Source organism: Bacillus sp. 01N45 (genome assembly GCF_056399205.1).
The window spans coordinates 345,886-403,556 of the sequence record NZ_JBFTQW010000005.1 but is presented as its reverse complement, the minus strand read 5'-3'; the positions used below and the strand labels follow the sequence as shown (position 1 = coordinate 403,556).

52 protein-coding genes, 2 pseudogenes, 1 riboswitch and 1 other annotated feature (2 of these 56 only partly in view) are annotated in these 57,671 nt (G+C 34.9%); of the genes and pseudogenes, 40 read left to right on the top strand and 14 right to left on the bottom strand.

Going from position 1 to position 57,671, the window contains the following annotated elements; genetic code table 11:
• The 6 genes from AC1DMU_RS14915 to AC1DMU_RS14890 all read left to right on the top strand — a co-directional run.
• Positions 1–260 carry the 3' portion of a DUF3942 family protein gene (locus tag AC1DMU_RS14915; RefSeq protein ID WP_002108594.1) on the top strand. 139 nt of this gene lie to the left of the window's left edge, so the window shows 260 of its 399 coding nt (coding positions 140–399); its start codon lies beyond the left edge, outside the window; the stop codon is at positions 258–260.
• 107 nt (positions 261–367) lie between these two features.
• Complete coding sequence (locus tag AC1DMU_RS14910) at positions 368–784, top strand: BlaI/MecI/CopY family transcriptional regulator (RefSeq protein ID WP_000495070.1); 417 nt, start codon at positions 368–370, stop codon at positions 782–784.
• 1 nt (position 785) lies between these two features.
• On the top strand, positions 786–1,598 hold the full coding sequence (locus AC1DMU_RS14905) for a M56 family metallopeptidase (protein WP_088062950.1): 813 nt from the start codon (positions 786–788) through the stop codon (positions 1,596–1,598).
• A gap of 53 nt (positions 1,599–1,651) precedes the next feature.
• On the top strand, positions 1,652–2,365 hold the full coding sequence (gene ccdA / locus AC1DMU_RS14900; RefSeq protein ID WP_000990445.1) for a cytochrome c-type biogenesis protein CcdA: 714 nt from the start codon (positions 1,652–1,654) through the stop codon (positions 2,363–2,365).
• Positions 2,366–2,383: 18 nt separating this feature from the next.
• On the top strand, positions 2,384–2,938 hold the full coding sequence (locus AC1DMU_RS14895) for a TlpA family protein disulfide reductase (RefSeq protein ID WP_000733169.1): 555 nt from the start codon (positions 2,384–2,386) through the stop codon (positions 2,936–2,938).
• A gap of 18 nt (positions 2,939–2,956) precedes the next feature.
• Positions 2,957–3,637, top strand: a complete 681-nt coding sequence (locus AC1DMU_RS14890) for a prolipoprotein diacylglyceryl transferase family protein (RefSeq protein WP_088062951.1) — start codon at positions 2,957–2,959, stop codon at positions 3,635–3,637.
• Positions 3,638–3,690: 53 nt separating this feature from the next.
• Here AC1DMU_RS14890 and AC1DMU_RS14885 read toward each other — a convergent pair whose 3' ends face one another.
• Positions 3,691–4,236 (bottom strand): helix-turn-helix domain-containing protein, encoded by a 546-nt coding sequence (locus AC1DMU_RS14885; RefSeq protein WP_000427657.1) that lies wholly within the window; start codon positions 4,234–4,236, stop codon positions 3,691–3,693.
• Between the two features lie 150 nt (positions 4,237–4,386).
• Between AC1DMU_RS14885 and dsdA the strand changes: the two genes are divergently transcribed.
• Both dsdA and AC1DMU_RS14875 read left to right on the top strand, forming a co-directional pair.
• Positions 4,387–5,727 carry a D-serine ammonia-lyase gene (dsdA, locus tag AC1DMU_RS14880; protein ID WP_088062952.1) on the top strand — a complete coding sequence of 447 codons (1,341 nt, stop codon included), beginning with the start codon at positions 4,387–4,389 and terminating at the stop codon, positions 5,725–5,727.
• Positions 5,728–5,886: 159 nt separating this feature from the next.
• Complete coding sequence (locus AC1DMU_RS14875) at positions 5,887–7,134, top strand: DUF445 domain-containing protein (protein ID WP_087983120.1); 1,248 nt, start codon at positions 5,887–5,889, stop codon at positions 7,132–7,134.
• 29 nt (positions 7,135–7,163) lie between these two features.
• On the opposite strand, the gene exsE is transcribed toward AC1DMU_RS14875, so the two are convergent.
• Genes exsE through AC1DMU_RS14855 form a run of 4 tightly spaced genes read right to left on the bottom strand, consistent with a single transcriptional unit; the run spans position 7,164 to position 10,102 of the window.
• Positions 7,164–8,120, bottom strand: a complete 957-nt coding sequence (gene exsE, locus AC1DMU_RS14870) for an exosporium protein ExsE (RefSeq protein ID WP_088062953.1) — start codon at positions 8,118–8,120, stop codon at positions 7,164–7,166.
• Positions 8,117–9,187, bottom strand: a complete 1,071-nt coding sequence (locus AC1DMU_RS14865; protein WP_088062954.1) for a hypothetical protein — start codon at positions 9,185–9,187, stop codon at positions 8,117–8,119. Before AC1DMU_RS14865 ends, exsE begins: the two co-directional genes overlap by 4 nt.
• A complete protein-coding gene (locus AC1DMU_RS14860; RefSeq protein ID WP_088062955.1) occupies positions 9,180–9,623 on the bottom strand; it encodes a hypothetical protein in 444 nt (147 codons plus the stop codon). Before AC1DMU_RS14860 ends, AC1DMU_RS14865 begins: the two co-directional genes overlap by 8 nt.
• A complete protein-coding gene (locus tag AC1DMU_RS14855) occupies positions 9,620–10,102 on the bottom strand; it encodes an RNA polymerase sigma factor (RefSeq protein WP_240516353.1) in 483 nt (160 codons plus the stop codon). The genes AC1DMU_RS14860 and AC1DMU_RS14855 overlap by 4 nt, the downstream gene beginning before the upstream one ends.
• Before the next feature lie 283 nt (positions 10,103–10,385).
• Here AC1DMU_RS14855 and AC1DMU_RS14850 point away from each other — a divergent pair, with 283 nt between their 5' ends.
• From AC1DMU_RS14850 to cls, 6 genes are all read left to right on the top strand, one after another.
• Positions 10,386–11,024 carry a response regulator transcription factor gene (locus tag AC1DMU_RS14850; RefSeq protein ID WP_000694104.1) on the top strand — a complete coding sequence of 213 codons (639 nt, stop codon included), beginning with the start codon at positions 10,386–10,388 and terminating at the stop codon, positions 11,022–11,024.
• Positions 11,025–11,028: 4 nt separating this feature from the next.
• Complete coding sequence (locus tag AC1DMU_RS14845; RefSeq protein ID WP_088062957.1) at positions 11,029–12,129, top strand: sensor histidine kinase; 1,101 nt, start codon at positions 11,029–11,031, stop codon at positions 12,127–12,129.
• 137 nt (positions 12,130–12,266) lie between these two features.
• Positions 12,267–13,205 carry an ABC transporter ATP-binding protein gene (locus AC1DMU_RS14840; RefSeq protein WP_001093813.1) on the top strand — a complete coding sequence of 313 codons (939 nt, stop codon included), beginning with the start codon at positions 12,267–12,269 and terminating at the stop codon, positions 13,203–13,205.
• A gap of 37 nt (positions 13,206–13,242) precedes the next feature.
• Positions 13,243–14,352 carry an ABC transporter permease gene (locus AC1DMU_RS14835; protein WP_088062958.1) on the top strand — a complete coding sequence of 370 codons (1,110 nt, stop codon included), beginning with the start codon at positions 13,243–13,245 and terminating at the stop codon, positions 14,350–14,352.
• A 1-nt stretch (position 14,353) separates the two neighbouring features.
• A complete protein-coding gene (locus tag AC1DMU_RS14830) occupies positions 14,354–15,499 on the top strand; it encodes an ABC transporter permease (RefSeq protein WP_088062959.1) in 1,146 nt (381 codons plus the stop codon).
• A gap of 111 nt (positions 15,500–15,610) precedes the next feature.
• On the top strand, positions 15,611–16,822 hold the full coding sequence (cls, locus tag AC1DMU_RS14825) for a cardiolipin synthase (protein WP_142291711.1): 1,212 nt from the start codon (positions 15,611–15,613) through the stop codon (positions 16,820–16,822).
• Between the two features lie 53 nt (positions 16,823–16,875).
• Here cls and pyrH read toward each other — a convergent pair whose 3' ends face one another.
• Positions 16,876–17,619: a UMP kinase gene (gene pyrH, locus AC1DMU_RS14820; RefSeq protein WP_048543321.1), complete on the bottom strand. Its 744-nt coding sequence runs from the start codon at positions 17,617–17,619 to the stop codon at positions 16,876–16,878.
• A gap of 376 nt (positions 17,620–17,995) precedes the next feature.
• Between pyrH and AC1DMU_RS14815 the strand changes: the two genes are divergently transcribed.
• The 6 genes from AC1DMU_RS14815 (at position 17,996) to AC1DMU_RS14790 (ending at position 28,129) form a co-directional block, all read left to right on the top strand.
• A complete protein-coding gene (locus AC1DMU_RS14815; RefSeq protein WP_048543320.1) occupies positions 17,996–19,267 on the top strand; it encodes a cation:dicarboxylate symporter family transporter in 1,272 nt (423 codons plus the stop codon).
• Between the two features lie 24 nt (positions 19,268–19,291).
• Positions 19,292–20,731, top strand: coding sequence for an aspartate ammonia-lyase (gene aspA / locus AC1DMU_RS14810; protein WP_048543319.1), 1,440 nt, complete (start codon positions 19,292–19,294; stop codon positions 20,729–20,731).
• 75 nt (positions 20,732–20,806) lie between these two features.
• The gene (gene malS, locus AC1DMU_RS14805) at positions 20,807–22,519 is read left to right on the top strand and encodes an oxaloacetate-decarboxylating malate dehydrogenase (RefSeq protein WP_002096733.1); all 1,713 of its coding nucleotides are present in this window, start codon (positions 20,807–20,809) and stop codon (positions 22,517–22,519) included.
• Positions 22,520–22,582: 63 nt separating this feature from the next.
• Positions 22,583–23,881, top strand: coding sequence for a sensor histidine kinase (locus AC1DMU_RS14800; protein ID WP_088062960.1), 1,299 nt, complete (start codon positions 22,583–22,585; stop codon positions 23,879–23,881).
• A gap of 2 nt (positions 23,882–23,883) precedes the next feature.
• Positions 23,884–24,816, top strand: coding sequence for a response regulator (locus AC1DMU_RS14795; protein ID WP_048543316.1), 933 nt, complete (start codon positions 23,884–23,886; stop codon positions 24,814–24,816).
• A 118-nt stretch (positions 24,817–24,934) separates the two neighbouring features.
• Positions 24,935–28,129 carry a DEAD/DEAH box helicase gene (locus AC1DMU_RS14790; RefSeq protein WP_088062961.1) on the top strand — a complete coding sequence of 1,065 codons (3,195 nt, stop codon included), beginning with the start codon at positions 24,935–24,937 and terminating at the stop codon, positions 28,127–28,129.
• Between the two features lie 95 nt (positions 28,130–28,224).
• Here the strand turns inward: AC1DMU_RS14790 and AC1DMU_RS14785 are convergent, their stop codons facing one another.
• Positions 28,225–28,359, bottom strand: coding sequence for a DUF3934 domain-containing protein (locus AC1DMU_RS14785; RefSeq protein WP_000047588.1), 135 nt, complete (start codon positions 28,357–28,359; stop codon positions 28,225–28,227).
• Positions 28,360–28,764: 405 nt separating this feature from the next.
• Positions 28,765–29,023, top strand: a binding site (T-box leader).
• A gap of 70 nt (positions 29,024–29,093) precedes the next feature.
• Between AC1DMU_RS14785 and asnA the strand changes: the two genes are divergently transcribed.
• Together asnA and AC1DMU_RS14775 are read left to right on the top strand one after the other, a co-directional pair.
• Positions 29,094–30,077, top strand: a complete 984-nt coding sequence (gene asnA / locus AC1DMU_RS14780) for an aspartate--ammonia ligase (RefSeq protein WP_000284898.1) — start codon at positions 29,094–29,096, stop codon at positions 30,075–30,077.
• Between the two features lie 138 nt (positions 30,078–30,215).
• Positions 30,216–30,620 (top strand): helix-turn-helix domain-containing protein, encoded by a 405-nt coding sequence (locus AC1DMU_RS14775; protein WP_088062962.1) that lies wholly within the window; start codon positions 30,216–30,218, stop codon positions 30,618–30,620.
• Positions 30,621–30,854: 234 nt separating this feature from the next.
• Here the strand turns inward: AC1DMU_RS14775 and AC1DMU_RS14770 are convergent, their stop codons facing one another.
• Positions 30,855–31,307, bottom strand: coding sequence for a VOC family protein (locus AC1DMU_RS14770; RefSeq protein WP_087983092.1), 453 nt, complete (start codon positions 31,305–31,307; stop codon positions 30,855–30,857).
• A 346-nt stretch (positions 31,308–31,653) separates the two neighbouring features.
• The gene (locus AC1DMU_RS14765; protein WP_088062963.1) at positions 31,654–32,883 is read right to left on the bottom strand and encodes an aspartate kinase; all 1,230 of its coding nucleotides are present in this window, start codon (positions 32,881–32,883) and stop codon (positions 31,654–31,656) included.
• Between the two features lie 200 nt (positions 32,884–33,083).
• Positions 33,084–33,270, bottom strand: a riboswitch (Lysine riboswitch).
• Between the two features lie 191 nt (positions 33,271–33,461).
• On the opposite strand from AC1DMU_RS14765, the gene AC1DMU_RS14760 reads away from it, so the two are divergent.
• From AC1DMU_RS14760 to AC1DMU_RS14750, 3 genes are read left to right on the top strand one after another with little or no spacing between them, the layout of a single operon-like run.
• Entirely contained in the window at positions 33,462–34,370 is a 909-nt protein-coding gene (locus AC1DMU_RS14760) for a DoxX-like family protein (RefSeq protein ID WP_088062964.1), read from the top strand.
• Positions 34,371–34,373: 3 nt separating this feature from the next.
• Positions 34,374–34,985, top strand: coding sequence for a DUF4166 domain-containing protein (locus AC1DMU_RS14755; RefSeq protein WP_088062965.1), 612 nt, complete (start codon positions 34,374–34,376; stop codon positions 34,983–34,985).
• A 5-nt stretch (positions 34,986–34,990) separates the two neighbouring features.
• On the top strand, positions 34,991–36,616 hold the full coding sequence (locus AC1DMU_RS14750; RefSeq protein WP_088062966.1) for a YndJ family protein: 1,626 nt from the start codon (positions 34,991–34,993) through the stop codon (positions 36,614–36,616).
• A 28-nt stretch (positions 36,617–36,644) separates the two neighbouring features.
• Here AC1DMU_RS14750 and AC1DMU_RS14745 read toward each other — a convergent pair whose 3' ends face one another.
• Positions 36,645–37,130, bottom strand: coding sequence for an 8-oxo-dGTP diphosphatase (locus tag AC1DMU_RS14745; RefSeq protein WP_088062967.1), 486 nt, complete (start codon positions 37,128–37,130; stop codon positions 36,645–36,647).
• Between the two features lie 169 nt (positions 37,131–37,299).
• Here AC1DMU_RS14745 and AC1DMU_RS14740 point away from each other — a divergent pair, with 169 nt between their 5' ends.
• The 4 genes and pseudogenes from AC1DMU_RS14740 to AC1DMU_RS14725 all read left to right on the top strand — a co-directional run bounded on the left by AC1DMU_RS14740 (position 37,300) and on the right by AC1DMU_RS14725 (position 40,892).
• On the top strand, positions 37,300–38,544 hold the full coding sequence (locus tag AC1DMU_RS14740) for an N-acetylmuramoyl-L-alanine amidase (protein ID WP_088062968.1): 1,245 nt from the start codon (positions 37,300–37,302) through the stop codon (positions 38,542–38,544).
• 255 nt (positions 38,545–38,799) lie between these two features.
• Positions 38,800–40,212 carry an S-layer homology domain-containing protein gene (locus AC1DMU_RS14735; RefSeq protein ID WP_087983078.1) on the top strand — a complete coding sequence of 471 codons (1,413 nt, stop codon included), beginning with the start codon at positions 38,800–38,802 and terminating at the stop codon, positions 40,210–40,212.
• A 130-nt stretch (positions 40,213–40,342) separates the two neighbouring features.
• Positions 40,343–40,480 (top strand): annotated as a pseudogene (locus AC1DMU_RS14730) (MFS transporter); the annotation flags it as partial.
• Positions 40,481–40,613: 133 nt separating this feature from the next.
• Entirely contained in the window at positions 40,614–40,892 is a 279-nt protein-coding gene (locus tag AC1DMU_RS14725) for a hypothetical protein (protein WP_088062969.1), read from the top strand.
• 19 nt (positions 40,893–40,911) lie between these two features.
• Here AC1DMU_RS14725 and AC1DMU_RS14720 read toward each other — a convergent pair whose 3' ends face one another.
• Positions 40,912–41,376, bottom strand: a complete 465-nt coding sequence (locus tag AC1DMU_RS14720; protein ID WP_088062970.1) for a hypothetical protein — start codon at positions 41,374–41,376, stop codon at positions 40,912–40,914.
• A gap of 249 nt (positions 41,377–41,625) precedes the next feature.
• Here AC1DMU_RS14720 and AC1DMU_RS14715 point away from each other — a divergent pair, with 249 nt between their 5' ends.
• The 5 genes and pseudogenes from AC1DMU_RS14715 to AC1DMU_RS14695 all read left to right on the top strand — a co-directional run bounded on the left by AC1DMU_RS14715 (position 41,626) and on the right by AC1DMU_RS14695 (position 47,058).
• Positions 41,626–42,438 carry a polyphosphate kinase 2 family protein gene (locus AC1DMU_RS14715; RefSeq protein ID WP_088062971.1) on the top strand — a complete coding sequence of 271 codons (813 nt, stop codon included), beginning with the start codon at positions 41,626–41,628 and terminating at the stop codon, positions 42,436–42,438.
• A gap of 175 nt (positions 42,439–42,613) precedes the next feature.
• On the top strand, positions 42,614–43,153 hold the full coding sequence (locus AC1DMU_RS14710; protein WP_088062972.1) for a PadR family transcriptional regulator: 540 nt from the start codon (positions 42,614–42,616) through the stop codon (positions 43,151–43,153).
• 36 nt (positions 43,154–43,189) lie between these two features.
• Positions 43,190–44,938, top strand: a complete 1,749-nt coding sequence (locus AC1DMU_RS14705) for an MFS transporter (RefSeq protein WP_088062973.1) — start codon at positions 43,190–43,192, stop codon at positions 44,936–44,938.
• 298 nt (positions 44,939–45,236) lie between these two features.
• A pseudogene (locus AC1DMU_RS14700) lies at positions 45,237–45,571 on the top strand (YrdB family protein).
• 218 nt (positions 45,572–45,789) lie between these two features.
• Positions 45,790–47,058: an MFS transporter gene (locus AC1DMU_RS14695; RefSeq protein ID WP_088062974.1), complete on the top strand. Its 1,269-nt coding sequence runs from the start codon at positions 45,790–45,792 to the stop codon at positions 47,056–47,058.
• A gap of 84 nt (positions 47,059–47,142) precedes the next feature.
• Here AC1DMU_RS14695 and AC1DMU_RS14690 read toward each other — a convergent pair whose 3' ends face one another.
• Positions 47,143–48,126 (bottom strand): ketoacyl-ACP synthase III, encoded by a 984-nt coding sequence (locus AC1DMU_RS14690; protein ID WP_088062975.1) that lies wholly within the window; start codon positions 48,124–48,126, stop codon positions 47,143–47,145.
• Between the two features lie 182 nt (positions 48,127–48,308).
• Between AC1DMU_RS14690 and AC1DMU_RS14685 the strand changes: the two genes are divergently transcribed.
• A complete protein-coding gene (locus tag AC1DMU_RS14685) occupies positions 48,309–48,857 on the top strand; it encodes a cobalamin biosynthesis protein CbiN (protein ID WP_141542719.1) in 549 nt (182 codons plus the stop codon).
• Between the two features lie 483 nt (positions 48,858–49,340).
• Positions 49,341–50,600, top strand: coding sequence for a GTPase HflX (gene hflX, locus AC1DMU_RS14680; protein WP_088062977.1), 1,260 nt, complete (start codon positions 49,341–49,343; stop codon positions 50,598–50,600).
• Between the two features lie 41 nt (positions 50,601–50,641).
• Here the strand turns inward: hflX and AC1DMU_RS14675 are convergent, their stop codons facing one another.
• Entirely contained in the window at positions 50,642–52,282 is a 1,641-nt protein-coding gene (locus tag AC1DMU_RS14675) for a peptide ABC transporter substrate-binding protein (RefSeq protein WP_088062978.1), read from the bottom strand.
• Positions 52,283–52,526: 244 nt separating this feature from the next.
• Here AC1DMU_RS14675 and AC1DMU_RS14670 point away from each other — a divergent pair, with 244 nt between their 5' ends.
• The 4 genes from AC1DMU_RS14670 (at position 52,527) to AC1DMU_RS14655 (ending at position 56,174) form a co-directional block, all read left to right on the top strand.
• Positions 52,527–53,738, top strand: coding sequence for an MFS transporter (locus AC1DMU_RS14670; protein ID WP_088062979.1), 1,212 nt, complete (start codon positions 52,527–52,529; stop codon positions 53,736–53,738).
• Positions 53,739–53,748: 10 nt separating this feature from the next.
• Positions 53,749–54,666, top strand: a complete 918-nt coding sequence (gene cysK, locus AC1DMU_RS14665; protein ID WP_088062980.1) for a cysteine synthase A — start codon at positions 53,749–53,751, stop codon at positions 54,664–54,666.
• 77 nt (positions 54,667–54,743) lie between these two features.
• Positions 54,744–55,256, top strand: coding sequence for a GNAT family N-acetyltransferase (locus AC1DMU_RS14660; protein WP_088062981.1), 513 nt, complete (start codon positions 54,744–54,746; stop codon positions 55,254–55,256).
• A 93-nt stretch (positions 55,257–55,349) separates the two neighbouring features.
• Positions 55,350–56,174, top strand: a complete 825-nt coding sequence (locus tag AC1DMU_RS14655; protein ID WP_088062982.1) for a DUF4037 domain-containing protein — start codon at positions 55,350–55,352, stop codon at positions 56,172–56,174.
• A 38-nt stretch (positions 56,175–56,212) separates the two neighbouring features.
• On the opposite strand, the gene AC1DMU_RS14650 is transcribed toward AC1DMU_RS14655, so the two are convergent.
• A protein-coding gene (locus tag AC1DMU_RS14650; RefSeq protein ID WP_088062983.1) for a putative polysaccharide biosynthesis protein crosses the window boundary here: on the bottom strand, positions 56,213–57,671 show its 3' portion. The gene runs 176 nt beyond the window's last position; the window shows 1,459 of its 1,635 coding nt (coding positions 177–1,635); its start codon lies beyond the right edge, outside the window; it ends in the stop codon at positions 56,213–56,215.

The following is a 57,671-nucleotide window of genomic DNA, read 5'->3' as shown; positions in this document are numbered from 1 at the left end:
AAAATCCTAATTTTACTTTTTTTACATCAGGAAGACGTTCACATATCGTATTAGAAAATGTTGAATTTAAAACAGAGGTAAATGTAAAAAGTAACATCATTGAAATTACAAAAATAGTGGATAATGTCGTTATTCCTTTAGATACTATCGTAGCAAAGGATCGGGAATTATTTGCACTTGGGCGCAATGAGAAGTTTAATGTACAAATATTAGAGCAGTATCTCTTTGAGACATTTGGAGAGAAATTAGGTTTAAAATGAATGGAATGGCCTACGTATTTATAGGTAGTGAATTTTAGTGTATATCATTCTTGTTTGACCTTTCATTTAATTTGTACTACAATTTGTAGTGTGAAAGGAGCCATACTATGTTTACTCAAAACTATAAATTAAATGAGCAAGGATTAAATCATTTCTTTGGACCTCTTGAAGCAAAAATTATGGAGATTGTTTGGTCTACCGAGGGTATTACGATTAAAGAAGTGCAGCAGAAATTAAGTGAAGAATCACCTGTGAATTTTAACACTGTTATGACAGTTATGAACAGGTTAGTAGAGAAATTACACTTAGAAAAACAGACGGTGAAAAGAAGTGGCATATATCGTACTGTACAAACAAAAGAAGAATTCTTATCCAATCAAACGAAGAAAATGACACAGGAATTGATGGGGGAATTTGGAGATTTAGTTGTAAATCATATGCTAGATGAGTTAGAGCAGGCTGATCCGACTTTAATAAAAAAATTAGAAGACAAATTGAGTCAGTTAAAAAAAGAGGATCAATGAAATGAAATGGCAAATGCGTAAAATCGTATTGTTAGCAGTAATTGTTAGTACCCTCTTTTTCAGTATGTTAGTGTATTACGTTACATATCCATTTCTGTTTCAAAATAAGGCGTTCTTTCTTTCAAATTTTTGCTTGTTTCAATTAGAACAACATATGAAGGAATTATCGCTCATTCGTATTATAATTGCTGGATTACTATTACTTACAGTACTCATAGTGTGCAAAAGAATGTGGCGACAATTTTTCTATAGTAAAAAATTACAAAAAGTACTTATCCCTTTCATTCGAAAAGGAAAACAAATATATATATTGCCGAACGCGGAAGTTGCGGCATTTACAATTGGGTTATTTCGTCCGAAAGTTGTCATGTCAGAAGGCATGCTTCAAACATTTTCAGCTGAAGAAATGGATGCGATTATTTTCCATGAAGAATATCATCAAACTAATCGAGATCCATTAAAATTATTTTGTTTTACGTTATTAGCAGAAGGAATGGTGTACATCCCGATATTAAAAGGGTTATTGCAGCGCTATCATGTGTATCAGGAGCTAGCAGCAGATAAATATGCAATGCAAAAGATGAAATCTTCATTCGAATTAGGTAGTGCGTTATTAAAATTAATTAAAATAAAGACAATGGAAAATCGATGTGTGACAGCTTCATTTGCAAAAACAGCAATAAATTTACGAATCGAGCAAGTGTTAAATGAAAAAGTTGTTAAGCTCAATATTCCATTACATACGAATTCGTTATATGTAACATTAGGTTTATTCTGTATGTCGATTGTACTTATTGTTGGAGAGTGCATATAGCCTCTTTTTTTAAGAATTAACACTACTTATTGTAGTGCTTTAGGGGGAGCAAAATGAATGCAGCAGATTTAACAATTTGGCTTGTAGCTGGGGCAGGGGTATTGTCATTTATATCACCATGTTCTTTACCGCTATATCCATCTTATTTATCATATATTACAGGTGTGTCTATTCAAGATTTAAAAGAGAATCGTGGAATTATGCAAAAATCAGCGATTATACATACCGTATTTTTTATGATCGGATTTTCGGTTATATTTTATGCGTTAGGTTTATCGGTAAGTTGGATTGGAATAACATTTTCATCTAACCAAAAATTGATTCAACAAATTGGTGGGGTTTTTATTGTTTTGATGGGACTGTTTATGACAGGTTTGTTTCAACCTAAGTGGCTTATGGCAGAGAAAAAAGTACAATACAGAAGTAAATCGACTGGATATATTCGCTCGATTTTAGTCGGTATGACATATGCAGCGGGTTGGACGCCATGTGTTGGACCGATATTTTCAGCTGTACTCATGCTTGGTGCGACAAATCCTGAAGGGGCACTTCTTTATATTACCGCGTATACTCTTGGGTTTGCGGTTCCATTTTTCGTGATGGCATTCTTTATTGGGAAAGTAAAATGGATTGTTACATATGCCAATGTCATGATGAAAATTGGCGGTGGAATGATGATTGTAACAGGGGTTTTATTGTATACAAATCAAATGACGAAAATTACCGCATTCTTTATTCGTCTATTCGGTGGATTTACAGGCTTTTAAAAATGAGGAGGAAGAAAAGTGAAGAAACTAATTGCGATTATACTGGCCGGGGCATTAATTTGGGCCGGAGTTAATTTTTATAATACAAAGAAAGAAGAAAAAGAAAGAAAAGCAAAACAAGCGGAGTTACAAGAAACAGAAGTATTACCACAAGTAGGATTTAAAGCGCCAAACATAACATTAAAAGGGTTAGACGGGAAGCTGTATTCGTTAAATGATGCAAAAGGCAAGCCATACCTTATTAATTTTTGGGCATCATGGTGTGGCCCATGTGAAATGGAGGCACCTGACTTAGTTCGTATGTATGATAAATATAAAAAGGATGTTGAAATTTTTGCGGTAAATGCGACAATTGGAGATCCAGTACAAGAAGCGAGTGCATTTGCAGATCGTCACGGATTTAAGTTTCCTGTTTTACTAGATATGGACGGAGTAGCTGGATTAGATTATAAAGTATTTTCGTTACCAACGACATTTTTTGTTAATAAAGATGGAATTATCGTAGAGCAAGTACGAGGCGTATTACCTCCAGATCAATTAGAAGAGAAATTTAAGAAATTAATTGAGAGTTAAAGAGGGGATTTTGTATTGATGGAGTGGATCGTGAGGTTACAACCCGTATCTCTTATAATTGGAAGTTTATTTGGATTTATGTTGATGAAACGAAAGATGAAGAACGAAAGTGTACCATATGAAAAAATGATGGATGCAGTAACAAATGCCTTTCTTATCATCGTATTTGTATGGAAATTTGCACCGGCAATTTTAAATCCAGTATGGGCTTTTAAAGCGCCAGTGCAAGCATTATTAGCTATAGGAAGTATGAAGCATATGATAGTAGGATGCATAATTGCGAGTATATACATTGTTTGGAAAAGTAAAAAGGGACAATTTTCGCTTCGTATTTTACTTGATGCATTACCTATTGGACTATGTATGAGCATTATTTTTTATTTTCTATTCAACCACAAAATAGGTGTACAAACGACATTGCCTTGGGGTGTGAAAATATATGAATCTAAATTTTTATATCACCCTATTTTCGTATACGAGATCATCCTCGCCCTTTGTATAATCGGCTTGTTATGGATGAAAAATGAAAGACTTGGAAATGGAAAGAACATAAGTGTTTTTCTAATGGTTGAGGGATTTGCTCATATTATTATTTCGCTTATTAGTGAACAAAATTCGGTTTTATTTGGTTTATCAATACAGCAAATAATGAGCTTCTTTTTTATTAGTTTAGGGATTTTGTTGGTGCCGAAAAAATAAAAAGATAGCCACATATGGAGTGTGTCCGTACGTGGCTATCTTTTTATTATATATTAAAAAATCGGCGGAGTAACAGAAAATAAAACAATGGCATTTTTCTCGAATTGATTTACCCATTTATGTTTTAAATAAGCAGGTATTTTTACGCTATCACCCGTTTCTAATATGTATTCTTCTTCATTTAAATGTAATGTAATTTTCCCGTCTAATACGTATGCTAACTCTTCACCTTTATGTTCTAGTACATTTTCTGATGAAGCTGTATTCGGTGGAACAGTCATAATTGCTGTTGCTAAATTTCCTGTAAAATCAGGTGATAGCAATTCATATGATAAATTATCGATAATCATTTTTTTTCGTTTATGAGAACGTACAATTAAATCGTCTGTATTTGTATCTTCCAATAAAAAGCTAAATGTTGGAACATCAAGAGCTTTAGCGAGTACTTTTAATGTTTGAATAGAAGGGTTAGCAGACCCACGCTCAATTTGACTTAACATAGATGGTGTAATACCTGCCATCGTTGCTAGTTCTTTACTAGTTAAACCTTTTTCTTTTCTTTGCTTTTCAATCTTTTTACCAATATCTATATTTTCCATAATGAAAGGCTCCTTACTAATTATTAAATTATATTTAAATAAATTAAATTAAAATTAACTAAAGTAAATAATTTATGTTAAACTAAATTAAAATTAATTTAATTATAATTTATTGAATCGTAAGCTACAAGGTTATGAGGAGGAAGAGAAATGAAGGGAATAGAGAAATTAAAAGAGGAATATCCACTATTAAATAAATTAACCTCAACAGAAGAAGTGTTTTGGGTGAATCCGAACATGGAAAAGTATGAAACGGCAATAAAAGATTCCCCATTGAATGAAGGTGATGTAAAAGATGCGGAAGAGAGGTTAAAGCGTTTTGCACCGTACATTGCGAAAGTTTTTCCAGAAACGAAAGAAACGGGCGGCATTATAGAATCACCTTTAGTGAAGATACCTACTATGAAACAGTCTTTAGAGAAAAATTACGGGAAACCTATATTAGGTGAATTACTATTAAAGTGTGATAGCGGGCTTCCGATATCAGGGTCAATTAAAGCTAGAGGCGGCATTTATGAAGTGCTGAAGCATGCGGAGAAATTAGCTTTGCAGTATGGAATGTTAACAGAAGAAGATGATTATTCCATTTTAGACAGTGATACATGTAGAGAGTTTTTTGCAAAATACTCAATTGCGGTAGGTTCTACAGGTAATTTAGGACTAAGCATTGGGATTATGAGTGCAAAACTAGGTTTTAACGTAACTGTTCATATGTCAGCAGACGCAAAAGAATGGAAAAAAGATTTATTAAGAAGTAAAGGTGTAAACGTTATTGAATATGAAGCTGATTATAGTAAAGCAGTAGAAGAGGGGCGTCAGCAAGCAGATGCAGATCCTAGCTGTTATTTTGTAGATGATGAAAACTCACATGATTTATTTTTAGGATACGCAGTAGCAGCATCGCGTTTACAAAAGCAATTAAAAGAGTTAGAGATCGTAGTAGATGAAGAGCACCCTTTATTCGTTTACCTTCCTTGCGGAGTAGGGGGCGGACCTGGCGGAGTCGCATTTGGTTTAAAGTTATTGTATAAAGACAACGTGCACTGTTTCTTTGCGGAGCCAACGCACTCTCCATGTATGTTACTCGGTTTAATGACAGGACTTCATGATAAAATTGCCGTTCAAGATATCGGGATTGATAATGTAACAGACGCGGACGGACTAGCGGTAGGAAGACCATCTGGATTTGTTGGTAAAACGATGGAACCATTTTTGAGTGGAAATTACACAGTAAGTGATGAAGAGTTATATAGATTGTTAAAAGAACTAGCTGATACGGAAAATATTTATTTAGAGCCTTCTGCGCTAGCGGGAATGATAGGGCCAGTGAAAGTATGCAAAGAAGATGAGTATTTACAAAAACAACAGTTAACAGAGAAGATGAAGAAAGGTACTCATATTGTGTGGGGAACTGGCGGTAGTATGGTTCCAGAAGATGTGATGAGTGGATATTATAAAACAGGTGAGTCATTAACAATATTAGAAAAATGAGGCTAATTGTGGCCTCATTTTTTATTTATATGACAAATGTATTATTATAAATTCTTTGTTATTTTCGCATTAGTTCATTATAGTATAGATATAAAGAACGAATAGCAAATAAACATAACAAAAAAGCTTTATTTTACATAATAAGAGGATGTGTATACGATGTCATTACAGACTAAATATATAGCGGGTATTTCGCTTGGGGTTATGGGAGTAGGTTTTGCGGCTTCTATCCCTTTTCAAGGAACGGTAGCTGGAGAGATTATACAAGGGGGATTTGAAGCTGGATTAGTTGGTGGACTTGCGGATTGGTTCGCAGTTACAGCATTATTCCGTCATCCGATGGGAATTCCAATTCCTCATACAGCGTTATTACCTAAAAATCGTAAACGAGTAACGAAAGGGCTCATTCATACGTTAGAAAATGAGTGGCTGACGAAAGAAAGTATTACGAATAAAGTAAAAGAAATGCAGCTAGCGCAAATGGTACTGCAAATCGCTGAGAGAGAAATGCAGTCTGACGCTGTGAAAAAGGGAATTGTAAAAATTGCTGAGAAGGCGATTGTTACAATAGATACGGAAAAGTTAGCGGTTATTATTGAAAAAGAATTAAAAACGTATTTGCATACAATTAATACAAGTAACATATTACAAGTGCTTGTTGATCAATTGGTAGTGCAAGAGTACGATGAAAAGACACTGGATTACATATTAGTAAAAGTGAAAGATTGGACAGCGCAAGATGAAGCACGTTACCAGCTCGGAAGCTTAGGTATGAAGGCGATGGAAAACATAAAAGTAGATGGATTTTTACAGTTTACTTTGAAATCGTTTATGAATATTGTAGATGAAGATAAAATTGGCGGCATTTTGCAGAAATTTATTATTAGCAATATTAACAGCTTACAAGATGCAGATAATAGTACGAGACAACTTATATTATCGAAAATTCGTCAAGAAATTATAAATGTAAAAGAAAATGAAGCTTTACTACAAGAATTAGAAAATTGGAAAGAAAAATGGATTGCCAATTGGAATGCTACTGACAAAATTAAAGAGATGCTGGAGCAAGTGCAACAAAGGGCAATTACTTTTGTGAAAAACGAAGAGTTTACGGATAAATATGTTATTCCATTTTTACAAACACAAATGAATAAAATAAAAGAAGATGAACAGACTGTTCAAAAAATAGAAGATTGGTTACAAAAACAAGTTGTCACACTTGTGGAAAAGAATCATTCGAAAATCGGAAAACTTGTACAAGAAAACCTTGATAAGTTAGATGATAAAACGTTAATTGAAATGATTGAAAATAACGTCGGTAAAGATTTACAGTGGATCCGAGTAAACGGGGCTGTTTGCGGATTTATGATTGGATTAGTGTTAGAAGGAATTAAAGCGATTATATGAGAAAAACCTTCCACAATTGTGGAAGGTTTTTATTTTTCAATAATACTCATATTGATATTATAAGCTTTTTCAATATTTAACTTGTACGTCCCATTGCCTGTTTTAATCGAATTTTTATACCAATGTTCTTGTTCGTTGAATTCTTTATTTTCTTCTGAAGTATTCTCTTCTTTTTTCGTTAAATCTTCAACTTGTTCCCAAGGTGTGTTTCCGTGGGATTCTTTTTTGTTTGTTATGGCGATTAAAGATACATCGCTTTCTTTTGCTAAATGAACAGATACATGTGAACTTTCTTGTACAAACCAATTATTTTGTAATTGACCAGGATAAAGGGATAGTTCGTTATTTGAAGCACGAACTTCTACATTTTTATTTTGCGGAAGAACGAGTGTTGGTTTTACCTGTGGTGCTGAATTCCATAACGTATGTTGAACTGGTAATGATTTTAAAGTGATATACATCGTTTCCCCAGCTGTTTGAACTGAAAGGAAATCTTCTTGTTTTAAATTAAGTTTTTCATTAGCTTTCGTTGTCATTTCATATGTTCCAAGAAGGTGAATTTGATTTGTATCATTACCCTCTATTGTTAGAGGGTGCGGTCCTGCATCCACTACAATTTTTTTGATAGATTCAGGTATATCAAGTTGTCCACTTGGAATATTACTCGTTTGGCGAGTGGTATGAATAGAATGGCGAACTTCATCTAGTAATCCAGTTGATAATAAACAGTAAAAAGCAATTCCAACGCTTCCTAAAACGCCGATAAAGAAAATACTAAAAATATCATATTTAATAAAGGATTGTTCCTTCTTAGAAAATAGAAGGTATAGTAAAATTTCCGCGCCAAGTATGACAAGTAAAACAGGCCACCAAGCTGTTAAGGAATCTAATACCTCAGTACCTTTTATAACTGAAAATAGTAAGAAGCAACCTAATGCAATAATAGAAAGCCCCATTGAAAATGTTCCAACGCGCCATGTTCTCATTCTTTTGTACCACCTTTGTTTTCTTTATTTCCAAGTAACAATTTAAAGCCGCCACCAATTAAGAGGAGTGCAACGATAGATGTTTGGAAATAGCGATAATATAGCTCGCTAAGATGAATGTTAAATATAGTTGCAAAGTAATCATTCAAAATAGGAAGGAGTGTTTGATCTAATAAATAATAACCACCGAGTGTAATTAACCCAATACCGATCCATCTTTGATGATTGATAAAATAATCAATGATAGGTTCGTCATGTACACGTTCTTTTCCATACTTTGCAGTTTGCTGTAAAGCGTCAAAGAAGCTATAGAACCAAATGATTGGTACTAAAAATAAAAACGCTGAAAGTCTTAATAAGTCGAGTAAATAGATGGAAAGTAAAAAGGCTGCCATAAGCTGAAGACCGCGGCGTTGTAAGCCTAAATACATATGTCCCGCTCCAGGGAACATCGCTAAAATAGAAGCGAATGTTTTATTCTTCTTTCCTTGTTCACGATGCTCTTCAAACTCTTCGAAAATAGTACGGTCATCTAGTTGCTCGCCACGTTCTTTTTTCTGGAGTTGCTGAACAACATCGAAGAAATTGTAAATCCATAAAACAGGTAATGTTATAAGGAAGATAAGGAAACTTTCTTGTGATGTTAAAAGTGCAACGAAAATAATCATACTTCCGATCCCTGTGCAAGCTACTAAAAATGTAAGTCCACGTTGCATAAGCCCTAATTGGAAATGACCAAGTCCAGGTATGATGGATAGGAGAATGATATAAAATCGTTCGCTTTCTTTAGAGGAATCTGTTAATTCTCCGGCTGCTTGTTTTTTTGATTGGTTAATAATAGTGATAACTAAATCTAATAAATTGATTGCCCATAAGACGACTAGTAAAAATAGAGAAAGAAAAGCAATATCACGCGCACCTAATGCTATTGTACAAAATGCTGCAAAGATAAATAGAAATACAGCCCCTCCGCTATATAAAATAAACCGTCCAAATTTCTTTAAATATAAATGTCCAAGCCCGGGAATTAGCCCTAATACAAGTGCTAAAAAGGGATTTTTATTCATGCTTTGAACCTCCGTCCTTTTTTGATGTGTCTACCGATTTGTTTACAAGTTGTTGTGAGATAGAAGACTCGTTATGTTTTGAAGATTTCTCGAAATTTGATGTCGCTGTGAAAATATACTGGAATAAACCACTTACCATAAAAATAATTGTAGCCGCAGTCGCAATTATGTAGTGAATAATGGTGCGCTTTAGTGAGTTTGTTTTTATATTTTCATTAGGTTGTAGCGTTTCAAAATTAATTTGCGTCATAACTTCGTTCGTAAATGAATCATCATTTATCATTGGAAGGTTTTCATGTTGTTCATCGATACTTTCCATATAAAGTGCTAAACAATGATCACATTCATAAAGGTGTTCTTCCATAGATTCACGTCCATTGCTTTCTATAAAATCTAAAGTATAATTGCGCCAATCCTCTTTTGAATAATGCATCATAGAAACTCTTCCTCCTTCCAATGTTTTTTAATCCATTTTCTTGCCCGGTACAGTTTCATTTCGACTGTTTTCACTTCGATGTTTTCCTGTAAAGAAATTTCTTGATAACTTTTTTCTTCTAAGTAATGTGCGAGAACGACGTCACGGTAGTTTTCGGGAAGTTCTCTCAGTTTTTGAGCAATGAGTAATTTTTGCTCTTTCGTCAATAGTAAAGCCTCAATATTATGAGAGGATTTTATATTTTCCTCAGTTTCTTTACATAAGGAGAGTTCTTCGTTTTCTCTAGCTTTCTTCCTTTTATAATCAATAGCGTGATTGGTGGCAATACGTGCCATCCACGTTTTTAATCCGCGAAATTGATAATTTGGGAGAGAGGCGTGAATTTTTAAGAATACTTCTTGTGTAACATCTTTCGCATCTTCTTCATGTCTTAAAATAGAAAAGATAACTTGAAAAATATAATGACGATATGTTTGCACAAGGATACGAAAAGCATGTTCGCTTCCTTGTTGTGCTTTTTCAATTAATTGTTTTTCCTCAATGGGTCTCTCCCTCCTTTTTGACGCATTCTATTATATAGACGTAAGAAATGATTGGGCACCCTACACATGTTGTAAAAAAAGAATAATATATTTTTAGGAAGGAATCTATATGAAAAAAGGTGTGAAAAAATGGTAAAAAGAAGTATATAATGAGCAAGTGGGAAATGTTACGTGAAGAAAGGATGTGAATGTTAGTAGGGGAAGGTCCATACTAACAAACATGAAAATTAAAATATTAATAGCGGATGATAATTCTTTTATTAGAGAAGGCATGAAAATTATTTTAAATACATATGAAGAGTTCGAAGTAGTAGATACTGTGAATGATGGGAAAGAAGCGGTGGAATATTGCAAAAAGAACGACGTTGATATCGCTCTTTTAGATGTCCGCATGCCAAATATGAACGGGGTAGAGGCAACGAAATTTATTTGTGAAGAAACGGAAACGAAACCACTAATTTTAACGACGTTCGATGATGATGAATATATTTTGGACGCAGTGAAGAACGGAGCGAAAGGTTATTTATTAAAAAATAATGATCCAGAGCGTATTCGTGATGCAATAAAAGGAGTATATAACGGTCAAACTGTTATGCAAGATGTAGTGCTTGATAAAATTAAGAGCAATTTAATGGAGAGCAAAGAGGACGAATGTAAAATAGATACAAGTCTTTTTACAGAAAGAGAACTTAGTATTATCGCATTAATTGCGAAAGGCTTCTCGAATAAAGAAATTTCAAAGCAACTTTTCATATCAGAAGGAACGATTGCAAATTATATTACATCAGTTTTAGGGAAAACTGGACTTGAACATCGCACACAAATTGCGATTTATTATTTAACAGGGAAAGTAGATTAAAGATATGGAATTTTGGTTAATTGTAAGTAAATTAATTGTCTTTATATATATTGTGTTTAGCTACATTTATTTAAATGTCGCGAACTTACCATGGATTATACTTACTTTGCTTTTATATCTTTCTGTAAATGTGCTGATTTCTATATTTAAAAAAGATACGTACAAAAACATATTATCTAGTGTTTCAATTGGCATAGTTATGTTATTGACATGGAAGGTTCATCCGTTTTTTATTTTATTTTTACCATTGAACGTATATGAAATTATATTTCATTATATAGAGAAGAAATGGCAGCTCTTTATCATTATGATGATTCCTATTATCTTTACAGAAGAAAGTATTCGAATGACATATGGATTAATTGTTGCATTTTCTTTTATCGTATTAACTATGGCAGAACGGTATATATCGCGTGTATTAAAGCTTGAATCACAAAATGATAAGATGCGAAAAGATATGCAGCGGCTGACGAAAAGCTTAAATGAAAATAAAGAGTACATAAAGCAATCAGAGTACACATTTAAGTTAGAAGAGAGAAATCGGTTGTCACAAGAAATTCATGATAAAATTGGCCACTCGATGACAGGGGCGCTAATTCAAATGGAAGCAGCAAAGAGATTAATGGGGATAGATAAAGAAAAATCTGCCGAGTTATTACAAAATGCAATTCATATATCGAAAGATGGAATTGAAAGTATTCGAGTTACATTAAAAAATATGAAGCCACCAACGGAGCAAATTGGCATTCATCGTATGAAATTATTCATAGAGGAATTTGCCGGTAAGCATGATATAAATATCCCTTTCGTATATAAAGGGAATTTAGATATGATCTCACCGATTCAGTGGAAGATTATCGGTGAAAATGTTACGGAGGCACTAACGAACGCGATGAAATATGCTGATGCGACAGTCATTTCAATCGATATTCATGTACTTAACAAGATGGTGAAAGTACAAGTGAAGGATAACGGAAAAGGTGCAGCTCTCGTTAAGAAAGGTCTCGGGATTATGGGGATGGAGGAGCGAACAGCATCAGTAAACGGAAAAATTATTGTAGATGGAACAAGTGGCTTTTCAGTAACGATGCTGTTGCCGATATAAGAAAATGGGACGAAGATGAATCATCTCATATGAAAAAAGTGAATAATCTCATGTGAAAAGAATGAACTTCTGCACTGAGCAGGTTCATTTTTTTTGTTTATAATGAATAGCAGAGAAACCGAAATAGGGGTGAAATGATGAATACATTAGAAATTAAAAATTTAACGAAAAAATTTGGTGATTTCATCGCGGTAGATAATATGTCTTTATCTATTAAAGAAGGAGAGATATTTGGCTTTTTAGGATCAAATGGTGCTGGTAAGAGTACAACGATAAATATGATTGCTGGGTTGTTAAGAAGTAATGAAGGTGAAATTAGCATATTAGGAAAAAATATAAAGAAACATAATCGATTTGCGAAGATGAATATCGGTATCGTTCCGCAAGATATTGCGATTTATGAAGAGTTAACTGCCTATGAAAATGTGAAATTCTTTGCTGGACTGTACGGGTTAAGAGGAGCTGAACTAAAAGCGAGAGTAGAGGAAGCACTTCAATTTGTGGGACTTAGTGATAAACATAAAAGTTACCCGAAAAACTTTTCAGGCGGGATGAAACGAAGACTGAATATTGCTTGTGCGATTGCTCATAGACCGAAGTTAATTATTATGGATGAGCCGACAGTTGGAATTGATCCACAGTCAAGAAACTATATTCTCCAGTCGGTTCGAAAATTAAATGAAATGGGCAGCACTATTATTTACACGAGCCACTATATGGAAGAAGTAGAAGAGATTTGTACGAAAATAGCAATTGTAGATCACGGTAAAGTGATTGCAGAAGGAACGAAAGAACAGTTAAAAGCGATTATTACTGATACGAAAGACATTTGGGTTGAAGTGAAGTCAGTAGAAAATTTAGATGTAGAAAAGTTAAAAGAGATAAACGGTGTGAAAGCTGTTCAAGTTGAAGAGAACGTAATCAAGGTAAACTCGGATGCAGGAGTAAATAATTTAAATAAAATTATTCAGCATTTCATTAATCATGACATTGAAATTCGTTCATTAGAGGAGCAGGCCCCGAACTTAGAAACAGTATTCCTTACGTTGACTGGAAGAAACTTACGAGATAAATAAAAGGTAAATGAAGAAAAGGTAAAGGGAGGTTCATCAATTGAACATCTTCAATATTGCAGTTATGCATATAAAAAGAGATTTCAGAGACGTAAGAACTTTAGTTTTTATGTTAGCATTTCCGATTGTACTAATGCTTGTGTTAGGAACAGCGTTAACGAATGCATTTGATAGCGATAGTCAAGCGATTAAAGATATACAAGTGCTCTACAAAGATGAAGCGAGTAGCACATTTTCTCAAACGTTCGAAGCATTTACGAAAGAAGTCGATAAATCGGGTATTCATTTTAAAAAAGCTTCAGGCAGTATAGATGGGAAAGAAGAAGTGAAGCAAAATAAATATGCTGCTTATGTAGAATTAAATAAAGATGGTGCGAAATTTTATGGAAGTGACAAAAGTAGTATTGAGGGAAGTATTGTGGAAGGCATGCTTACAACATTTATTGATAAGTACAATGTAGCGGCCGAAGTTGCAAAAGTTGATCCTAGTAAGGTGAGCGCGGTTATTTCAAGCGGAAATCATAATGATTATATAAAAGAAACATCTTTACAAGCTGCGAAAAAGCCAGGTTCTATGGATTACTATGCGGTTGTAATGACGACGATGATTGCACTATATGCTGCGATGGGAGCGAGTTCTTTAATTCGTGGAGAACGAATACGTAAAACAGGAGATCGCCTCATTGCTGCGCCTATAAGTAAGGCTGAAATATTCATTGGAAAAGTACTTGGTAGCCTAGTAGCAAATGCTCTTTGCGTATTACTTGTCATGTTATTTAGTAAATTTGTCTTTCAAGCGAATTGGGGCGAACATCTTGGAATCATATTTATTATTTTATTAACACAAATCTTTCTAGCAATTAGCTTCGGTTTAGGGATTGGATATATTACGAAAACAGCTGAATCATCGAGAGCGATTATTCTTGTAGTTGTGCAATTAGCCTCTATTTTTGGTGGTGCATATTTCGTAATAGAAGAAAATTTCGTTACGAATTTATCACCATTAACGTGGGCAAACACAGCTATTATGAAAATTATTTATGCAAATGATGTAGGAGCAGCGCTGCCAGTAATATGTTTAAATCTTGGCATTTCGGCACTCTTTTTATTAATTGCAATTATTGCATTACGTAGACGGGAGGGGCTATAGTATGAAAGATATTTTATGGCTCATACAAAAAACGTTATCTGTACTTTTGAAAAATAAAAAAGGGTTATTCATTATTATTAGTTTGCCGATAATTGGAACATTAATCTCCTTCTCAATGTATGGGAATGTCGGGCAAGGGACGTTAAATATCGGGGTTATAAATAAAGAAAATCAATCTATAGCAAATGATACGGTGAAATTTTTAGAAGGATTAAATCATGTAAAGGTAAGTAAAATTAAAGAATCTGAAGTAGAAGATAAACTCACTTCCAAAAAACTTGATGGAGTTATTACATTAGATTCTGGTTTTTCAAAAAGTGTTCGAGAAGGGAAACCAAATCATATTGAAATTTCATCGATTAAAGGTGATCAAGTAACAGGATTTATAAAATCATATTTATACAATTATATTGATAATGTAGCAGCTATTAGTAAAGTAGCAGGAACTGATCAAAGTGCATTTGATAGTATGTACGCAGGATATCAAAAAGGTTCATTTAAAATGAAAACTGAGACGCTAGAAGATACTTCGAAAAATAAAGATATGACAAACCAAACGATGGGTTATCTTATTATGTTTATGCTATTTTCAGCAGCGAACTTATCAGGTTATATTTTAAAAGAAAAAGAAAATAGAACGTATTTTAGACTCTTATCAACGCCGATAGATGGGAAGAAATTCATATTATCTAATGTCGGGGTAAATATGATGATATTAACAGTACAAATTCTGATTACAATCCTATTCCTAACGAATGTTTTTCATACGAATATCAATATGCCTTTCATAGTGATGCTTGGCGTACTCATGCTATTTGCTTTAATAGCGATTGGAATATCGTTAGTGCTTGTCGCTTTTTCGAAAAACTCAGCATCGGCAAACGCACTGCAAAATATGATCATTGTACCGACATGTTTACTCGCTGGATGCTATTTTCCGTATGATATTATGCCGAAAGCAGTGCAAAAAGTAGCTGATTTTCTTCCGCAAAGATGGCTATTAGATACGGTATCAAAACTACAACAAGGAATTCCGATTTCAGATTTGTATTTAAATATATTAATCTTATTCGCCTTTGCGATAGCATTCTTCTTAATTGCTATTTATAAATTTGGAAGAAATAATGATGCGAGAAACTTTGTTTAATATGAAAAGGGTGTGACGTTAAGTCGCATCCTTTTTTTGTATGGAGCATGAAATCTAAATTTGAATGACAAAATAGAAGAGTGGAAAGAAAATGAGCGGAAGGAAATCAAAATGATTAAAAAAATATTGCGAGTTACTTCTATTATTATTGCTATTGTTGTTTTTATTTTAATTTGGATGCATATCGATGTTACTTTAGGTAGGAAAATGGAAGCCGGGAAAAACATGCCGACAGAGTATGCACCTCATTATAGTGATTTTCAATTATTTGTAGAAGGAAAGTCATTTTATAAACAGTTATTTACTGATATAAGAGAGGCGAAGCAATCTATTTACACGTACTTTTTTATTTTGTCGGATGATAAAAGTAGCCATACTTTTTTAAACTTATTAAAAGAGAAGGCAAAAGAAGGAGTAAACGTCTATTTATCCGTTGATCGCATTAATGATTTATCATTTGAAAGAAAGATGATAAGTGAATTGCGGGAAAGTGGTGTACATTTTACATATAGTAGAAAACCTGAATTGCCATTCGGATTTTATTCACTTCACCATCGTAATCATCGCCGTATTACGACGATTGATGGGGAGATTGGGTATACAGGTGGTTTTAATATGGGGAATGAGTACTTAGGTAAAGATAAGCGATTTGGATATTGGCGTGATTATCATGTGCGGCTTAGAGGAGAAGGGGCAAAAGATTTAGACGAGCAATTCGCTTTAGATTGGAAACGAGATACGAAAGAAAATATAAAAAGAAGTACGAATAAAGCTAGTAAGGGCAACACATTACATACGATGACTAGCTACAATGGACATTACGTCGCTGAAAAGTATATCGAATTAATAAAACAAGCGAAGCATTCAATCGTAATTACAACACCTTATTTTATAGCGAAAAATAAAGAATTTATGAATGCTTTAATTGAAGCGCAAAAACGTGGTGTTACAGTGAAAATACTTTGGTCATATAAACCAGATATTCCTCTCATTAAAGAGGCAGCGTATCCTTATATTCGTCAAGCTGTTAATAATGGAATTAAAGTATATGGTTATAAAAAAGGAATGTTTCATGGGAAGTTAATGCTGATTGATAATGAACTAACTGTTATCGGTACAACGAACATGACTGCACGTAGCTTTTATATGAATGATGAGATGAATTTGTATATTCACGGTGGGACTATCGTATCAGAAGTGAATGAGGCATTAACAAAAGATTTTCGTGATTCGAAAGAGATGACGAAACAATTTTTTGAGAAGTTATCGTTTTGGGAGTGTTGTAAGGAGAAAGTGGCAGGATTAGTGGATTTTTATTTATAAAGGTTAATGAAAAAGGATGTCTTTTATAGACACCCTTTTTTAATGAGAGATAATTAGTTTTCATGCACAAGCAATGAAGCATCATCATTAATCAATGTCCCCACATGCTCCCCTAAGCAAATTCTTTTCATTACACCAGGCTCATCAAAGTTAAAGACGTGTGCTGGTAAATTGTAATCACGAGCAAGTAATAAAGCGGCTTGATCCATGACTTGAATGTTTTGCCTAACAACATCGTTATAGTTTAGTTTTCTGTACATTTTTGCTGATTTATTATGTTTTGGATCACTAGTAAAGACGCCATCTACTCCTTGTTTTGCGACTAATATTGCGTCACTATTCATTTCAATGGCTCTTTGAACACTTGGATAATCTGTCGTAACGAACGGCTGCCCGTTACCGCCGCCAAAAATGACAACATAACCGTTATCTAAATGATGTACTGCTCTGAGGCGAATATAAGGCTCTGCTACTGCATTAAACGGGATGGAAGTCATAACGCGTACTTCTTTATTTGTTTTACTTGTTAAGACGCCGCGAAGCATTAAGCTGTTAATGATTGTACCTAACGTACCGATATTATCAGCTTCTACTCGATCAATGCCCCATTCTTCAGCTAGATGACCTCTGAAAATGTTACCGCCGCCGATGACAATGGATACTTCGATACCTAAGTCAATAATGGATATAATTTCGTTTGCGATATGTTCTAATCTTTTGGAGTTAAAGCTATTTCCGGATTGATCAGCAAGTGCGCCGCCGCTTAATTTAATTAAGACTCTTTTATATGGCTTCATAACAATTCCCCCTATATAGATCGCAATAAAAAAGGAACAAAGGCAAATGCCTTTGTTCCTTTTTAAGAAAATGAAAAAGAAAAGAAGAAGATAGGACGAATTTTTGTACATAATTTTTCATACCATCCACTCCTTTTCATTTCGATTTATTGTAAGTGTATATCTTTTTGATTATACGAAACAATCTGATTACTTATCAAGTATATTGTATCTCTTTTTAATAAAAAGGTGTCAATGAAAAAGAAAAGAAAAATTTTCGAATTTTTTGTGACGAACTTGTAGGTTTTTGTATGATTTTGTAGGTTCGCTTATAAGATGTGTGAGTAGCTTTTATAAATTCAAATTGAAAGCGTTCGCATGAAGGGGATGAACATAAATGAAAAAATTCGGATTGGCAACACAAATTTTTGTCGCGCTTGTTTTAGGGATTGTAGTAGGGGCAGTCTTTTATGGCAATAAAACGGCGATTTCTTATATCACACCAATTGGGGATATATTTATTCACTTAATTAAAATGATTGTAGTACCGATTGTTATTTCAGCATTAATTGTTGCAGTAGCTGGTGTAGGAGATATGAAGAAGCTTGGGAAACTGGGTGGTAAGACAATTCTTTATTTCGAAATTATTACGACGATTGCTATTTTAATGGGATTACTTGCGGCGAATATATTCCAACCAGGTACTGGCGTTGATATGAGTAATTTACAGCAAAGTGATATTTCTTCTTATAAACAAACGGCAGATGCTACAGAGAAGAAAGGATTCGCTGAGACGATTGTTCATATTGTACCGAAAAACGTATTTGAATCGATTTCACAAGGTGACTTATTACCGATTATTTTCTTCTCCGTATTATTCGGTTTAGGAGTTGCGGCAATTGGGGAAAAAGGGAAGCCTGTCTTTAACTTCTTTGAAGGTGTACTCGAAGCGATGTTTTGGGTTACAAATCAAGTTATGAAATTTGCACCATTTGGTGTATTCGCATTAATTGCGGTTACGGTTGCAAAATTTGGTGTAGCAACACTACTTCCTTTAGGAAAACTAGTGCTAGCTGTATACGTAACTGTTATACTATTCGTTGTGATTGTATTAGGTATTAATGCACGAATGGTTGGCGTAAACATTTTTACATTAATGAAAATTTTAAAAGAAGAACTCATTCTTTCATTTACGACAGCAAGTTCAGAAGCTGTTTTACCTAATATAATGAGAAAAATGGAAGAATTCGGTTGTCCAAAGGCAGTTGCCTCTTTCGTAATTCCGACAGGTTATACATTTAACTTGACTGGATCGGCTATTTATCAAGCGTTAGCGGCATTGTTTGTTGCACAAATGTATGGTGTGCACATGTCACTGACAGAGCAAATAACGTTATTATTCGTTCTCATGTTAACATCCAAGGGTATGGCGGGAGTTCCAGGTGCATCGTTCGTTGTTGTATTAGCAACGTTAGGTTCAATGGGGTTACCACTAGAAGGTATCGCGTTAATTGCGGGAATTGACCGCATTTTAGATATGATTCGCTCATCTGTCAATGTATTAGGAAATGCATTAGCGGCCATTGTTATGTCGAAGTGGGAAGGCGAATTCGATGATGAGAAAGCAAAACAATATGTAGAAACAGTCAAAGAAACAAAAGCAGCATAAGAAATCGTTAAGGAGTGAATAATCATGGCAACATTAACTGAAGTTAAAAATGGTGTTCGAATTGAAAAAGATTTTTTAGGTGAAAAAGAAGTACCGAATTATGCATACTACGGCGTACAAACAATGCGTGCAGTTGAAAACTTCCCAATTACAGGATATAAAATCCATGAAGGTTTAATTAGAGCGTTCGCAATTGTAAAAAAAGCTGCAGCGCTTGCTAATACAGATGTAGGAAGATTGGAATTGAGCAAGGGCGGCGCGATCGCAGAAGCTGCTCAAGAAATTCTTGATGGAAAATGGCATGATCATTTCATCGTAGATCCAATCCAAGGCGGAGCAGGTACTTCAATGAATATGAACGCAAATGAAGTCATGGCCAATCGTGCTCTTGAATTATTAGGAATGGAAAAGGGAGACTATCATTATATTAGTCCAAATAGTCATGTAAACATGGCGCAATCAACAAACGATGCATTCCCAACGGCGATTCATATCGCAACATTAAACGCATTAGAAGGTTTATTACAAACGATGGGGTATATGCATGATGTATTTGAATTAAAAGCAGAGCAGTTCGATCATGTTATTAAAATGGGTCGTACACATTTACAAGACGCTGTGCCAATTCGTCTTGGACAAGAATTTAAAGCGTATTCCCGCGTACTTGAACGTGATATGAAACGTATCAAGCAATCACGTCAACATCTATATGAAGTAAATATGGGAGCAACTGCAGTTGGTACAGGCTTAAATGCAGATCCAGAATATATTGAAGCAGTTGTAAAACATTTAGCTGCAATCAGTGAATTACCACTTGTTGGTGCAGAAGACTTAGTAGATGCAACGCAAAATACGGATGCATACACAGAAGTATCAGCAGCACTTAAAGTATGTATGATGAATATGTCTAAAATTGCGAATGACCTTCGTCTAATGGCATCAGGTCCGCGTGTTGGTTTAGCAGAAATTATGTTACCAGCTCGTCAACCAGGTTCTTCTATTATGCCAGGGAAAGTAAACCCTGTTATGCCAGAAGTAATTAATCAAATTGCGTTCCAAGTAATTGGTAACGACCATACAATTTGCCTTGCTTCAGAAGCAGGACAATTAGAATTAAACGTTATGGAACCAGTACTTGTTTTCAACTTACTTCAATCTATTAGCATTATGAATAACGGTTTCCGTGCCTTTACAGATAATTGCTTAAAAGGAATTGAAGCGAATGAAGATCGCTTAAAAGAGTATGTTGAGAAGAGTGTAGGAATTATTACAGCCGTGAACCCTCATATCGGTTATGAAGCAGCAGCTCGCGTTGCGAAAGAAGCAATTGCAACAGGTCAATCCGTTCGAGAACTTTGTGTGAAAAACGGTGTACTGTCACAAGAAGACTTAGAGTTAATTCTAGATCCATTCGAAATGACACACCCAGGGATTGCAGGAGCAACTCTTTTAAAGAAAAATTAAAAGAAGAGGGGGGACAATCCCCTCTTTTTTGTTTACAATATAGAAATGCTATATATGAATAGAGGTAGGGATGTTATGAGTAAGTTTACAGTAGCTTCTAATGGTTCATTAGAAACGACATTAAGAGGAGTAGAAGTATTATCAACACCACTTTTAAATAAAGGGGTCGCTTTCACGCAAGAAGAGAGAGAAGAATTAGGTTTAAAAGGGTTATTACCGCCAGCGGTTTTAACATTAGAAGAACAAGCACGCCGAGCGTATGAACAATTTTGTTCTCAGCCGGACGATTTATTAAAGAATGTATACTTAACAGCGTTACATGATCGAAACGAAGTGTTATTTTATCGTATATTAACAAATCATTTACGTGAAATGTTACCAATCGTATATACACCAACTGTTGGTGTAGCGATTCAAAGATATAGTCATGAATATCGTAAACCGCGTGGTGTGTATTTATCAATTAACGATCCGTCGGGTATTGAAGAAGCATTTGCGAATATCGGTGCAACAGCTGAAAACATTGATTTAGTCGTTGTAACAGATGGAGAAGGCATACTTGGAATTGGTGACTGGGGTGTTGGTGGTATAAACATCGCAATCGGGAAATTAGCTGTTTATACGGCCGCAGTTGGTATCGATCCTAGCCGTGTATTACCGGTAATTTTAGATGTGGGTACAAATCGTGAGGAACTATTAAACAATCCATTTTATATTGGAAATCGTCACCCTCGTATAACTGGTGAAGCTTACGATGAATTTATTGATACATTTGTACAAGCAGTGAATAAACAATTCCCGAAAGCACTTTTACATTGGGAAGACTTTAGCTCTCGAAATGCACGAAAAATTTTAGATAAATATCGTCATGATATTTGTACATTTAATGATGATATTCAAGGTACAGGTGCAGTTTCACTTGCTGCTGTGTTATCGGCAGTGAAAGTTTCGGGTGTACCTTTAAGTGAACACCGCGTTGTTGTGTTTGGTGCTGGTACGGCTGGAATCGGTATCGCAGATCAAGTTAGAGATGCAATGGTCCGCGTTGGCGTATCAGAAGAAGAATCATATAAGCGTTTCTGGTGTATTGATCGTAACGGGTTAGTTACAGATAATATGGAAGATCTTCTTGATTTCCAAATTCCATATGCAAGAAAAGAAGCGGAAGTAAGTGAGTGGAAACAAAATGATGTGATCGGACTTGCTGAAGTTGTGAAGCATGTAAAACCGACAATTTTAATCGGTACATCAACTGTTGCAGGAGCATTCAAAGAAGAGATTATTAAAGAAATGGCTTCTCACGTAGAAAGACCAATTATTTTACCGATGTCGAATCCGACGCCACTTGCTGAAGCAAAACCAGCTGATTTAATCGAGTGGACAGAAGGAAGAGCATTAGTTGCAACAGGAAGTCCATTTGAACCAGTTACATACAACGGTGTAACGTATGTGATTGGACAATCAAATAACGCACTTATTTTCCCAGGTCTTGGTCTTGGAACAATTGTTGTACGTGCAAGCGTCATGACGGATGGAATGTTCGCAGCAGCTGCTGAAGCAGTTGCAAGCATGGTAGACACAAGTCAGCCAGGAGCACCTATTTTGCCAGAGGTTGAAGAGTTACGTAATATCTCGGAAATGGTTGCAATTGAAGTAGCGAAAGTTGCCGTTGCAGAAGGTGTTGCTAGAGAGAACTTAAGTGATAACGATATTAAGATTGCAGTGAAAGAAGCAATCTGGGAACCAGAGTATCGCCAAATAAAAGCGGTAGAAAAGGTTAGAATATAGAAATAAAGCCCGTTTATAAAAATAAGCGGGCTTTCACTTTTATTACCGAAAAAAGTATAGGAAGTGGCACCTTTGAATTGGAATCAATTATGGAAGAAAGATATATCCCTTTTAATTATATTAATGGTTGTTGTTCCGATTGCTGGAGAGCTTAATTTTCATCCTTTTAACGATACGTTTCGCGTTAGCTTTGGGACACCGCTTTTCTTCTTTTTATTATTATTTTTAAGAAGAATACCAGCAGCGGCTGCAGGTATTCTTGTCGGTATATGTGTCGTTTTATTCCGTGTATGCCTTGATTGGATCATGCAAGGTTCATTTCATATGACAGAATCATTTTATTTGCGCTATCCTGTGTTCTTTTATTATTTTATTTATGGAAGTCTTTTTTCACTTTGTAGGGTGAATAAGTTTCATCAGAAACCAATCGTTATTGGGTGCCTTGGAATTACAATTGAAATTATCGCAAGTATGTCAGAACTTGCGATTTATCATATGGTAGTACTCGGTACAACAATAACAGTTTCTGAAGTGAATAAATTAATTATTATTGCTATTTTTCGTAGTTTCTTTGCACTTGGCTTTTTAAATATGATGATTTTATATGAAACGAAATTAAAAGAGTCACAAGTCCGAAAAGAAAATGAAAAAATGTTCATGCACCTTTCAAATTTATATGTAGAATCTGTTCACTTGAAAAAAACGTTACAAAATGCAGAATTGATTACACAAGAAGCATATCAACTATATCGAAATTTACAGACAGACGATGATTCCAGTAGTAAAACAGCATTGAAAATAGCAGGAGAAGTGCACGAAATAAAAAAGGATAATCAAAGGATTTTTGCAGGATTATCTAAACTGTTATTAGATAAAAATGTGACTGAGTATGTAGAAGGACATGAGCTTACAGAAATGATCGTAAGAATAAATGAGAAATATGCTGAAATGCTAGGGAAAGATATACGTTTTTCAAAACATATAGAAGGTGAACACGCTGCATATCACGTGTATACAGTGCTATCAATCTTTAATAACTTAGTTGCCAATGCAGTGGAAGCAATTGAAGATAGAGGTCTCATTCGTATTAAGTTATATAAACGAGAGCAACATGTAATCTTTGAAGTAATTGACGATGGCCCTGGTATTGCACAAAAGTATAAGAAATTAGTATTTAAGCCAGGGTATACTTCCAAGTATGATCAGACAGGAACACCGTCAACAGGTATTGGACTTTCTTACATACACGAAATGGTAACAGAGCTCGGCGGAGAAGTAAGGTTAGAAGACAATGAAACTGAAAAAGGGTGTAAGTTTATCGTTTGTTTACCGGAGTGCAGTTTAAAGCGGGAAGGGGAATAGGTTTGTTTTATTATATTGTAGATGATGATGAAGTTTTCCGTTCAATGCTTTCGCAAATTATTGAGGATGGCGATCTTGGGGAAGTAATTGGAGAATCGGAAGATGGAGCGTTTATTGAAGCAGAACAGCTAAATTATAAAAAAGTAGATATTTTATTTATTGATTTACTAATGCCGATGAGAGACGGCATTGAAACAGTTCGTCATATAGCGTCTTCATTTACTGGGAAAATTATTATGATTTCCCAAGTTGAATCGAAACAGCTCATTGGTGAGGCGTATACACTTGGTGTGGAATATTATATTACAAAACCACTAAATAAAATAGAAGTAGTATCTGTTGTACGAAAAGTGATGGAGCGTATTCGTTTGGAACGTTCTATACATGACATTCAAAAATCATTAAATAATGTGTTTCAGTGGGAAAAGCCGCCAATGCGTAGTGAAACAGTACAAGAAGGAAAAAAGATATCAGATTCAGGACGCTTCTTACTAGCAGAGCTTGGTATTGCGGGAGAGAACGGAAGTAAAGATTTACTTAGTATGCTGGAATATTTATACGGACAAGAAAAGGCGCAAACATTTGAATTTGGCTTTCCTGCGTTAAAAGATATTTTTCACTATATTACGATAAAAAAATTAGGGGATGAAGCTTTACATACGGATATTGATAAAGAGAAAAAAGCATCTGAACAAAGAGTCCGCAGAGCAATTTATCAATCATTGAATCATTTAGCCTCCCTCGGACTAACAGACTTTTCAAATCCAAAATTTGAAAGCTATGCTCCGAAATTTTTTGATTTCACTGTAGTTAGAAAACGGATGACAGAAATGACAAAGGATGAAGTAGCAACTTCTGGCCATATACGAATTAATACGAAAAAATTTATTCAAGTGTTATATTTTGAGGCGAAACGGTTGATGGAGATAGAGTGAAGAAGGTGCTTATAAATAAGCATCTTTTTTTGTTCAATCAATATTTTATATTTTCTCGTAGAGCATGTAAAATGTTAAGTAAGAGAAAATGGTTTTACATTAAGGAAGTGTCAAAACAATGAGTTTTACATTAAATAAATCGATTATTAAAGAAGTATGTGGAGAGACCTCATATAAAAGAGGCGAAGCTTATTATAAAGCAAATAAAGTAATCGTGAATCATTATGATGAAACGAAAGAAATTTGTGAGGCGACGGTAAAAGGGAATGAGGATTTTCATGTTACAGTAGAAAAAGCTAAAAAAGGTGATGTAGTTGCGAGATGTAGTTGTCCTTCATTAGCGTCTTTTCAAACGTATTGTCAACATGTTGCAGCCGTACTAATACAAATAAATTATAACCAGCAAACGGGCGGCATGTCCGAAAATATGAGCGGAAATGATCAATTAACGAGCGGGATGTTTCAGTTGTTTGCAGACAAACCACTTAGGCCAAAAAGTAAACAACACCGTTTTGATACACGTGAAATATTAGATGTGGCTTTTATATGTTCACCAGTGGATACGAAAAGTGGTGGGGCCCTTCTTGGAATTCAGTTAAAACTTGCGCAAACATATTTTATAAAGCATATTAGAGAATTTCTTTCTAAAGTGGAGAAAAGAGAGACTTTTCATTGTTCTAATGAATTTACATACACACCAGATGTACATAGCTTCAGGCAAGAAACAGATGCGGTTATTCAGAAGCTTATTAAAATGTATCATAATGAAAAAATGTATGAAGATGCGTTAGAAGTACATGCGAAACAAGATGAAAGTATGATATTCATACCGCCAGCTTCGTGGAAAGATATGCTCTCTTCACTTTCTAAAGTTGAGTATGTACAGCTGAAACAAAATGAACAACAGTTTCAGGGCTTACAAATTTCAAACGGTTTATTGCCATTACATTTTGAGTTTACGAAAGGAAATAATGGTGGATTCACACTTCATATAGACGGCCTAAATCGTGTTCAAGTGATGGAAATGTATAACAACGCTCTTTACGATGGGAAATTATATCATTTACCTATGGAAGATTGTATGCGACTTATTGAATTGCAAAAGATGATGAGTCGCTCAAATAGCAATCAGTTTTATATTCCTGAAAGTAAGATGGAACATTTTGTAGCGAAAGTTGTGCCAGGATTAATGAAACTGGGAACCGTACGCATTGATGAAGTAATATCAGATCGTGTTGAAACGCCGTCGCTAAAAGCAAAACTGTATTTAGATCGAGTGAAAAATCGTTTGTTAGCAGGTCTTGAATTTCATTATGGAAACGTCATGATCAATCCGTTAGAAGAAGACGGACAGCCGTCTGTTTTTAATCGTGATGAGAAAAAGGAAAAAGAGATTTTAGACATTATGAGTGAAAGTGCCTTCGCGAAAACAGAAGGTGGTTACTTTATGCATAATGAAGAGGCTGAGTATAACTTTTTATATCACGTCGTTCCGTCGTTAAAAGGCTTAGTTGATATTTATGCGACGACAGCAATTAAATTACGTATTCATAAAGGGGATACAGCACCACTTATTAGAGTGAGAAGAAAAGAAAGAATTGATTGGTTATCATTTCGTTTTGATATAAAAGGAATACCGGAAGCAGAAATTAAAGGTGTATTAGTGGCTCTGGAAGAGAAACGCAAATATTACCGATTAGCGAATGGTTCTTTATTATCACTAGAGAGCAAAGAATTTAATGAAATTAATCAGTTTGTAAAAGAATCGGGTATTCGGAAAGAGTTTTTACACGGAGAAGAAGTGAACGTTCCGCTTATCCGGAGTGTAAAATGGATGAACGGATTTCACGAAGGTAATGTTTTAAGTTTAGATGAGTCTGTTCAAGATTTAGTAGAAAGCATTCAAAATCCGAAAAAATTAAAGTTTACAGTGCCGCAAACTTTAAATGCTGTAATGAGAGAGTATCAAGTATACGGATTTGAGTGGATGAAAACACTCGCCTATTACCGTTTTGGTGGTATTTTAGCAGATGATATGGGACTTGGAAAAACGCTGCAAAGTATTGCTTACATAGATTCTGTGTTGCCTGAAATTCGAGAAAAGAAACTACCTATATTAGTCGTTTCACCGTCCTCTCTCGTTTACAATTGGTTTAGTGAATTGAAAAAATTCGCCCCGCATATTAGAGCGGTTATTGCAGATGGAAATCAAACAGAGCGGCGAAAAATATTAAAAGACATAGTGGAATTTGATGTCGTAATTACGTCATATCCATTACTGAGAAGAGATATAAGATCGTATGCGAGGCCGTTTCATACACTGTTTCTTGATGAAGCACAGGCGTTTAAAAATCCTACAACCCAAACTGCAAAAGCAGTGAAAACAATTCAAGCTGAATTTCGTTTCGGGCTAACGGGAACGCCAGTAGAAAATTCATTAGAAGAGCTATGGTCTATCTTCCATGTTGTATTTCCGGAATTATTACCAGGAAGAAAAGAATTCGGTGATTTAAGGCGCGAAGATATAGCGAAGCGCGTAAAACCTTTCGTATTAAGACGATTAAAAGAAGACGTATTACAGGAGCTTCCAGATAAAATAGAGCACTTACAGTCATCGGAGTTATTACCAGATCAAAAGAGACTTTATGCTGCTTATTTAGCGAAATTAAGGGAAGAAACGTTAAAACATTTAGATAAAGATACGTTACGTAAAAATAAAATTAGAATTTTAGCTGGCTTAACAAGACTGCGCCAAATCTGTAATCATCCGGCTTTATTCGTTGATGATTATAAGGGTAGTTCAGCTAAATTTGAACAACTATTAGAGATACTAGAGGAATGCAGAAGTACTGGTAAGAGAATTTTAATCTTTTCTCAATTTACGAAGATGCTGTCTATTATTGGTCGTGAGTTAAATCGTCAAGCGATTCCATACTTTTATTTAGACGGGAGTACACCATCACAAGAACGTGTAGAGCTATGTAATCGGTTTAACGAGGGGGAAGGGAATCTATTTCTCATTTCTTTAAAAGCTGGTGGTACGGGTCTTAACTTAACGGGTGCCGATACGGTTATATTATACGATTTATGGTGGAATCCAGCTGTTGAACAACAAGCAGCTGATAGAGCATATCGAATGGGACAAAAAAATACAGTACAAGTTATAAAATTAGTAGCCCACGGAACAATTGAGGAAAAAATGCATGAACTGCAAGAGAGTAAGAAAAATTTAATCGCTGAAGTGATTGAGCCAGGAGAAGAGAAATTATCATCAATCACGGAGGAAGAAATACGAGATATTTTAATGATTTAATATAAAAAGCTATGCTTTCACATGTATGAGAGCATAGCTTTTTTAGTGTAATAATTATAATTTGTTTTGAACAAAGTAAAGAGATAATACAGAATTTATTTTTTAGTCCCTTTACTTTTATATGGCTTGGCAGCTGCCTTTTTCTTTGCACTTGATTGCCAACGATTCCATCCTTTACTTCCTGTACCTTGCCCTACACCTTTTTTCGGTTTTGCTTTCGTTTTACTCATATGATCACTCCGTTATATAAAAATCTTATTTGATAATAGTCAATGATTTAGAACATACTCTTTATAAATGACTATGATTGCTTTAAGTAAAAATAAACTGCTTGAATGTTATAGTATAACACGAATTTGCAAGTAAACTGAAAGGAATTACAAAGAAAATGAAAATAATACGAAATACTGCGGATTCTATATTTCGAACGATTACATTACTTGTTGTGTATATGTTAGTTTCGGTTAGTGAAACGTTTTTTGGATTGACAAGACAAAAGAAGTGAAGACGTTATATTGAAAACAATCAATAAAGCCGTAAAATAAAGAATTGAAAAATATTTTTAAAATTTTGTTGACTTTCTTTATTTTTTGTATAGAATAATCATTAATAAAATGTTTCAGAGATGTGACAACAAAACGACTATGAAAGGACGAGTAGTAGTAGGAAGTAGTTTAAGCGAGTCAGGGGTGGTGTGAGCCTGATACGAAGCCTATTATGAAGAACCTCCTGGAGTTGCTAACCGAAATCCTTTACAGGAAAGTAGACTTAGCCGGGAACTTCGCCGTTACAAGAAGAACAGTATCGAGATATTTCATCTCCGTATTGTATAAGTGAGCAACCTCTGTTGCTAATTTGGGTGGTACCGCGGAACCAAAGTCTTTCGTCCCAGTTTTTTGGGAAAGAAGGGCTTTTTTTGTTGGCTTCTTTTCACAACATCCAAACATTTTAGGAGGAAACCACCATGTATCAATCATTAATGACAGTAAGAGAGACTCAAATCGCAATTAAGGAAGTTAAAACATTTTTCGAGGATCAATTAGCAAAACGCCTTGAACTATTCCGCGTATCTGCACCATTATTCGTAACGAAAAAATCAGGATTAAACGATCATTTAAACGGTGTAGAACGTCCAATTGAATTTGATATGTTACATTCAGGAGAAGAATTAGAAATTGTTCACTCACTAGCGAAGTGGAAAAGATTCGCATTACATGAATACGGATATGAAGCTGGTGAAGGTTTATATACAAACATGAACGCGATTCGTCGTGATGAAGAACTTGATGCAACACATTCCATTTACGTTGACCAATGGGATTGGGAAAAAATCGTTCAAAAAGAATGGCGTACTGTAGATTACTTGCAAGAAACAGTACAAACAATTTATGGAATATTCAAAGATTTAGAAGACCACTTATTTGAAAAGTATCCGTTCCTTGGAAAGTATTTACCAGAAGAAATTGTTTTCATCACTTCCCAAGAACTAGAAGATAAATATCCAGAATTAACACCGAAAGATCGTGAACATGCAATTGCGAAAGAACACGGTGCAGTCTTCATTATCGGAATTGGTGATGCACTTCGTTCAGGTGAAAAGCATGATGGACGCGCAGCTGATTATGATGATTGGAAATTAAACGGTGACATTTTATTCTGGCACCCAGTATTACAATCTTCATTCGAATTATCATCAATGGGAATTCGTGTTGATAGTAAATCACTTGATGAGCAGTTAACGAAAACAGGTGAAGACTTCAAACGTGAGTACGATTTCCATAAAGGTATTTTAGAAGACGTACTACCGTTAACAATTGGCGGTGGTATTGGACAATCAAGAATGTGCATGTACTTCTTACGTAAAGCACATATTGGTGAAGTTCAATCTTCTGTATGGCCTGACGATTTACGTGAAGCTTGCAAGAAAGAAAACATTCATCTGTTTTAATAGAAGGGAGAGAGAATAACTCAAAGAGTTATTCTCTCTTTTTTATTGTGTAAACGAATGGTTTACAGTGAGTTTTACTAATGGTTTCTTTCTTTTTTGGATCCTTTTATGTAATAATTTGTTAAAGGAGGGGACGTTATGAGCTTAGGACAACAACTTAAAAGATTACGAGAGTCAAAAGGGTTTTCACAGGAAGATGTTGCTAAGAAAATTGGTGTAACGCGGCAAGCGGTATATAAGTGGGAAAATGATAAAAGTTGCCCTGATATTGAAAATTTGATCTTATTGAGTGAAATGTATAATGTTACGCTCGATGAGCTAATAAAAGGGAACCAAAATTTAAAAGAGAAAATACATATTGATGAAGATTTTGAGAAAGAGAATGAATTTGGTTTCTACATTGGATGTGGTTTGCTAATTGTGAGTGCTTTCCTTGATTATGAAGGAATGCAAGAGATTTTATTAGGAATTGCACTATTCATGATGGTTTTTTACTCTGACGTGAAGAAAGTTATTTTGAATGAGTTCAGATCATTTTTTTAAAGAAAAGATATATATGATAAGAAGTGAGAAGAGTCCGTTATATTTCCTAGGAAAGAGTATAACAAGTAATTGAATTGTTTTATAATGATTTCGGGATGTTGATAGTATGTTAAAAAGCTCAAACAAGTATAACCCCGTTCTAAAGCTAGGACGGGGTTCAAAATCTAAGTTTTATTAAGCGTAAAGTTCTTTCAAGTATTTTTACTTCGGCAAAGACTTCATATAAAACATTACTTATTTGTTACCGAGTTCTTCCGCCAAACCGATTAAAATACCTTCGGTTCCACGAATGTAGCAGAGTCGATATGAGTCCTCGTACTGAACTACTTCGCCAACGAGCTGAGCACCATGCTTTGTAAGTCTCGATACCATTTCGTCAATGTCTTCAACGGTGAACATGACGCGCAAATAACCGAGGGCATTTACAGGAGCTGTCCGGTGATCTGCTATAGTAGGTGGGGTGAGAAATCGCGAAAGTTCAATTCGGCTATGGCCATCTGGCGTAACCATCATAGCAATCTCTACGCGCTGAGAACCGAGTCCTGTTACGCGACCAGCCCATTCACCTTCGACAGTAGCTCGCCCTTCGAGTTTTAGTCCAATCTCCTCGAAGAAAGAGATTGCGTTATCAAGGGATTCTACAACGATGCTGACATTGTCCATTCTTAGTAATCTGTTGTTTGCCATAGTCTTTATCTCCTTATATGTATAATTTTATTAGTTAATTCTCCTCATAATTATACTAAAATCTCTTCTAAACAAAAAACACCTTGTCACAGTGTAGGAAAATGTGACAAGGTGTTTTCGGGTATAGTATAAAACATTTTGTTAACGAACAACACTTTTTAAACCCTCTACTATTGAAATATGCGCGAACTTTATTTCGAGAATGCTATCATTTTAAGAATTCAATAATGTAGTTTCTATTCGATAATATAACTTCGACTTGCCCGCAAAATATTCCGACCCTATTGCTATTAATATAGGAAGGAAATAGATTTATATAATTTATTTTAAGTTTTACTGGTGGAAATTAACTCATCTGCACTAAAGGCTCAATTTTCGCCATAAATGATTGATGAAGCGCCTCGACACCTATTACTAAATGAAGGCGGTCAATAACGACAGACACTTTAATTTCTGATGTACTTACCATTTTAATATGAATATCTTCTTCTTTTAAAGTAGTGAACATATTTGCAGCAACACCAGGATTAGAGACCATACCAGATCCTACAATTGATACTTTTGCTAAATGATTTTCATATTCTACAGATTCATAGTGAAGTGTTTCTTGATTTTGTTCTAATACCTCTAATGTTTCTTTTAAATCATTAGAATGGATTGAGAAGGAGAGGTGAACAGTTCCTTCATTTGTAATACTTTGGATGATGATATCTACATTAATATGTGCCGCTGCTAATGTAGAGAAAACTGTTGAAAGTGCACCTTGTTCCAATCCTTTCATTGTGACGCGTGTAATATTATCTTCAAATGCAATACCTTTAACGATTGATTGTTGTTCCATGTTACATTCTCTTTTTACAATTGTTCCGTTTTCTTGTTCCATACTTGAGCGAACTTCTAACATGACATTATGATTTTTAGCAAACTCAACAGCACGCGGGTGTAATACACCAGCACCGAGGTTTGCTAGTTCTAGCATTTCGTCATAAGAAATTTCATCTATTTTATAAGCATCTTTTACAACTCGTGGGTCCGTCGTATATACACCGGTCACATCCGTGTAAATATCACATTTTTTTGCTTTCAGTGCAGCAGCTAATGCAACAGCAGTTGTATCAGAACCACCACGTCCAAGCGTTGTAATTTCATGTTCTTTACTGGCTCCTTGGAAGCCAGCTACAATAACAATCGTACCTTCAGTAAGATAAGATTGAATTCGATCTGTATGAATGTCAGTAATCCGTGCACTACTATGTACAGATTCTGTCGTAATACCAGCTTGCCATCCTGTTAATGAAATCGCGTTATAACCTTTTGCTTGTAGTGCCATCGTTAATAATGAAATAGTAACTTGCTCTCCTGTTGATAGAAGCATATCCATTTCGCGTTTACTCGGATTTTCTGAAATCGCGTCAGCAAGTGCTACGAGTTCATCTGTGCTTTTTCCCATTGCTGAAACGACAGAGACGATGCTATGTCCTCGTTCATATTCTTCAATAATTAAATTTGCTACATGTTGAATGCGCTCAACGCTTCCAACAGAAGTGCCACCAAATTTTTGTACAATCGTTTCCATTACGAATTCCTTCTTTCATCCATTTTTAAGAATAGATTAGGACATATATAGATCCCAATATTCCTGTAGTTACCAGAGAAAAAACAAAAAACACCATCTCAAATAAGTGAGGATGGTGCTGTTACAGGAAAAGGGAAACAGAAAACGGAGCTAATAAAAAAACCGCCAAAAAAGGAATACCATAAAAATGATATCTCTTTTTTGTAGATAGCTCTTCATACATACACGTCTGTACATATGACAGTTCTGTTTCTATTCGAAAACAGCCCCAATCGATAAATGCAGAGAAATGTATCGATTTCGGCAATACTTCCTTTCATCTAATTTCATAGACATCTCTGTGTCTCCATTAGAATACTCATAAGTATCGCAACCTCTATCTCACGTTTTAGGCGAGAGTGTTTGATTTATGAAGTTGTTGGTAACATTTGTTTTATAATAATTTAAATTTTTCGGGGAATCAAGTGTTTTATATATATTTTAAAAATTATTTCTATTTCTGAGAAAGTTTGTGAAAAATGTAGCAAAATAAATTCATTGCATGTACATTAAAATTATAGTGCATTGGAGGTGGAAGAATGAAGGGGAAAAAGCCTATTTATGTTTCGGCAGAAATGAACACAACAATGGAGAAATTATGGGAATACACGCAAGAACCACATATACATACAGAATGGGATGCTCGCTTTACTGAAATTTCATATTTAGAGAAAAAAGAAGGAGAACCACAGAAGTTTTTATATAAAACAAAGATCGGATTTGGACTTGAAATAGCTGGGGAAGGAGAATCGATAGGTGAAATAAGAAAAGAAACGGGAGAACGTATTTCTTCTTTAAAATTTTGGACGGATAATAGATTATCTCTTATTCAAACAGGGCGTGGTTATTGGAAGTATACCCCTCGTAAAGAACACATTCATTTTGAGACGCAATATGATTATGATACGAGGTTTGGTCGTATAGGGAACGTAATAGATTTTTATATGTTTCGGCCGTTATTAGGCTGGGCGACTGTTTGGAGCTTTGATGCTTTAAAATTATGGTTAGAAAAGGGATTGCACCCTAGGTTACTAATTAGAAGAACAATGACATATTGGCTCGTATGTTTTTTATTTGCTTTTGTATGGATATATCAAGGAATAGTGCCGAAACTAATGTTTACCCATTCAGAAGAAGTAAAGATGTTATCTGTGATAATTGGTTCAACGGAACATAGTATTTTTGTACTTAAAATAATTGGATTACTAGAAATTATTTTTGGTGTCCTATGGCTGTTGCCATTTCCAAAACGAAAAGTATTTATCGTACATATTTTTATGTTAATAGCCTTAACGATAGCGGCAGGGCTTACGAATATTGCAAGCTTTACAGAGCCGTTTAATCCAATTACATTAAACGTTCTACTCATGGGATTATCAATTGTCGGTTATATAAATAGCGCGAATTTGCCAAGTGCAAAAAAATGCAAGAGGAAGAGAAAGGGATAATGTATGGTTAATATGTATGAAAGACTATTAGGGGATTCTTATAAAAAGCTTCATCCAAAATTACAGAAACGCTATGAAATTACAGAAGAAAATAGTTTTACTGGAGAAGGAAAGATGGATGAGATTTATGGTGGTTCTTTTTTCGTAAAATTCATATTAAAAATTGCATCAAAGTTCCGTATGTTTTTCTCTGAGCGGGGGAAGGAAGTGCCATTTACAATACATAATACCGCTGAGCGGGATGAATATGGACATGAACTTGTGCGGTGGAATCGTACTTTTTATTTTCACAATAAGAAAAGATATTTTAACGCCGTTATGCAGTTGGATGAAGAGAATAATGAAATTGTAGATTGTTTTGGTGAACCACACATACTTGTTTCTACATTGAATTTTCATATTGATGAGGTGGGGGCAATGCATATTTCCTCAAAGAAACAATGGTTTTACATGTTTGGCAGAAAAGTCCCGTTACCTAGATTCTTATACGGAGAGGCCAACATTGTAGAAAGTTATGATGAAACACGACAATGCTTTCGAATTCATGTACAAGTACGCAATCCGTTAATCGGTTCATTATTTTCATATAAGGGAACATTTGTGGAGAGGAAATAAATGATATGAAAAATATAATAGTTGGGCTTGCTTGTTATATTGTTTTTCTAATATGTGAGTGGACAAATGTAAACCCAGTTGAAGCAATTATTTTATTATCTATTTTGTTATTTATACCRATGTCATTTTGCATTCTTGATAAAAAGACAAGAAGTGGATCATATGTATCCTTTTATAAACTAGTATCGCTTTTATATCCAATCGCAGCAATTAGTGCAATGTTAGCTTTCGTAACAAATCACTATTTCTTTGCATTACTTTGGTTTGTATATACAGGAATCGTTGCGTTATTCGGTGTAAGTAGAGTGCTAGAAAGAGGATGGAAACCGTTAGAGGAGACAGCTATCGATAGTGCGTTTATGTATTTGTTTTTAGGTGGTTTCTGGTTTTTTGCTTCTGTAGCAAAGCTTTCCATTATGCACTTTAGTTCCGACATTGTTTTGCTTACAGCTGCACACTTTCATTATTCGGCATTTCTATTGCCGTTATCAGCTGGTTTAATTGGGAGGAAAAGAGAAAAGAGAAGTAAAGTATATGATGCTATTATGTTTGTCATCGTCATTTCACCTATGACAGTTGCAATAGGGATTACGTACTCAAGGATATTTGAATTTTTTGCAGTGTTCCTATATTTATGCGCGATTTATGGTTATGGGATGTATGTTTGGCGCACGAAATTTAATGCTATTAGTGCAAAGATTCTCCTAATCATATCGTCTAGCACACTCATGGTAACAATTATGTTTTCACTTATATATTCGTATGGGAATTTGAAACATGTAATGACGATTACAATTGCTCAAATGGTTTGGATTCACGGTGTTGTCAATGGAATTGGAGTAGCGTTACCAGCATTTGTCGGCTGGTTGATTGAAAAGAGTGCTCCAAATTATAAATATTACGGGAAACCAATGAGTAGGTTAAGAGGAAATGTGACAGTTGGAGAAGCATTTTTACATAACAGAAATTTAATAGATAGCAAGGAATACAAAGGTTTAGTTGATAATATGAACGATTTTCATAGTGAGGGATTTGACATGGCAAAGATTCCTTTAAGTATTACTCGTTTTTATGAAAATACAAAAGAGTATGAGTTACAATCGCATATTAAGTGGGCTCGTTGGTTTCGTCCAGTTGCATTTTGCTATGAGAAAATGAGTAAGTGTGTAGGACAAATACATTTAGGAATGGGCGGTAAGTGGGAAACGATGCATGGCTCTATCGTTGGGATAATAGATGAGAAAGATGGAAGGGAGAATGTAAGGGCTTGGCTAAGAAAAAATGAAGCAGGAGAATCTATTTTTGTAGCTCTTTACTCAAAGCATACATATATGAACGAGACATATATGAATATTACATTACCTTTACCATATTCGAATATGACAGGGATTTTGAAATTATGTAATAAGAGTAATGATTTAATCATTACTAGTAAGCTGAGAAGCAATGGTAAGGGAGATGAGGGGATTTATTTGCATACTCGTTTCTTTACAATACGTTTACCGTTAGCAGAGACTTTTATTATAAAAGAGCGCACGGATCATATACTAGAAGCTAATCATAGAATGTGGATATTTGGAGTTAAGTTTTTAGAAATTGATTATGAAATTAAGAAAATAGAGGAGAAGTAAGAAAAGCTTGGAGAGATTCCAAGCTTTTTTACGTATGCGTAATTGTCATAGCAACTTGTTTATCTAAGTCTCGGTCCCAAACACGTTGAATTTCAAACGTACCTTTTTCAAAAAATAATGGGAATCTCTCTTTAAACCAATCTTGCATAGGAAGATTTAATGCTGTATCAATTGGCACCCATAATAATTCGCCCTCAGGAGGATTCATAAGAAGTTCGCCTTCAAATGAGTCTGTCCAATAATTAAATACCATATATCGAACGTTTTCTTTCGGATTTACGTATTCATCTAATCCCTTAAAAGTTAAATTTGAAACAAGTAATCCAGTTTCTTCTTTTACTTCTCGTTTAGCAGCGTGAACGATACTTTCTGGGAAATTTACTTTTCCGCCAGGAGCGATGTAACCAGGGAATCCTAGATGATCGGGGCGCTGTATTAGCAATACTTCGTTATTCCGCTGAATCATACACATTGTATACATACGGTGTTCTATATCTTTCCAATTGTTGCTCATATGAATCTCTCCTCTTATAAAACCGTATAGTTTTTAATTATAGTTAAATATGACAAAAAATACAATAATAATACAAAATTATACAAATTACAATTGACTATTACTAATTTTCAGAACTATAATGAGTCTGTTACATAAAAACATTGTACTTGAGAGGGGAATATATTCTATGAAAAATAGAATAATCGCAGCAGGATTAATCGCAGCTAGTATATTATCTTATTCATCTAGTAGTTTCGCACAAACAAAAAAATTTCCAGATGTCATAGCTAAACATTGGGCAGAAGATTCTATTTACTATTTAGTAGAGAAAGGTGCAGTTACAGGTAACGATAAAGGAATGTTCGAGCCTGGAAAAGAAATCACTCGTGCCGAAGCAGCTACAATGATGGCTAAAATCTTAAACTTACCAATCGATAAAAATGCTAAACCATCTTTCGGTGATTCTCAAAACGATTGGTACACTCCATTCATCGCAGCTGTAGAAAAAGCTGGTGTTGTTAAAGGGAAAGGCCCAGGCGTCTTTGACCCAACTGGGAAAATTGACCGAGTTTCAATGGCCTCTCTTCTTGTAGAAGCTTACAAATTAGATTCTAAAGTAAATGGTACTCCAGCAACTAAATTCAAAGATTTAGAAACATTAAATTGGGGTAAAGAAAAAGCGAACATCCTAGTTGAATTAGGAATCTCTCTTGGTACTGGTGAGAAGTGGGAGCCTAAGAAAACTGTAACGAAAGCAGAAGCAGCACAGTTTATTGCAAAGGCTGATTCACTTAAAATAGGCAATCCTTTAGTAGAACAGATGATTATTATTGATCCAGGTCATGGAGGAACAGATCCTGGGAAAGCAACACAAGGATTACATGAGAGTGATATTGTATTAGATACATCTAAAAGATTACAAAGTTTAATAGAGAAACATACTCCATTCCGTGTGATGTTAACACGTGAAACAGATATTCGTCTTGGTGAAAAACAAGGAGAAGACCTTAAAAATCGTGTGGATTTCGCGAAAGAACATAATGGAGATATTTTTGTAAGTATCCATGCAAATGCTTCTCAAAAACATGATGGACATGGCACAGAAACTTTTTATTATAAAGGATCTGAAAAGAAAGAATTAACTGAGCGTGAAAAAGATAGTTATATGTTAGCTGATAAAATACAAAAGCGATTAGTTAAAGCTCTAGATACAAGAGATCGTGGTGTGAAACCAGAAGACTTTTATGTACTAAGAGAAAATGAGATGCCAGCAGTACTAACGGAGCTAGCATTTTTAGATAACAGCGCGGATTATGAGAAGTTAGCTTCAGAATCTGGAAGACAAATAGCTGCTGAGGCAATTTATGCGGGTATTTTAGATTATTATGAGTGGAAAGGTTTTGATGTTTCAAAATCTCGTTTAACGAAATAACAATGTTGATTGTTAAGTCCATCGTCTATATAGAGGTGGGCTTTTTATGTAAGTTTTTGTAATTTTATATCGAAATAGAAAGATATATCGTATTATGCTGATTATGAATAAAATAATGGTAGATTAGTTTATTTTTATCACGTATACTTTTACTGTTGACTAATTAAGAGTTTGTTAGTTTAATAGGGAAAATTATACGATAAAGGGAGGCAAGTTAACACGGTATAAGCATATAGAAAACGTGTTAAACAATTTATGAAAAAAGTTATTTCTAATGTGTTAGCAGTGACAGTCGCACTTCAAGTAGTACTGGCTCCAGCAACTTCGTTTGCATCTACAAAAGAATTTCCAGACGTTCCGAAAAATCATTGGGCACTTGAAGCGATTACTGATTTAACGTCAAAAGGGGTTATTGCAGGTTACGATAATGGTAAATTTGGCTTTGGAGATGTTGTAACTCGTGAGCAAGTAGCAGCATTAATGTATCGCGCATTAAAACCAGAATTAAAAAGCGATTATAAAAATCCATACTCTGATATTAGCGCAGGAACGACGATGTTCCCAAAAGAAATTTTGGCATTAACAGATATGGGGATTTTCATAGGTGATGGTAAAGGGACGTTTAGACCGAAAGAATCATTAACTCGTGCTGAAATGTCTGTTATTTTGCAAAGAGCATTTAAATTAGAAGTAAAAGCACCACATACATTTAATGATATAGATGCAACACACTGGTGGGCAAAAGAAGCAATTAGTGCATTGCAATCCAATGGTGTATCGGTAGGAAATGGACTTGGAGGATTTGATCCATCAGGTATATTAACACGTGAAAGCTATGCGCAATTATTATATAAAGCGATGAAAATTAAAAATGATGTTCCTGTTGAACAGCCATCGTATATTAATCTAGACGTAACTTTGCCATCTAACGTAACGGCACTAGAGATTGATAATTTTATTAAAAAATCTCATTCGGATAGTCCACTTATTGGAACTGGTAAAGATTTTATTCAAGCACAAAATGAGTATGGTGTGAGCGCACTATATTTAGCTGCACATGCAATCTTAGAATCAGCGTACGGTAAATCAGAAATTGCATATCGTAAACATAATTTATTTGGCTTAAGAGCATATGACCGTGACCCATTTGCATATGCAAAATATTTACCGTCATACAAGGAAAGTATTTCTTACAATGCTGATTATGTAAGGAAGAACTACTTAGAAGAAGGTGCTAATCATTTTAATGGTTACACATTACCTGCTATGAATGAAAAGTATGCAACAGATAAAGAATGGGCTGGCAAAATCGCTAATATTATGGAGCGTATTAAACCGTTTAACAAGAAAGATTATGAAAATGTAAAACGATTACCGAAAAATCCTAATACATTAAATGTAGAGGCATTAGGAAAAGACATCCCATATAAAGATTATGCAAAAGATGCAACGGCTACGGTTCAATTAGTAGGTTCTTACTATCAAGTGCCATATCCATTTGGTTATACAATTAAGAGTGTACCAAATATTACACAAAATGAAGTTGGAAAATTAGAAAATGGTAAGAAAGTAACTGTATATCGTGAAGATCCAAACGGTTGGGTAGAATTTTCACTTGAAAATACTCAAGAAAAATATTGGACATTGAAGAAGAACTTAAAATTATAGACAAAAAAGGTGTTTTCATTTATGAAAACACCTTTTTATATTTTTGCCAATAATTTAACAGTTTCATATATAATTAAAGGTATTAAAGTTTGAATTTTCCGTTAACTAAATTTGAAAAGAGGAGAGAGGTATGCAAGGAGAAATATGAACAGAGAAAAATGTAAGTCATGTTGGTAAATTGATATTGCCGGTTAAAGCGTCACCACATTTTAAATTTTTGTGGATTGGGCAATTACTTTCGACTTTAGGTAGTTCGATAAAGATGGTTAGCTACTGTCATAGGTGCGAGATAACGATTATAACACTAGCTATTTTAGTACTTGTAACAATTGGAATAGCGTTATGTGTACCACGTATTCGACGATTTGATTAATGATATAAGGGAAAGGGGAACGACTTATATGATTATAGGAAACTTGAAAGATATAGTAATAAAGGAATTGGCCAGCCAATACACTTTGCATGAAAAGGTCTTTGAAGCAAAAAATTTCACAGTCTATATCGCCACCCATAGAGAAAATAAGCTAACATATAATCAACTAGTATTAGTAAAACATCTTTGTAACGAAAAGCCTTCCGTACATATTTGGGACAAGAAAATTAGTACGGAAGCAACAGAACTAGAAATTACAGAAGAAGTGACGGAAGCGATTCAATCTGGTTTTATAAATGAAGAATAAGCCCTAATCAAATTAGGGCTTATTCTTCATTAAACACAAATGTTTGTTTCATTTGTTCCCCCTCATTTACCGGATGACCGTTGTATGAGAAATTTCTTTCTTCCCAAGTAATGACGACTTTAAAATTATGGCTATTAAAGTCTAAAGGGAATACGATGTAGTCAGAGCTTGTCTGACTTTTAGAAACGTTGCTATGTAACGTAGTAGGATTAAAAATAGCTTTAGAGGTAGGAGTGTTATCAAGTATTTCCACTGATACATTTGATACATCATTACCGATGTTTTTTATGAGTAAACTATATGTATCATATACCCCCTTTTTTGGCTGCGCTGCTTGCTTGTTTGCGTTATGAGATTTATCAATTTCGATATACCACTGTTTTGACTTTGATTCAATTGGTAGTGATTGAAATGTGTAAGCACTTGCTTGTATTGGTAGTGCGAAACAGATTAGTGCAAAGAGAGAGAAAATTTTTCTTTTCATTTTTAGAGAGCTCCCATTCTGTAACGGATTTATTTATTAGTATCTTCTCTTTATGTGAGTATATACCATATAATGTAAGGTGATATTTATGACCCTCATGAATGTAATTTACATTTTAAATGCGAAAATTAACTGCTGTATTCTTTATGAAAACTGTGTAGAGATTTTTCTACACAGTTTTTTCTGATGAGAAAATTTTCCAATATTATGTTAAAATATCATTGTCATACAACAAGGGGGATTTGTTTTATGGAAAATGGATATCTTGCTAACGTAGATGTAACGAAAAGAATTGAATCGAAATCTAAGTACAATAAGAAACTTGAAAAATATCAAAGGCGCTTATTAGCATTGCAGCAAATAGTAAAAGAAGAAAAAATCGCAGTTATGCTCGTTATGGAAGGCTGGGATGCGGCTGGAAAAGGCGGAGCAATTAAGCGAGTGACGGAACATCTTGATCCGCGCGGGTTTCAAGTAAATCCAATCGGAGCACCAGCACCTCATGAAAAACGGTACCACTACTTGCAACGTTTCTGGCGAAAACTTCCTCAGTACGGGCAAATTACTATTTTTGATCGCTCATGGTACGGCCGCGTGTTAGTTGAGCGTGTTGAAGGTTTTGCTACAAAGGAGGAGTGGACGAGAGCGTCTGATGAGATAAATGATTTTGAAAAACTATTAACAGATGATCATTATATAATCGGGAAGTTCTTCTATCATATTAGTAAAGATGAACAATTAAAGAGGTTTAAAGATAGAGAGAAAAACCCTTTGAAAAGATGGAAAATTACAGACGAAGATTGGCGTAATCGTGAAAAGTGGGCCGAGTATGTTGAAGCAATGGAAGACATGTTTGAAAAAACAAATAAGCCAAATGCGAAATGGCAAATTATCGCAAGTAACGATAAATTATACGCACGTTTGAAAACGTTGAAAGTTATTATTTCATTAATTGAGGATTACCTCTTAGAACATAATATAGAATTACCTTCGTATTATTATGAAATAAAAGATGGAAAGACAGAAGGCTTTGAAACTATTCAAGATGAAGTTGTAAAATAGTACAAAGCTTGTATATGAAATATAAAGTAGAGCCACCCTGTAATTTTAGATAATAAAATTACAGGGTGTTTTTATTTAGAAACATTTTACAATTAACGGAATGAGGTATATAATCAATAATCATATTAACATTGTTAATATGATTATTGATTATATACAGTATGGAGGTTTTATTTTGAAGGGAAGAGATGTTGTTTTAGGCTTGTTAATGGGAAAAGAAATGTCTGGTTATGATATTAAAATTGTGTTTGAAGACGTATTTACTCATTTCTTTGATGGGAGTTTTGGAATGATTTATCCAACGTTACGACAGTTGGAAAAAGAGGGGAAAATCAAGAAAGAGGTTATTATGCAAGAAGGGAAACCGAATAAGAAAATGTACTTTATTACAGATGAAGGGCGTGAAGAGTTTTATCAGTACATGCAAACAGATGTAGAGAAAGATGTTTTACGTTCAGATTTTTTAATGAGGATGTATTTCGGTAATTATAGCGATGACAAGGCAATAAAAAAATGGATTGCGGACGAAATTGAAAGGAAAGAAGCATATATTGCGGATCTTCGTTTGAAATATGAAAAGTGGAGAGAAGGTATTACTTTTGTTGAGGAAATTTCACTCGATGTAGGTATTGCATCGTATAGTGCTCAAGTAGAGACATTGAAAAGAAAACTAGAGCAACTAGAAGCAAAAGAACACGATAAAATGGAAGAATGAAAAACACGTTCATAATAAATAAAGGGGTAGATGAACATGGAGCAATCAAAGGGTATTAAGATTGTCTTTTTAATGTGCTTAGGTATATTTCTTTGTATGATTGATACGACAATTATGAATATAGCTTTACCAGCGATACAAACGAGTGTAAATACTTCACTAGAGAAGATGTCTTGGGTATTAAATGTTTATACAATGACAATAGCAGTACTCGCTATCCCGCTAGGGCGGATAGCTGATATTTTTGGGAAAGCAAAGATGTATATTCTTGGTTTGATCATTTTTGGCGGCGGGTCAGTACTTTGTGCTTTTGCTAATACGGGCGATTTTCTTATCTTTTCTCGCTTTGTACAAAGTGTAGGCGCAGCGATTTTATTTCCAACTAGTATGGTAATTGGTGTATCAGCTATGCCATTAGCTAAGAGGCATGTTGCACTTGCAATTTTAGGCGTAACACAAGGACTATCAGCTGCGATGGGACCAGTAATAGGTGGAATTATTACACAAAATTTCGGTTGGAGATGGGTGTTCTTCGTAAATGTTCCAATTTGTATTCTTGGAATCATTTTATGCTGCTTTATGCTACAAATAAAAAATGAAGAACGTATTATCTCAAAAATAGATTGGATAGGATTGCTATTAAGTAGCACAGCAATTTTTTCTTTTACTCTCATATTAGTAAAAGGCAATACATGGGGATGGCAAAGTAATATTGCTTTGTCTTGTTATGCAATTAGCACTATTTCTCTTATTCTATTTGTTTTAGTAGAACGAAAGATTCATAATCCAATGGTGAATTTAAAGTTATTTCAAGATCGAATGTTTGTCGGAGCGTCTATCGTTGTCATATTAAGTAATTTATTTTTAATTGGAGTTACTGTATTGCTTCCGACGTTCTTGACGAAAATACAAGGCCGAACGGAAATTGAAGCAGCTTTTTTAGTGACACCTATTTCAGCGATGATATTTTTTGTCTCACCAGTTGCAGCAACTTTAATTAAAAAACTTGGAAAAGTAACTATTATTTTGTCAGGCTTTCTTGTTATGGGCTTATCTTATTATTGGTTGCAAATGATTGATGTTAATTCAACAAATATAGAAATTATTATTCCATGTATGATATTAGGTGTTGGGTATGGTTTAGTAGTAGGTCCAATTACAGTTTTAAGTGCTTCTTCGTTTGAAGGGGAATTATTAACCGCTTCTCAAAGTGTTGTCTCGATGTTGCGGCAAGTAGGAATTGTATTAGCAGTTGCAATATTTGTATCTAACTTAACGCATAATTTAGCTGTAAATAAAGAGAATGTATATCGTTATGCAGAAGAAAAAGTGCATAATATTCATGTGGATAGCTCACAGCAAGCTGAAATACTACAAGTAACAAAAGAAAAAATGGAGAACCAAAGTATAGAACCAAGTGTAGAAAAGCATCAAAATAAAACATTTGTAGGGTTAAATAAAGAGAAAAAAGATGCATTAATTCACCAAAAAGTGGATGAAGTATTAAGAGAAATTCCAGTAGAATATAGAGATGTAAAAAGAGAAGAAGTTATGAATCAAGTGACAAAAGAAGTTGAAAAACAAGAGGGAAATATAAAGAAAGAGGTACTCGCATTTTCGAATGATGTGAATCACTATGCTCAAAATCAGATGGCAATGAGTTTTACAGATTTATATAAAGTAAGTGTGCCGATTATCTTAGTTTTTGCTTTAGTAAGTTTGTTATTTTGGGAAGGAAAGGCTTTAAGTAAAAGAAGGGAAAAAAGGATAGTAGGGGGATTGTAAGGGAAATAGGCTAAATATGAATTTCACTCTAATTATTGAAAGTTGGTTATTAACAAAGGAAAGAACTCCACGGACGAAACGTGAATGGCGAAGTTCTTTCCTTTGTGCTTATAGGCATATGTGTCACTATCATTAAGTATTTACTCTCATTCATTATCAGCCAAAATCAAAGATGAACTGAATAGTATGAATAAGTATTTTTACATACAATGAATAGGTACGTATCAAGTTCAAATATAGGATGCATAATATTATTTTTATAGGATTCTACATATGTTTTCAAGGTGGGCTTTATAATATGTCTATAAAACATATAAATCTGGTGACAAGATTTTTATAGAATTATTTGCTCTTGCATCACTATGTTATTGGGGCTTTCAATTTTTTGGGGATGTATATGGGAAATATGTTTTTGGTATTGGTTCACCACTACTTTTTGGGATAATATGGGGGCGGTTCATTGCACCTAAAGCATCATTAAAATTGACAGAACCATATAGGTTTATGTTAGAAATCATATTGTTTGGAGTTAGCTCTGTTGCTCTATATACTGTTGATCAAATAACCTTTGCTATTATTCTTGCAGTGTTATTTATAATCAATCGCACTTTAATCATTGTTTGGAAACAATAAATTTACTACGGTATCTATATAAAATCATATGTTATGTAGTTTCGCATTATATTATTTAGCTTTAATAATGCAGAAGAGAAGTGTTAAAAATTAGGGGATTATTATTTGAAGTGGAGGAGCAATAAAATATGAATAAATTTAAGAGTTATAAATTTGGGGATTTTGTTGTTCTATAGTACATTAACAAGGGGGATTAGTTTTATAGAGAGGGTGAGAAAATGATAGATACAGCAGGTGTTTCAATAAGTAATCGTATGTATACAGAAGACGAGCAGCAACAATTATACAAACGAACATTAATAATCGTCAGCATCTCACAAATGTTCGGCGGAGCAGGGTTAGCTGCTGGCATTACAGTAGGTGCACTTCTTGCGCAGCAAATGCTTGGGACAGATGCATATGCAGGATTACCGGCAGCTATGTTTACAATGGGATCTGCGGTAGCGGCTTTCTTTGTTGGAAAATTATCGCAAAAACATGGTCGCCGTATAGGGCTTTCGGCAGGTTTTATAGTAGGCGGACTAGGGGCTATCGGAGTTGTGGGGGCAGCTTTAACAAATAGTATTATTCTTTTACTAGTTTCTTTACTTATATATGGCGCGGGCACAGCTACGAATTTACAAGCGCGTTATGCTGGAACGGATTTAGCGAATAAGAAGCAAAGAGCAACTGCTATTAGTATTACAATGGTAATGACGACTTTTGGTGCAGTCGCAGGCCCAAATTTAGTAGGTGTAATGGGAAGGTTTGCTCATTCAATTGGAATTCCTGAACTTGCTGGTCCGTTCATATTATCAGCAGCGGCATTTATACTGGCGGGTCTTGTTCTATTTGTTATGCTTCGTCCAGATCCGTTACTTATTGCTAATATGATAGAAACATATAAACAAGAGCATATATATAAAGGGCAACCAGTAATAGAAGAAGCGACAGAAAATAAACGAGGTATTACAGTTGGGGCAATCGTAATGATACTTACTCAAATCGTGATGGTTGCAATTATGACGATGACTCCAGTTCATATGGGGCATCACGGTCATGGATTAAGTGCAGTAGGGCTTGTGATTGGTTTTCATGTAGGTGCAATGTATCTTCCCTCTCTCGTTACAGGAATGTTAATTGATAAAATTGGAAGAACTACGATGAGTATAGCTGGCGGAGTAATTTTACTAGCGGCAGGTGTCATAGCTGCAATAGCGCCGAGTGATTCTTTAATACTATTAATTGTTGCTTTGTCTTTACTTGGATTAGGATGGAACCTCGGTTTAATAAGTGGTACTGCTCAAATTGTTGATGCAACTATACCTTCCACACGTGCAAAAACACAAGGGAAAATAGATGTGTTTATTGCGCTAGCTGGAGCTTCAGGTGGAGCGATGTCAGGTATGGTAGTGGCGAATTCAAGTTATGCGGCATTGTCATTAGCTGGAGGAGTGTTAGCTTTCATGCTCATTCCTGTTGTGATATGGGCTCGGGCAGGTAAATAAAGTTAAGATAAAAGAAGCTGCGTTCAAAGGGAGGTAACCAATCTTTGAATGCAGCTTTTTTGTAGTGAATTGTATAAAAAACTTTTAGTTTAAATCCCACTCCACAATAAGCCCTAAATGAGTAAGCCCACCGCCAAATCCGTATAGTAAAAGTGTGTCTCCATTATTTAATTTTCCTTCTTTTCTAGCCAAATCTAGTGCAAGTGGAATAGAGACGGAAGATGTATTCCCCATAAATTCCACACTCGTTAATGTTTTTTGTGTTGGAATTTGAGATTTCTCACAAATAGATTCGATCATTCGTAAGTTAGCGCTATGGGGAATGAACCAGTCTATATCATCCATTTGCATATTTGCAGTATGTAATAGTTCTTTTATACCTGCTGGTACCGTGCGTGTTGCCCATTTATATACTTCTCTTCCATTTTGTACGATTTTTTCATTTGTTTGCAGTGGTGTGCCATTCATAGTAGTAGATAAGTTTGTTCTGTATAGATGAATGCCACCAGCACCATTTGTTCCCATGTGAGCAGCAATAAAGCTCGGTTTGTTTTCATCTCTTTCTAATAAAATAGCTCCAGCACCATCGCCAAATAAAATGCAAGTCGTTCTATCGGTGTAATCAGTAACTTTAGATAATGTCTCTGTTGCTACGACAAGTACTTTTTCGTGTGATCCAGAAGTGATTAAGCTATTCCCAACGTGCAAGCCATATGTGAAACCAGCGCAAGTTGCATTTAAATCAAATGCTATTGTATGAGGTATGCTGAAATGTTGTTGTATTTGACACGCGACACTAGGAAAAACATAGTCAGCGGTTGTTGTAGCGACGATGATACAGTCTATATCTTCTAAGTTCTTTTTAAAAGTTGTACATAAATTTTCAATTGCTTGAATGGCTAAGTGTGAAGAGTATTCGTCTTTGCTCGCAATTCGTCTTTCCTTCATTCCTGTTCTTTGTACAATCCATTCATCGTTCGTATCAATCATTTTCTCTAAATCGTTATTAGATAATATTTGATTTGGAACATAAGTACCAATTGCAGTAATACGAGATTTAGAATGCATAGGAACATCTCCTAACTTATTTTTATAACCTGATACTATTATCAGGTTATAAAAATGTCAATTAAGATTTTTCGTTTTATTAAGATCGATATATTTTAATAAAACGAAAATGGATTTGAGGAGTGATGTCCAAATAATATACGGAAAGCTTCTAAAATTGATCATAAAGGGGTTTGAGATTCTTGAAAAGAATCGTATATGTATTGTCTCTAGTTTTAATTTGTAGCTTTATTTATTTTATTTTACCAGAGAAGTCTTACGCTTGTGAGTGTATGAAAGCATCACCGGAAGAGAGGTTACAAAAAACGGATGTAGTGTTTGAAGGTAAGGTATTAGAGGTTCAAGAGAAGGATGGAAAAATGGAAATGTTATTTGAAGTGAAGAAAATTTGGAAAGGGACAAGCTCTTCGCAAATTATTATATATACAAGTTTTAGTAGCTGTACGTTTCCTTTTGGGGAGGGAGGAGAGTATTTAGTCTTTGCTTCTAATAGAGGAGAAGGGAAGTTAGAGACATCTATGTGCAGTGGAACGAAGAGATTAGATGAGGCAGGGGCGGACAAAGTGGTTTTAAGTCAAATTGCAAAAGAATCTGTTCCGACGAAGAAAGTCGATTTAAAAGGTGGCAAGTTGAACGGTTTAAGCTGGTGGCAAGTTGTTACTCTTTCTATAGGCCTGTTATTGATAGTAGCTGTTGTGATTTCTATTGTAAGAAGAACGCGCAAAAAATGACGATTAAAGTAAATATATAAAGATTTTCTTTCTATTTCTATAGGTGGTTTAATCTTGTGAAAGCGAATTACTTATGCTACACTTTATGTAACTTAAAATGAACGGAGGGGCTTCCTTTGATCTTAATCAGATTACGTCTCAATACTTTGTGCCAATAATTGAATAGCGCTCAAAGGCTCTGTCTGTGTGCAGAGTGAACGGGATTGGTCTGCCTATTTTAAAGGAACCCTTTATTAAGCTTATATGTGAAAAAGAGGGAGGGACGAATACGCCCTCTTTTTGTTTTGCCTTTATAAATAGAATGGGATCGTATAGGTGAACACTTATTGTGGATGCGTATATGATTTTGGGACTTATTGACTATGAGATAGGATGAAAGTATAGCTTTCTCCTATTTCTTTGGTGAACCCTTATCCGTTTACGAAAACACAGGCAGTAACCTGTGTTTTTTATTTTACGTAATCGAAATGGAGGAATAAATATATGGAAGAATTATTACAAAGAGCTGTTTTAGTTGGAGTAAATTTAGGTAATAAAGATGATTTTGCGTATTCGATGGAAGAGTTAACAAATCTTGCAGAAGCTTGTGATGTAGAGGTAATTGGGCAAGTGACGCAAAATTTACAACGAGTAAATCCGTCACATTATATTGGAAAAGGAAAAATTGAAGAAGTAGCAGCCTATGTAAATGAAGTAGATGCGAATATGGTAATCTTTAATGACGAATTATCTCCTTCTCAAATTCGAAATTTAGAAGCGGATTTAGATTGCAAAGTAATTGACCGTACCATATTAATTTTAGATATTTTTGCGCAACGTGCGAAAACGAAAGAAGCGCAGTTGCAAGTAGAGGTAGCGCATCTTCAGTATATGATGCCACGTTTAATCGGTCTTCGTGAATCGTTAGGAAGACAGAGCGGCGGAGTTGGTACGAAAAATAAAGGTGTCGGTGAGAAGAAATTAGAGTTAGATCGTCGTAAAATTGAAGAACAGATTTCAGTTTTAAATAAAGATCTAGAAGCACTTGTTGCCCAGCGTCAAACGCAGCGAAAGCAACGTAAGAAAAATGAAGTACCAGTTGTAGCATTAGTAGGCTATACGAACGCCGGAAAGTCAACGACGATGAATGCAATGCTTGAAATTTACAATGGTACAGAAGAAAAACAAGTATTTGAAAAAGATATGTTATTCGCGACGCTAGAAACATCTGTGCGAAATATTGATTTGCCAGATAACAAATCATTCCTATTAACAGATACAGTTGGATTTGTAAGCAAATTACCGCATCACCTTGTGAAAGCATTCCGTTCAACGTTAGAAGAAGTAGCGGAAGCAGACCTACTTATTCACGTTGTAGATTACGCGAACCCAAATTACGAACAGTTAATTGACATTACAAATGAAACGTTAAAGAAAATTGGAGTAGAAAATATTCCAACCATTTATGCTTATAATAAATCAGATATGGTAGATGTTGAAATTCCGAAAGTACAAGAAGACCGCGTTTATTTATCAGCGAAGAAACATGTTGGGATAGAAGAGCTTGTCGAAATGATTCGTTCACACATCTATAAAGAGTATACGAAGTGTGAAATGTTAATTCCGTATGATCAAGGACAGGTAGTTTCTTATTTCAATAATCATGCGCACGTTTTATCTACAAGTTATGAAAACGAAGGTACAAAACTAGAAGTAGAATGTAAGACGAGTGATTACGAAAAGTATAAGCGTTTTGCAATTTAATAAAGAAGGCGATCCTAATATATGTTAGGATCGCCTTTTTCTTATTCTGTAATAGAGGCCCACTTATAAGAATAAATTCCTGCAAATGGACGAATAACAACACCTTTTACTGTTGGACGTTCTAAATATACCAGGCCTGATTGGAAGATTGGAGCGATAGCTGCATCATCTTCCAGTAAGACTTTCTCTGCATCTTGGAACGCTTTCCAACGTGCTGGTAAGTCAGTTGCTAAAGTAGAGCTCGTTTTCTCAATTAATTCGTCGTATTGTTTGTTTGAATAGCTCATCTTATTAAACGGTCCGTCAGTGACAAACATATTTAAGAATGTTGTAGGATCAGGATAATCTGGTCCCCATGTAGAAAGTGAAATTTCATAGTCACCATTTCCTTCACGATCTAAAAATGCTTTTACTGGAAGGGGCTGTAATGTGATTTTTAAGCCAGGTAAGTTTTTCTCCAATTCACCTTTTAAAAACTCGCTAATTTTTTTATCGTTAGACTCATCAGTTGTTATGATTGAAAGTGAAGCGTTTTGTAAGTTTGTTTCTTTTTTTGCAGTTTCCCATAGTGTTTTAGCTTCTTTCACATTTGTTCCTACTTTTACATTACTTGTACTGCGAAAATCTTTATTATCAGGTCCTTTTACGAATCCTTTCGGAACAAATGCATTCGCAGGTATAGAACCATTATTTAAAATCGTTGTTGCGATTCCTTGTTTATCAAAAGCGAGCGAAATAGCTTTTCGAGCATTCTTGTTTGCTAATAAAGGATTCTTTTGGCTAAATCGGAAAAATGTCATAGAAGGACGTTCCATTTTCTTTAAGCTCGGATCTTGTTGATATTTATCAACAAACTCTGAATTAATCGTAATTCGGTCTACTTGTTTGCTTTCAAATAAATTAACGGCTGTGGAAGTATCTTTTACGATATTTACATTAATTTCACTTAACTTCACATTTTTATTATCCCAGTAGTTCGGGTTTTTTGACATTTTATAACTTGTATCATGTTTCCATTCACTTAATTGAAACGGCCCGTTATAAACTACATTTGCAGCTTCAAGTCCGTAATTTTTCCCTTGCGCTTCTACAACTTTTTTGTTTTGAGGATAAAATGTTGCAAATCCCATTAACCCTAAAAAGTATGGAACAGGGTGTTCTAACTGTACTTCAAGCGTTTTATCGTCAATTGCTTTTACACCAAATGAGTCAATTGGTAATTCTTTTTTATTTATTTTTTCTGCGTTTTTAATATCGAACATAATATGTGCGTATTCAGAAGCAGTTTCTGGATTAACAGCACGTTTCCATGCATATTCAAAATCATGTGCAGTAACTGGATCACCATTTGACCATTTTGAATCGTGTAATGTAAATGTATATGTTTTTCCGTCTTCGCTCAGCTTGTATGATTCAGCTGCTGCAGGAACAGGTTTATTGTCAGGGCCAGGCATATATAATCCTTCCATTACGTTGTTTAATGCAGCGTAAGAAAACCCATCAGTTGCGATAGATGAATCAAGTGTAGAAATTTCCCCAGCTTCTACAATGTTTAATACTTGTTTTGAAGATTCTTTTTTCTTTTCTCCGGTAGTTGTTGCCTCTTGTTTTTGACCACATGCTGTTAAAAACATAGATAATGTGATTGAGAGTGCAACGATTCCTTTAGTTTTTTTCTTCATAGTTGTCATCCTTTCCTTCATCTCTGTCCTAGTATAAAAGAAAATATAGAAAATTTCTATAAATAAATCCGATAAAACTTATAGAAAAAATATATTATGTAAGAAGTGATATTTCTGGAAAAAGAAATGAAACCAGTATAGAATAGAAATGTTTCAAAAGTCAGAATTTATCGAGGTTAAAGTTTTACTTTATTACACTTGCTGTAATAAATATATATTTTGTACAGGAAGGAGAAATACATATATGCAGGCAGTTTCGAAAAAAAATACAATGGAAACACCGACGGTATATCGAATTCTATTTGCGATTAGTTTCGGTCACTTTTTAAATGACTCGATGCAAGCAGTCGTGCCGGCATTGTTTCCTATTTTGGAAAAAACGATGAATTTATCTTATATGCAAGTAGGATGGATTGCGTTTGCATTAAATATGACGTCATCGATTATGCAGCCGGTTTTTGGTATGTATTCAGATAAGAAGCCATCACCATTTTTATTACCGCTCGGTATGTTTTCGAGTATGCTTGGAATGATTGGACTTGCATTTGCACCGAACTTTATTATTGTTATCATTTCTGTTTTATTTATCGGATTAGGTTCCGCAGTCTTTCATCCAGAAGGTGCTCGAGTTGCTTATATGGCAGCTGGTGCAAAACGAGGTTTAGCGCAAGCGATTTATCAGGTTGGAGGAAATACAGGGAATTCCTTAGCTCCTATTTTTACAGCGCTAATTTTCGTTCCGCTCGGCCAAATTGGTTCTTTAGGTTTTACAGCCTTTGCAGCAGTAGGAATTGTATTATTAATTTTCGTATCAAATTGGTATAGAAATGAATTAGCAACTGGCGCTGTGAGAAGAAAAAAGAGGGCTGCGCTTGAGGCGGAAAATGCGATTGTAAGTACACATATTAAATTTGTTATTCTACTTCTTGTTTTTCTTACTTTTGTACGTTCTTGGTACGGTGCTGGTATAGGGAATTTTTATCAATTTTACTTAATTGAGCATTACGGTTTATCTATAAAAAATGCCCAGTATTTCGTATTCGCATTTATGATTGCCGGTGTATTAGGAACTTTCTTTGGTGGACCGTTAGCAGATCGATTTGGAAAGAAAACAATTATTGTATTTTCAATGCTAGGTTCGGCGCCACTTGCCCTTTTATTACCTCACGTTTCGCTCGTGTGGGTCGTACCGCTATTTTTATGTATCGGTTTTATTAGTTCAAGTAGTTTTAGTGTAATTGTTGTTTATGCGCAAGAGCTTGTTCCTGGAAAAGTAGGGATGGTATCTGGATTAATTGTAGGGCTTGCGTTTGGACTCGGAGCTTTAGGATCTGTAGTACTTGGGAAATTGGCTGACATATATAGTCTACAATTCATTATGTTACTATGTAGTTGCCTACCATTAATTGGACTTACTTCGTGGTTATTACCAAGTGATAAGAAAACGATAGAATAGGGGATGCACTATGAAATTATGTGAAAATGTTACAGAATTAATAGGAGATACACCTGTCGTCCGATTATCTAAATTTATTCCAGAAGACGCAGCAGATGTGTATGTAAAACTAGAAATGTTTAACCCGTCACGCAGTGTGAAAGACCGTGCTGCCTATAATTTACTGCACGTTGCAGAAGAGAATGGTCTTATCAAACCAGGAGATACAATTATTGAGCCAACAAGTGGTAATACAGGAATAGGTTTAGCGATGAATGCAGCTGCGAAAGGGTATAAAGCGATTTTAATTATGCCAGACAATATGTCAAAAGAGCGTATAAATTTATTGAAAGCATACGGCGCAGAAGTAGTTTTAACACCAGCAGAACAAAGAATGCCAGGAGCAATTGCGAAGGCGTTAGAACTACAAAAGCAAATTCCGAATAGCTTTATTCCGCAACAATTTGAAAATTCAGCGAACCCGAATATTCATCGTTATACGACTGCACTTGAAATTTATGAACAAATGGATGGTGAGCTTGATGCATTTGTAGCAACGGCAGGAACTGGTGGGACGATTACAGGGACTGGGGAAACGCTAAAAGAGAAATTACCAAACTTATATATTGCAGTAGTAGAACCGAAAGGATCTCCCGTTTTATCAGGTGGTGTTCCAGGTCCTCATAAACTAGTAGGAACAAGTCCAGGGTTTATACCGAAAAACTTAAATACAGAAGTGTATAACGAAATTATTCAAATTGCAGACGAAGAGGCTTTAACGACAATGAGAAACTTAGCTAGACAAGAGGGATTATTAGTTGGACCATCTTCTGGAGCATCTGTTTACGCAGCAATTATGATAGCGAAACGATTAGGCGTTGGTAAAAGAGTTTTATGTATTGCACCTGATACAGGTGAGCGTTATTTGAGTATGGGATTATTTGAATAAAAATAATAGAAACCCCTTAATGGTGAAATAGCGCTATTAAGGGGTTTGTTATAGGTTATTAAGAGAGGAGAAACACAATGAAACTATTAAAACCGACAAATGAATATAGCGAACTAATTATGGAGTATCGAGAGGCATTTTTACATGTGGATGAACAACCACATGGCAGTAGTTCTTTACAAAATTTTGATTCTCTCGATAAATGGTTTGAAAAAGTGAGTATACAAGAAGTGGAAGAAAACTTACAAGGTAATCGAGTACCGTCTAGTCAATTTTTAAGTTTTGAAAAAGGGGAACTTATAGGTTTTGTGAATATTAGACATAGATTAAACCAAGAATTATTACTGGAAAGCGGTCATATCGGTTATAGTGTACATCCAAATAAACGTCGTCAAGGTTACGCTACGAAACAACTACAACTTGCATTAGATGAAGCACAAAAGTTAGGGTTACAGAAAGTGTTAATAACTTGCGATAAAGTTAATATCGCTTCGGCTAAAACGATTCAAAAGGTTGGCGGTATGTTAGAAGATGAAGTAGTTTCTGTTCATACTGGGGAAATTGTTCAGCGTTATTGGATAGAAATATGATTTAGTGGGACATTGAAAAGGGAATACAATGCATAATATCGAAATAGATAAATGAAAAGGTAACTGTGTACTGCAATTATAGGGGGAAATGAAGTGGGATTAAAAGAGAAAGCAATAGAAATGTCGGAGATTTATAGGAGAAATCCGAAGATCGAAGCTATTATTTTAGCGGGTTCAGTAGCTAGAAAACTAGAAGATGAACATTCAGATATAGAATTGCATATTTTATGGTCAATGCCACCAGAGGATGAGGATCGCAAAGGGCCAATTAACTATATTGGTGGAACAATTTTGTCATATCACCCTTACGAGGAAGAAGAATGGTCGGAAACGTATTTGACAAAAGAGGGAATTAAATTAGAGATTAGTAACTTTTTAACTGAAACAGTAGAGAAAGTTATTTCGGATGTGGTGGTTCAATATGATATAAGTTATGAAAAACAATGTATCGTATCATCCGTTCATGATGGTGTTAGTTTGTATGGAGAAGAGAAAGTACATGAATTAAAAGATAGAGTGGTGGCATATCCAGAAGACCTAGCGAAACGGATGATTTCAGAAAATCTTTGGTTAAGTAATCGCTGGCATAATCGAGAGGCGCTTTTAAAACGAAAAGACTGGCTTATGTTATATGATGTTATTTGTGAAGTGCAAAGAAATATATTTGGGGTCTTATTTGGTTTGAATAAAATGTATGTACATCATCCGGCATTTAAATGGATGCCACATAATGTGGAACGAATGATTATTAAGCCTGAAAATCTATACGAGCGTATGGCAAATACGTTAATAGGGAAACCGGAGTATAGTGTACAGGAGTTAGAAGTGTTAATTGAAGAGCTATTACATTTAGTACAACAATATGCTCCAGAATTACATATTACTGAACAACAAAAACGTATACAATATGCGAAGTAAAAAAGAAGGGATGTAACAATGAGTTACCTCCCTTCTTTTTATTTGACTAATTTACCTAGTATGGGTAATCGTTGAAGTCTATCACCGAGAATATGTGAAGCAAGTCCGCTCGTTAGGACGAATAAAAGATAAACAATCCCTCCTACAGCGCCGCATATAAAGACAATGAGAAGTGATTCCATATAGGATTGTCCAGGAATCATCCATTTTAAAATCGCTTTTAATGCAATTACAACAGCAGACATTGCAGCGGAGTAAATTGTAATAAGAAGTACTGTTTTTGCTGTCTCACCAATTTTAAATTTCGCAAACTTAATGATGCAGTACAACATAATAACATTGGAAACGAGGTATCCAAGAATTGTTCCAAGTACAGCACCGTGTCCGCCAAATAAATGTAAGAGCGGTGTATTTACTAAAACTTTAACGAGAATACCGACTGAGAAAGCGATCATCGTTTTTCTTTGATAATCGATTCCTTGTAATATAGCTGCTGAAACTGTGAAAATCGCACTTAATATAGCAGAAGGTGCAAATGAAATTAAATATTGTGATCCCCCAAGTGCAATTTCAGGATTTACATAAACCATACGGAATGCATCGTAAGCGATGCTAGCAAGACCGAATGCAGCTGGGATAGTGAAGAATAATAAGACTTGAAATATCTTTGCAATTTGTTCTTGTAGTTCTTCTAGTTTCCCGCTTGTATACGATTTCGTTATAGCCGGAATGATCGTTAATGAGAATCCAGTTGCAAGAGAAGCTGGAATCATAATTAACTTTTGGGCATAGTTCGTTATATAAGCGAAAACTGCATTCGCTGTTTCTAACGGCTCGCCCATCGCCCTAAGGACATCAGCTACAGTATATTGATCTACTAACGTGTAGAGTGGAATTGCAATACCGACAAATACAATTGGGATTGCATATCGAAGTAATTCCATATAAATATTTTTTAATGGAATATTCGATGCCCTTGACTTTAATTCTCCTTCTGGAGGCTTTAATCTATTATATTTTTTCCAGTACAGCATTAAAATCGAAACGCTGGCAAGCGCTCCGATAACAGCGCCAAACGTAGCAACTGCAACAGAAGAGGCGACTGAACCCCCTAATAGTTTTGAAACGATAAAACTACCAACTAAAATGAAAACCACGCGCGCAATTTGTTCTACGACTTGAGAAACGGCACTTGGTTTCATATGTTGAAAACCTTGGAAATAGCCACGTGTAACACTCATAGCTGGTACGATAATAAGTGCGAAACTTAATGCTCGCATCGTAAGTGTTACGTCGGCGATAAATTGTGGATCTGGCGTTTTCGAGCGAATAATAAATTGTGATATGTATGGTGCTCCAATAAATAAAGTTAAAAAACCTAAAAAGCCCATAAACAACATTAATTTTACGCTAGAGTTGTATAATTTTTTGCTTGTACTATAATCACCGAGCGCATTATGCTTTGCAACAAATTTGGAAACGGCAATAGGAATACCA

Bases quoted from the DNA above. Each gene is read 5' to 3' on its own strand.
- AC1DMU_RS14910 (WP_000495070.1), top strand. From the start codon at position 368: ATGTTTACTCAAAACTATAAATTAAATGAGCAAGGATTAAATCATTTC.
- AC1DMU_RS14905 (WP_088062950.1), top strand. From the start codon at position 786: ATGAAATGGCAAATGCGTAAAATCGTATTGTTAGCAGTAATTGTTAGT.
- ccdA (WP_000990445.1), top strand. From the start codon at position 1,652: ATGAATGCAGCAGATTTAACAATTTGGCTTGTAGCTGGGGCAGGGGTA.
- AC1DMU_RS14890 (WP_088062951.1), top strand. From the start codon at position 2,957: ATGGAGTGGATCGTGAGGTTACAACCCGTATCTCTTATAATTGGAAGT.
- AC1DMU_RS14885 (WP_000427657.1), bottom strand. From the start codon at position 4,236: ATGGAAAATATAGATATTGGTAAAAAGATTGAAAAGCAAAGAAAAGAA.
- dsdA (WP_088062952.1), top strand. From the start codon at position 4,387: ATGAAGGGAATAGAGAAATTAAAAGAGGAATATCCACTATTAAATAAA.
- AC1DMU_RS14875 (WP_087983120.1), top strand. From the start codon at position 5,887: ATGTCATTACAGACTAAATATATAGCGGGTATTTCGCTTGGGGTTATG.
- exsE (WP_088062953.1), bottom strand. From the start codon at position 8,120: ATGAGAACATGGCGCGTTGGAACATTTTCAATGGGGCTTTCTATTATT.
- AC1DMU_RS14865 (WP_088062954.1), bottom strand. From the start codon at position 9,187: ATGAATAAAAATCCCTTTTTAGCACTTGTATTAGGGCTAATTCCCGGG.
- AC1DMU_RS14860 (WP_088062955.1), bottom strand. From the start codon at position 9,623: ATGATGCATTATTCAAAAGAGGATTGGCGCAATTATACTTTAGATTTT.
- AC1DMU_RS14850 (WP_000694104.1), top strand. From the start codon at position 10,386: ATGAAAATTAAAATATTAATAGCGGATGATAATTCTTTTATTAGAGAA.
- AC1DMU_RS14845 (WP_088062957.1), top strand. From the start codon at position 11,029: ATGGAATTTTGGTTAATTGTAAGTAAATTAATTGTCTTTATATATATT.
- AC1DMU_RS14840 (WP_001093813.1), top strand. From the start codon at position 12,267: ATGAATACATTAGAAATTAAAAATTTAACGAAAAAATTTGGTGATTTC.
- AC1DMU_RS14830 (WP_088062959.1), top strand. From the start codon at position 14,354: ATGAAAGATATTTTATGGCTCATACAAAAAACGTTATCTGTACTTTTG.
- cls (WP_142291711.1), top strand. From the start codon at position 15,611: ATGATTAAAAAAATATTGCGAGTTACTTCTATTATTATTGCTATTGTT.
- pyrH (WP_048543321.1), bottom strand. From the start codon at position 17,619: ATGAAGCCATATAAAAGAGTCTTAATTAAATTAAGCGGCGGCGCACTT.
- AC1DMU_RS14815 (WP_048543320.1), top strand. From the start codon at position 17,996: ATGAAAAAATTCGGATTGGCAACACAAATTTTTGTCGCGCTTGTTTTA.
- aspA (WP_048543319.1), top strand. From the start codon at position 19,292: ATGGCAACATTAACTGAAGTTAAAAATGGTGTTCGAATTGAAAAAGAT.
- malS (WP_002096733.1), top strand. From the start codon at position 20,807: ATGAGTAAGTTTACAGTAGCTTCTAATGGTTCATTAGAAACGACATTA.
- AC1DMU_RS14790 (WP_088062961.1), top strand. From the start codon at position 24,935: ATGAGTTTTACATTAAATAAATCGATTATTAAAGAAGTATGTGGAGAG.
- AC1DMU_RS14785 (WP_000047588.1), bottom strand. From the start codon at position 28,359: ATGAGTAAAACGAAAGCAAAACCGAAAAAAGGTGTAGGGCAAGGTACA.
- asnA (WP_000284898.1), top strand. From the start codon at position 29,094: ATGTATCAATCATTAATGACAGTAAGAGAGACTCAAATCGCAATTAAG.
- AC1DMU_RS14775 (WP_088062962.1), top strand. From the start codon at position 30,216: ATGAGCTTAGGACAACAACTTAAAAGATTACGAGAGTCAAAAGGGTTT.
- AC1DMU_RS14770 (WP_087983092.1), bottom strand. From the start codon at position 31,307: ATGGCAAACAACAGATTACTAAGAATGGACAATGTCAGCATCGTTGTA.
- AC1DMU_RS14765 (WP_088062963.1), bottom strand. From the start codon at position 32,883: ATGGAAACGATTGTACAAAAATTTGGTGGCACTTCTGTTGGAAGCGTT.
- AC1DMU_RS14760 (WP_088062964.1), top strand. From the start codon at position 33,462: ATGAAGGGGAAAAAGCCTATTTATGTTTCGGCAGAAATGAACACAACA.
- AC1DMU_RS14755 (WP_088062965.1), top strand. From the start codon at position 34,374: ATGGTTAATATGTATGAAAGACTATTAGGGGATTCTTATAAAAAGCTT.
- AC1DMU_RS14745 (WP_088062967.1), bottom strand. From the start codon at position 37,130: ATGAGCAACAATTGGAAAGATATAGAACACCGTATGTATACAATGTGT.
- AC1DMU_RS14740 (WP_088062968.1), top strand. From the start codon at position 37,300: ATGAAAAATAGAATAATCGCAGCAGGATTAATCGCAGCTAGTATATTA.
- AC1DMU_RS14735 (WP_087983078.1), top strand. From the start codon at position 38,800: ATGAAAAAAGTTATTTCTAATGTGTTAGCAGTGACAGTCGCACTTCAA.
- AC1DMU_RS14725 (WP_088062969.1), top strand. From the start codon at position 40,614: ATGATTATAGGAAACTTGAAAGATATAGTAATAAAGGAATTGGCCAGC.
- AC1DMU_RS14720 (WP_088062970.1), bottom strand. From the start codon at position 41,376: ATGAAAAGAAAAATTTTCTCTCTCTTTGCACTAATCTGTTTCGCACTA.
- AC1DMU_RS14715 (WP_088062971.1), top strand. From the start codon at position 41,626: ATGGAAAATGGATATCTTGCTAACGTAGATGTAACGAAAAGAATTGAA.
- AC1DMU_RS14705 (WP_088062973.1), top strand. From the start codon at position 43,190: ATGGAGCAATCAAAGGGTATTAAGATTGTCTTTTTAATGTGCTTAGGT.
- AC1DMU_RS14695 (WP_088062974.1), top strand. From the start codon at position 45,790: ATGATAGATACAGCAGGTGTTTCAATAAGTAATCGTATGTATACAGAA.
- AC1DMU_RS14690 (WP_088062975.1), bottom strand. From the start codon at position 48,126: ATGCATTCTAAATCTCGTATTACTGCAATTGGTACTTATGTTCCAAAT.
- hflX (WP_088062977.1), top strand. From the start codon at position 49,341: ATGGAAGAATTATTACAAAGAGCTGTTTTAGTTGGAGTAAATTTAGGT.
- AC1DMU_RS14675 (WP_088062978.1), bottom strand. From the start codon at position 52,282: ATGAAGAAAAAAACTAAAGGAATCGTTGCACTCTCAATCACATTATCT.
- AC1DMU_RS14670 (WP_088062979.1), top strand. From the start codon at position 52,527: ATGCAGGCAGTTTCGAAAAAAAATACAATGGAAACACCGACGGTATAT.
- cysK (WP_088062980.1), top strand. From the start codon at position 53,749: ATGAAATTATGTGAAAATGTTACAGAATTAATAGGAGATACACCTGTC.
- AC1DMU_RS14660 (WP_088062981.1), top strand. From the start codon at position 54,744: ATGAAACTATTAAAACCGACAAATGAATATAGCGAACTAATTATGGAG.